Annotated in this window: 48 protein-coding genes and 2 pseudogenes (2 of these 50 only partly in view); 28 read left to right on the top strand and 22 right to left on the bottom strand. The window is 67.7% G+C overall.

Annotated elements, in window-relative coordinates:
• On the top strand, positions 1–282 hold the final stretch of the coding sequence (locus tag BBJ41_RS17420; RefSeq protein WP_069747420.1) for an FUSC family protein. Its footprint begins 285 nt before the window's first position; only the last 282 of its 567 coding nucleotides appear in the window; its start codon lies beyond the left edge, outside the window; the stop codon is at positions 280–282.
• Between the two features lie 56 nt (positions 283–338).
• Here the strand turns inward: BBJ41_RS17420 and BBJ41_RS17415 are convergent, their stop codons facing one another.
• Both BBJ41_RS17415 and msbA read right to left on the bottom strand, forming a co-directional pair.
• A complete protein-coding gene (locus tag BBJ41_RS17415) occupies positions 339–719 on the bottom strand; it encodes an RcnB family protein (RefSeq protein ID WP_069747419.1) in 381 nt (126 codons plus the stop codon).
• A gap of 94 nt (positions 720–813) precedes the next feature.
• On the bottom strand, positions 814–2,565 hold the full coding sequence (msbA, locus tag BBJ41_RS17410) for a lipid A export permease/ATP-binding protein MsbA (protein WP_069747418.1): 1,752 nt from the start codon (positions 2,563–2,565) through the stop codon (positions 814–816).
• Between the two features lie 225 nt (positions 2,566–2,790).
• Between msbA and BBJ41_RS17405 the strand changes: the two genes are divergently transcribed.
• The 3 genes from BBJ41_RS17405 to BBJ41_RS17395 all read left to right on the top strand — a co-directional run bounded on the left by BBJ41_RS17405 (position 2,791) and on the right by BBJ41_RS17395 (position 5,931).
• The gene (locus BBJ41_RS17405) at positions 2,791–3,543 is read left to right on the top strand and encodes a glycosyltransferase family 2 protein (RefSeq protein WP_069747417.1); all 753 of its coding nucleotides are present in this window, start codon (positions 2,791–2,793) and stop codon (positions 3,541–3,543) included.
• A 131-nt stretch (positions 3,544–3,674) separates the two neighbouring features.
• Complete coding sequence (locus tag BBJ41_RS17400; RefSeq protein ID WP_069747416.1) at positions 3,675–4,517, top strand: glycosyltransferase family 2 protein; 843 nt, start codon at positions 3,675–3,677, stop codon at positions 4,515–4,517.
• A gap of 133 nt (positions 4,518–4,650) precedes the next feature.
• Entirely contained in the window at positions 4,651–5,931 is a 1,281-nt protein-coding gene (locus tag BBJ41_RS17395) for an O-antigen ligase family protein (protein WP_069747415.1), read from the top strand.
• A gap of 163 nt (positions 5,932–6,094) precedes the next feature.
• Here BBJ41_RS17395 and BBJ41_RS17390 read toward each other — a convergent pair whose 3' ends face one another.
• The 3 genes and pseudogenes from BBJ41_RS17390 to dnaE all read right to left on the bottom strand — a co-directional run bounded on the left by BBJ41_RS17390 (position 6,095) and on the right by dnaE (position 12,332).
• On the bottom strand, positions 6,095–7,273 hold the full coding sequence (locus BBJ41_RS17390) for a glycosyltransferase family 9 protein (protein ID WP_069747414.1): 1,179 nt from the start codon (positions 7,271–7,273) through the stop codon (positions 6,095–6,097).
• Between the two features lie 173 nt (positions 7,274–7,446).
• A complete protein-coding gene (locus BBJ41_RS17385) occupies positions 7,447–8,541 on the bottom strand; it encodes a glycosyltransferase family 9 protein (RefSeq protein WP_069747413.1) in 1,095 nt (364 codons plus the stop codon).
• A gap of 258 nt (positions 8,542–8,799) precedes the next feature.
• Positions 8,800–12,332 (bottom strand): annotated as a pseudogene (gene dnaE / locus BBJ41_RS17380) (DNA polymerase III subunit alpha).
• A 233-nt stretch (positions 12,333–12,565) separates the two neighbouring features.
• Here dnaE and BBJ41_RS17375 point away from each other — a divergent pair.
• Positions 12,566–13,420 (top strand): sulfurtransferase, encoded by an 855-nt coding sequence (locus tag BBJ41_RS17375; RefSeq protein WP_069747412.1) that lies wholly within the window; start codon positions 12,566–12,568, stop codon positions 13,418–13,420.
• A 19-nt stretch (positions 13,421–13,439) separates the two neighbouring features.
• Complete coding sequence (gene gluQRS / locus BBJ41_RS17370; protein ID WP_069747411.1) at positions 13,440–14,333, top strand: tRNA glutamyl-Q(34) synthetase GluQRS; 894 nt, start codon at positions 13,440–13,442, stop codon at positions 14,331–14,333.
• 203 nt (positions 14,334–14,536) lie between these two features.
• Here the strand turns inward: gluQRS and BBJ41_RS17365 are convergent, their stop codons facing one another.
• The 4 genes from BBJ41_RS17365 to purT form a co-directional block, all read right to left on the bottom strand.
• On the bottom strand, positions 14,537–16,033 hold the full coding sequence (locus BBJ41_RS17365; RefSeq protein WP_459542857.1) for a DEAD/DEAH box helicase: 1,497 nt from the start codon (positions 16,031–16,033) through the stop codon (positions 14,537–14,539).
• A 435-nt stretch (positions 16,034–16,468) separates the two neighbouring features.
• Positions 16,469–16,849 (bottom strand): MliC family protein, encoded by a 381-nt coding sequence (locus BBJ41_RS17360; protein WP_069747409.1) that lies wholly within the window; start codon positions 16,847–16,849, stop codon positions 16,469–16,471.
• Between the two features lie 80 nt (positions 16,850–16,929).
• Complete coding sequence (locus tag BBJ41_RS17355) at positions 16,930–17,115, bottom strand: DUF6726 family protein (protein WP_069747408.1); 186 nt, start codon at positions 17,113–17,115, stop codon at positions 16,930–16,932.
• An 18-nt stretch (positions 17,116–17,133) separates the two neighbouring features.
• Positions 17,134–18,348 (bottom strand): formate-dependent phosphoribosylglycinamide formyltransferase, encoded by a 1,215-nt coding sequence (gene purT, locus BBJ41_RS17350; RefSeq protein WP_069747407.1) that lies wholly within the window; start codon positions 18,346–18,348, stop codon positions 17,134–17,136.
• 213 nt (positions 18,349–18,561) lie between these two features.
• Between purT and BBJ41_RS17345 the strand changes: the two genes are divergently transcribed.
• Positions 18,562–19,107, top strand: coding sequence for an META domain-containing protein (locus tag BBJ41_RS17345; protein WP_069747406.1), 546 nt, complete (start codon positions 18,562–18,564; stop codon positions 19,105–19,107).
• A gap of 177 nt (positions 19,108–19,284) precedes the next feature.
• Complete coding sequence (locus BBJ41_RS41585; protein WP_069747405.1) at positions 19,285–23,946, top strand: DNA translocase FtsK; 4,662 nt, start codon at positions 19,285–19,287, stop codon at positions 23,944–23,946.
• 103 nt (positions 23,947–24,049) lie between these two features.
• Here BBJ41_RS41585 and BBJ41_RS17335 read toward each other — a convergent pair whose 3' ends face one another.
• A complete protein-coding gene (locus BBJ41_RS17335) occupies positions 24,050–25,294 on the bottom strand; it encodes a lactonase family protein (protein WP_083281889.1) in 1,245 nt (414 codons plus the stop codon).
• A 165-nt stretch (positions 25,295–25,459) separates the two neighbouring features.
• Here BBJ41_RS17335 and BBJ41_RS17330 point away from each other — a divergent pair.
• Positions 25,460–27,288: pseudogene (locus BBJ41_RS17330) on the top strand (glycoside hydrolase family 15 protein).
• Between the two features lie 211 nt (positions 27,289–27,499).
• A complete protein-coding gene (locus tag BBJ41_RS17325; RefSeq protein ID WP_069747403.1) occupies positions 27,500–28,972 on the top strand; it encodes a polyhydroxyalkanoate depolymerase in 1,473 nt (490 codons plus the stop codon).
• Positions 28,973–29,053: 81 nt separating this feature from the next.
• Here BBJ41_RS17325 and BBJ41_RS17320 read toward each other — a convergent pair whose 3' ends face one another.
• Entirely contained in the window at positions 29,054–29,686 is a 633-nt protein-coding gene (locus tag BBJ41_RS17320; RefSeq protein WP_069747402.1) for a TetR/AcrR family transcriptional regulator, read from the bottom strand.
• A gap of 254 nt (positions 29,687–29,940) precedes the next feature.
• Here BBJ41_RS17320 and rsxB point away from each other — a divergent pair, with 254 nt between their 5' ends.
• On the top strand, positions 29,941–30,864 hold the full coding sequence (gene rsxB / locus BBJ41_RS17315) for an electron transport complex subunit RsxB (protein ID WP_069747401.1): 924 nt from the start codon (positions 29,941–29,943) through the stop codon (positions 30,862–30,864).
• The gene (nth, locus tag BBJ41_RS17310; protein ID WP_069747400.1) at positions 30,861–31,505 is read left to right on the top strand and encodes an endonuclease III; all 645 of its coding nucleotides are present in this window, start codon (positions 30,861–30,863) and stop codon (positions 31,503–31,505) included. The genes rsxB and nth overlap by 4 nt, the downstream gene beginning before the upstream one ends.
• A gap of 91 nt (positions 31,506–31,596) precedes the next feature.
• Here nth and BBJ41_RS17305 read toward each other — a convergent pair whose 3' ends face one another.
• Positions 31,597–32,526 (bottom strand): DMT family transporter, encoded by a 930-nt coding sequence (locus BBJ41_RS17305; RefSeq protein WP_069747399.1) that lies wholly within the window; start codon positions 32,524–32,526, stop codon positions 31,597–31,599.
• Positions 32,527–32,840: 314 nt separating this feature from the next.
• Here BBJ41_RS17305 and BBJ41_RS17300 point away from each other — a divergent pair, with 314 nt between their 5' ends.
• A complete protein-coding gene (locus BBJ41_RS17300) occupies positions 32,841–33,275 on the top strand; it encodes a DUF1841 family protein (protein WP_069747398.1) in 435 nt (144 codons plus the stop codon).
• 102 nt (positions 33,276–33,377) lie between these two features.
• On the opposite strand, the gene BBJ41_RS17295 is transcribed toward BBJ41_RS17300, so the two are convergent.
• Together BBJ41_RS17295 and BBJ41_RS17290 are read right to left on the bottom strand one after the other, a co-directional pair.
• Complete coding sequence (locus BBJ41_RS17295; protein ID WP_048249238.1) at positions 33,378–33,737, bottom strand: c-type cytochrome; 360 nt, start codon at positions 33,735–33,737, stop codon at positions 33,378–33,380.
• 39 nt (positions 33,738–33,776) lie between these two features.
• Positions 33,777–34,136, bottom strand: a complete 360-nt coding sequence (locus BBJ41_RS17290) for a c-type cytochrome (protein WP_069747397.1) — start codon at positions 34,134–34,136, stop codon at positions 33,777–33,779.
• 244 nt (positions 34,137–34,380) lie between these two features.
• On the opposite strand from BBJ41_RS17290, the gene BBJ41_RS17285 reads away from it, so the two are divergent.
• From BBJ41_RS17285 to BBJ41_RS17265, 5 genes are all read left to right on the top strand, one after another.
• Positions 34,381–35,223: an AAA family ATPase gene (locus BBJ41_RS17285; protein WP_048249424.1), complete on the top strand. Its 843-nt coding sequence runs from the start codon at positions 34,381–34,383 to the stop codon at positions 35,221–35,223.
• Positions 35,224–35,251: 28 nt separating this feature from the next.
• Positions 35,252–36,427, top strand: a complete 1,176-nt coding sequence (locus BBJ41_RS17280; RefSeq protein ID WP_069747396.1) for a vWA domain-containing protein — start codon at positions 35,252–35,254, stop codon at positions 36,425–36,427.
• Positions 36,428–36,483: 56 nt separating this feature from the next.
• Positions 36,484–37,695 carry a benzoate/H(+) symporter BenE family transporter gene (locus BBJ41_RS17275; RefSeq protein ID WP_069747395.1) on the top strand — a complete coding sequence of 404 codons (1,212 nt, stop codon included), beginning with the start codon at positions 36,484–36,486 and terminating at the stop codon, positions 37,693–37,695.
• Positions 37,696–37,875: 180 nt separating this feature from the next.
• Positions 37,876–38,829 carry a transaldolase gene (tal, locus tag BBJ41_RS17270; protein WP_069747394.1) on the top strand — a complete coding sequence of 318 codons (954 nt, stop codon included), beginning with the start codon at positions 37,876–37,878 and terminating at the stop codon, positions 38,827–38,829.
• Between the two features lie 238 nt (positions 38,830–39,067).
• Positions 39,068–39,520: a VOC family protein gene (locus BBJ41_RS17265; protein WP_069747393.1), complete on the top strand. Its 453-nt coding sequence runs from the start codon at positions 39,068–39,070 to the stop codon at positions 39,518–39,520.
• A gap of 56 nt (positions 39,521–39,576) precedes the next feature.
• Here the strand turns inward: BBJ41_RS17265 and BBJ41_RS17260 are convergent, their stop codons facing one another.
• The 4 genes from BBJ41_RS17260 to BBJ41_RS17245 all read right to left on the bottom strand — a co-directional run bounded on the left by BBJ41_RS17260 (position 39,577) and on the right by BBJ41_RS17245 (position 43,428).
• Entirely contained in the window at positions 39,577–40,089 is a 513-nt protein-coding gene (locus BBJ41_RS17260) for a hypothetical protein (RefSeq protein ID WP_069747392.1), read from the bottom strand.
• A gap of 432 nt (positions 40,090–40,521) precedes the next feature.
• Positions 40,522–42,072, bottom strand: coding sequence for a monocarboxylate uptake permease MctP (mctP, locus tag BBJ41_RS17255; RefSeq protein WP_069747391.1), 1,551 nt, complete (start codon positions 42,070–42,072; stop codon positions 40,522–40,524).
• Positions 42,069–42,311: a DUF3311 domain-containing protein gene (locus BBJ41_RS17250; RefSeq protein ID WP_069747390.1), complete on the bottom strand. Its 243-nt coding sequence runs from the start codon at positions 42,309–42,311 to the stop codon at positions 42,069–42,071. Before BBJ41_RS17250 ends, mctP begins: the two co-directional genes overlap by 4 nt.
• Positions 42,312–42,510: 199 nt before the next feature.
• On the bottom strand, positions 42,511–43,428 hold the full coding sequence (locus BBJ41_RS17245) for a class I SAM-dependent methyltransferase (RefSeq protein WP_069747389.1): 918 nt from the start codon (positions 43,426–43,428) through the stop codon (positions 42,511–42,513).
• Positions 43,429–43,605: 177 nt separating this feature from the next.
• On the opposite strand from BBJ41_RS17245, the gene BBJ41_RS17240 reads away from it, so the two are divergent.
• The 3 genes from BBJ41_RS17240 to BBJ41_RS17230 are packed head-to-tail and all read left to right on the top strand — an operon-like array spanning position 43,606 to position 44,458.
• Complete coding sequence (locus BBJ41_RS17240; RefSeq protein WP_069747747.1) at positions 43,606–43,884, top strand: YlcI/YnfO family protein; 279 nt, start codon at positions 43,606–43,608, stop codon at positions 43,882–43,884.
• Positions 43,881–44,189, top strand: a complete 309-nt coding sequence (locus BBJ41_RS17235) for a type II toxin-antitoxin system RelE/ParE family toxin (RefSeq protein ID WP_069747388.1) — start codon at positions 43,881–43,883, stop codon at positions 44,187–44,189. The genes BBJ41_RS17240 and BBJ41_RS17235 overlap by 4 nt, the downstream gene beginning before the upstream one ends.
• A 14-nt stretch (positions 44,190–44,203) precedes the next feature.
• A complete protein-coding gene (locus BBJ41_RS17230) occupies positions 44,204–44,458 on the top strand; it encodes a hypothetical protein (RefSeq protein ID WP_069747387.1) in 255 nt (84 codons plus the stop codon).
• 39 nt (positions 44,459–44,497) lie between these two features.
• Here BBJ41_RS17230 and BBJ41_RS17225 read toward each other — a convergent pair whose 3' ends face one another.
• The 4 genes from BBJ41_RS17225 to BBJ41_RS17210 all read right to left on the bottom strand — a co-directional run bounded on the left by BBJ41_RS17225 (position 44,498) and on the right by BBJ41_RS17210 (position 49,098).
• Positions 44,498–44,974: a DNA-deoxyinosine glycosylase gene (locus tag BBJ41_RS17225; protein WP_069747386.1), complete on the bottom strand. Its 477-nt coding sequence runs from the start codon at positions 44,972–44,974 to the stop codon at positions 44,498–44,500.
• Positions 44,974–45,570, bottom strand: coding sequence for a chorismate--pyruvate lyase family protein (locus BBJ41_RS17220; RefSeq protein ID WP_069747385.1), 597 nt, complete (start codon positions 45,568–45,570; stop codon positions 44,974–44,976). Before BBJ41_RS17220 ends, BBJ41_RS17225 begins: the two co-directional genes overlap by 1 nt.
• An 8-nt stretch (positions 45,571–45,578) precedes the next feature.
• Positions 45,579–47,477 (bottom strand): molecular chaperone HtpG, encoded by a 1,899-nt coding sequence (gene htpG / locus BBJ41_RS17215; RefSeq protein ID WP_069747384.1) that lies wholly within the window; start codon positions 47,475–47,477, stop codon positions 45,579–45,581.
• A gap of 163 nt (positions 47,478–47,640) precedes the next feature.
• Positions 47,641–49,098, bottom strand: a complete 1,458-nt coding sequence (locus BBJ41_RS17210; RefSeq protein WP_069747383.1) for an aminotransferase-like domain-containing protein — start codon at positions 49,096–49,098, stop codon at positions 47,641–47,643.
• A gap of 230 nt (positions 49,099–49,328) precedes the next feature.
• On the opposite strand from BBJ41_RS17210, the gene BBJ41_RS17205 reads away from it, so the two are divergent.
• The 7 genes from BBJ41_RS17205 to BBJ41_RS17175 all read left to right on the top strand — a co-directional run.
• Positions 49,329–50,021 carry a VOC family protein gene (locus tag BBJ41_RS17205; RefSeq protein WP_069747382.1) on the top strand — a complete coding sequence of 231 codons (693 nt, stop codon included), beginning with the start codon at positions 49,329–49,331 and terminating at the stop codon, positions 50,019–50,021.
• A 47-nt stretch (positions 50,022–50,068) separates the two neighbouring features.
• A complete protein-coding gene (locus BBJ41_RS17200; RefSeq protein ID WP_069747381.1) occupies positions 50,069–50,977 on the top strand; it encodes a DMT family transporter in 909 nt (302 codons plus the stop codon).
• A 152-nt stretch (positions 50,978–51,129) separates the two neighbouring features.
• A complete protein-coding gene (locus tag BBJ41_RS17195) occupies positions 51,130–52,311 on the top strand; it encodes an aminotransferase-like domain-containing protein (protein ID WP_069747380.1) in 1,182 nt (393 codons plus the stop codon).
• 42 nt (positions 52,312–52,353) lie between these two features.
• The gene (locus BBJ41_RS17190) at positions 52,354–52,812 is read left to right on the top strand and encodes a RidA family protein (RefSeq protein WP_069747379.1); all 459 of its coding nucleotides are present in this window, start codon (positions 52,354–52,356) and stop codon (positions 52,810–52,812) included.
• A 13-nt stretch (positions 52,813–52,825) separates the two neighbouring features.
• Positions 52,826–53,707 carry a PhzF family phenazine biosynthesis protein gene (locus tag BBJ41_RS17185; protein WP_069747378.1) on the top strand — a complete coding sequence of 294 codons (882 nt, stop codon included), beginning with the start codon at positions 52,826–52,828 and terminating at the stop codon, positions 53,705–53,707.
• A 218-nt stretch (positions 53,708–53,925) separates the two neighbouring features.
• Positions 53,926–56,265, top strand: a complete 2,340-nt coding sequence (locus tag BBJ41_RS17180; protein ID WP_069747377.1) for a bifunctional diguanylate cyclase/phosphodiesterase — start codon at positions 53,926–53,928, stop codon at positions 56,263–56,265.
• Positions 56,266–56,461: 196 nt separating this feature from the next.
• On the top strand, positions 56,462–57,267 hold the 5' portion of the coding sequence (locus BBJ41_RS17175) for a chromate transporter (RefSeq protein WP_069747376.1). 403 nt of this gene lie beyond the right edge of the window; only the first 806 of its 1,209 coding nucleotides appear in the window; it begins with the start codon at positions 56,462–56,464; its stop codon lies beyond the right edge, outside the window.

Genomic DNA, 57,267 nt, shown 5'->3' with positions numbered 1-57,267 from the left:
GGCTTCGCGGGCGCTGCGCTCGGCGGCGATCGCCTCGTCGCCTATGCGCTCGCGGTCGCGCTCACGATCGTCTTCTGCTGGTGCCTGAACGTCGGCAGCGCGGCACGGCTCGGCGGCGTGACCGCGACGATCGTGCTGCTGTTTCCGGGCAACGGTCCGCTGTGGGACATTCCGCTGATGCGGCTGGGTGAAGTGGCGCTCGGCACCGTGTGCGCGCTGGGCGTGTGCTGGGTGATGTCGAAAATCGAGCGGCGCTGGTTCCGGCGCGCCGAAGCAAAATGACGTGGCTGCCCGGCGCGCATCGCGGCATCGCGATACGCGCCGGGTGATCGGCAAGGTCAGTCGCCGATGCGCAGCACGATACCGGAACCGATCTGCACCAGCAGGTGATCTCCGCCGACGCCGACCCATTGATAGCCACGCGGCGGCGGGCTCAGGCGATAGCCGCGCCAGTCGTCGATCACGTACTGACGATCGCGGAACTCGGGGGGAAGCCGGTCGCCCTTGTGCCACTCGCGGCGCGGCTGGTCGGCCCAGCGCGGCGGCACGTCGTCCTCATGACGCATCTGGCCGGGCGGCATGTGTTTCGGGCCGTGGCCACGCTGCATGCCGTGGCCGCCCTGGTCGTTGTGGTTGTCGTGGTCCTGCGCCATCGCTGCCGGCGCGGCGAAACCCGCCGCGATCACTGCGGCCAGCATCATCCCGTGGATCTTCTTCATCGTGCTTTCCCTCCGTGTTGTCACGTCGAACGAAACCACTCGAACTACCCGATGAAGACTAGCACACGGCATCACGCGGCCGCATGACCGCCCGTCAGGCCGCCTGCTGCTGGTACTGGATCCGGTGCAGGTGCGCGTAGAGGCCGCCGTGGCGCAGCAGTTCGTCGTGACTGCCCTCTTCGACGATCTTGCCGGCTTCCAGCACGAGGATGCGGTCCGCGCGCTCGATCGTCGACAGCCGGTGCGCGATCACGAGCGTCGTGCGGCCTTCCATCAGCCGTTCGAGAGCAGCCTGCACGTGGCGCTCCGATTCCGAATCGAGCGCCGACGTCGCTTCGTCGAGGATCAGGATCGGCGCGTCCTTGTAGATCGCACGCGCGATCGCGAGCCGCTGGCGCTGGCCGCCGGACAGCCGCATCCCGTTGCCGCCGACGAGCGTGTCGAGCCCGTCGGGCATCGCGGCGACCGCATCGGCGAGGTTCGCGGCCTCGAGCGCGGCCTGCACGCGCGCGCGGTCGGGCGTCTGCCCGTACGCGACGTTCGCGGCGATCGTGTCGTTGAACAGCACGACGTCCTGGCTGACCATCGCCATCTGGCTGCGCAGTGCATGCAGGTCGTAGTCGGACACCGGCACGCCGTCGACCAGGATCGCGCCGCCCGTCGGATCGAAGAAGCGCGGCAGCAGGTTCACGAGCGTCGTCTTGCCGCTGCCGGACGGGCCTGCGAGCGCGATCATTTCGCCCGGCGCGACCTTGAACGAGATGCGGTCGAGCGTCGGCCGCTCGGCCGCGCCATAGTCGAACGTCACGCCGCGGAATTCGATCTCGCCGCGCGCGTGCGCCAGCGGCCGACCGCCGCCCTGCGGCTCGGCCGGCTCGTCGATCAGCCCGAAGATCAGCTCGGCGGCCGTCATCCCGCGCTGCAGCGGCTGGTTGACGTCGATCAGGTGCTTGAGCGGCGAGATCACCAGCAGCATCGAGGTGACGAACGCGACGAAGCCGCCGACCGTCGTCTGGTCGTTCGACGACTGCACGACCGCGATCGTGATCACGACCGCGAGCGCGATCGACGCGAGGAACTGCGTGAGCGGCTGCGCGAGGCCGCCCGAGATCGTCATGCGCATCGCGTAGCCGCGCAGGCGCTTGCTCATCGCGGTGAAGCGATCCATCTCGTACGTTTCGCCGTTGTGCACCTTGACGACCTTGTAGCCGGCGACCGTCTCCTCGACGATGTACGACAGCTCGTTGGTCAGCGTCTGGTGCTCGCGGTTCAGGCGGCGCAAGCGGCGGTTGATCTTGCTGACGAGCCAGCCGATGCCGGGCAGGATCACCGCGACGATCAGCGTGAGCCGCCAGTTCAGATAGAACAGGTAGCCGAGCAGGAACACCACCGTCAGCGAATCGCGCACGAGCGTGACCATCACGCCCGTCAGCACCGACAGGATCTGGTTGACCTCGAATACGATCGCGTTGATCACCGTGCTAGCGGTTTCGCGCTGGAAGAACGACGCGCTGGTGTGGAGCATCCGCTGGAACATCTCGAGCCGCAGTTGCAGCAGGATGCGGTTCGATACGTAGTTGAGCAGGTAATTCGACGCGTACTGCGATACGCCGCGCACGAGCGCGAGACCGATCACCGCGATCGGCACGTACCATTTCGCGCTGTCGCTGCCATGCGCGCCGAAGCCGTGATCGAGGAGCGGTTTGAGCAGCGCCGGAATGCCGGCTTCGGTGGCCGCGACGACGCCCATCGTCACGACGGCGAGCACCACGATGCCGATCAGCGGCCGGATGTACGGCCACAGGCGCTTGAGGACCGTGACCGGCGAAGTGCCGGTGCCGTCCATCGGTTTGCGGAGAGTGTTCTGGGTTTCCAAGGCAATCCTTCTTGAGCCGCGAAGCGGCGCCCGGCGCGTGACCGCCCGGGATGTCGCCCCCATCGGGCGGGTGCCGAAAAGGGCTCAACATTATAGCTGCACCGCCTCTTGCGGCACGGCCAGGGTCGATGCGGCCGGCAGCCGGGCCGCGGGTATACTGCCGCTCACCGTTTTCTCCGCCTTTCCGACGATTTCATGGCTGAACCCTCCCTCGGCGTCGCCCTCATCGCCCTCAACGCGTCCGCGCGGCTTGCGCAGTGTCTCGATGCGCTGTCGTTCGCCGACGATGTCGTCGTCATCGACGGCGGCAGCACCGACGATACCGTCGCGATCGCGCAGGCGCACGGCGCGCGCGTGATCGTCGAGCGCGACTGGCCGGGTTTCGGCCCGCAGAAGAACCGCGCGCTCGACGCGCTCGCCACCGACTGGATTCTGTCGATCGATACCGACGAGGTCGTCAGCCCGGCGCTCGCGCAGTCGATCCGCGATACGATCCGCGCGCCGGCCGCGCAGGTTTATGCGCTCGACCGGCTGTCGAGCTTCTGCGGCCAGTGGATCCATCACAGCGGCTGGTATCCGGACTGGGTGCCGCGGCTGTTCCGGCGCGGCGCCGCGCGTTTTTCGGACGATCTCGTGCACGAGCGCCTCGTGTTCGACACCGCCGCGCAGCGCCTGTCCGGCAAGCTGATGCACTACTCGTACGAGGACTTCGAAACCGTCGTGCGCAAGCTCGACGCGTATTCGACGGCCGGCGCGCGCCAGCGCCGCGCGGCCGGCCAGCGCGGCGGCTTCGGCAAGGCGCTCGCGCGCGGCGCATGGGCGTTCGTGCGCACCTACGTGCTGCGGCGCGGGTTTCTCGACGGCCGCGCGGGCTTCATGATCGCCGTATTCAACGCGGAAACCGTGTATTACCGCTTCCTGAAGCTCGGCCACGAACCGGCGCGCTGAACGAGCGCCCCGCGGCCGCCGGCGCGCGCCCGGCCCGGCGTTACAATGCCGGGCTGTTCGCGCCGCGCGCGCCCGCCCGAGAGGCCGCGCCCGCGCGCCGCCCGCCACGACGACCACCGAATCCGACCGCCATGTTCTCCATCATCATCCCGACCTGGAACAACCTGCCGTACCTCAAGCTCGTCGTCGACAGCCTGCGCCGCCACTCCGCGTACGATCACCAGATCATCGTGCACGTGAACGACGGCTCGGACGGCACGCTCGACTGGGTGCGCAGCGAAAACATCGAGTACACCGCGTCGCCGACCAACATCGGCATCTGCCATGCAGTGAACCTGGCCGCCGCGCGCGCGACACGCGACTACGTCGTCTACATGAACGACGACATGTACTGCTGCCCCGGCTGGGACGCGGCGCTCGTGCGCCGCATCGAACAGATGCCGACCGACCTCTTCATGCTGTCCGGCACGATGGTCGAGCCGGTCGACACGCGCAATCCGTGCGTCGTCGTCAGCAATTTCGGCCGCGACGCCGAACAGTTCGACGCCGCGGGCCTCGTCGAGGCCACCCCGCGGCTCGCGCGCGCGGACTGGCTCGGTTCGACCTGGCCGCCAACGCTCGTGCACCGCGACTGGTGGAACCGCATCGGCGGCTACAGCAGCGAGCTGTCGCCCGGCATGAGCAGCGACAACGACTTCTCGATGAAATTCTGGGATGCCGGCTGCCGGATCTTCATCGGCGTCGGCGACAGCCTCGTCTACCACTTCCAGCAGAAGAGCACCGGCAAGATCGTCAAGAACGACGGCCGCCGCCAGTTCCTGAACAAATGGGGCATGACCCAAGCCACGTTCGACCGCTACTACCTGCATCGCGGCGAGCCCGCCGGCACGCGTGTCACGCTCGATACGCCGGCCGTCGAGGGCCGCCTGAAGCGCGCGCTGCTGCGCTCGCGGATCAAACGCGCATTCAGCTGATCGAACCCCGAAAACAGCACGGAAACGCCCCCTGCTTCGCGTATACTTCGCCGTTCGTTCCGGGTCTCCCGCCGGGACGCGCGGCGCGCAGCACGGTGCGCGCGAGCCGCATTCGTCCATTCGACAGGTTCCGATGCTTTCGTTTTCCGCTCCCGCCACGCGGCGCCTGACCGCCGCCCGCGCATTCGCCGTCGCCGCACTCTGCATGGTGCCCGTCTCGACCGCGCTGACCAACGTCTTCTGCGGGCTGTTCGCCGCGGCGCTCGTCATCTCTCCCGAATTCTGGCGCGACCTGCGCTCGTTCGTCGCCGACCCGGCTTCGCTCGCGGCGCTGCTGATCCTTGCCGCGCTGGCCGCCAGCGTCACGTATACGGTCGCGCCCCACAACAAGGCGTGGAACTGGGTCGCCAAGTACGACAAGCTGTTGCTGCTGCCGTTCGCCGTGCTCGCGTTCCGCCATTCGAACTGGGCGCCGATCGTGCGGCGCTGCTGGTTCGGCACGCTGTGCGTGATCCTGCTGCTGTCGACGACCAACTATCTCGGGCTGACCGCGATCGGGCCCGCGCACGCGACCGAACTGCCGCTGTCGCGCGCGTGGGTATTCAAGAACCACATCGCCGCCGGCATGTTCGGCGCGCTGCTGTTCTACCAGGCGGCCGATCTCGCGCTCGCGGCGCGTACGGCGCTGTCCCGCTTCGCGTATGCGGCCGTCGCCGCGTGGTCGCTCGTCAACGTGTTCGTGATGCTGCAGGGTCGCACGGGACAGGTCATCGCACTGCTGCTGATCCTCGTCGTCGCCGTGCGTTTCGTGCTGTTGCTGCGCCGACAATCGGCGCTGCGCGCGGGGCTCGCCGCCGGCGTGCTCGTCCTGTCCGGCGCCGCGCTCGTGGTTGCCGCATGCACGGTTCACAACGGCCGGCTCGTGAAGGTCGTGTCGGAAGTGCAGCAATACCGGCAAAGCGATGCCGCCACGTCGACCGGGCTGCGCCTCGAGTGGTACAAGAAAGGGCTCGAACTGTATCGCCAGCGCCCCGTGATCGGCTACGGCGCGGGCGGCCTGGAGACCGAATTCGAGAAACTTACGGCCGGCAAGACGGCGGCCGAAGGCCAGCTCACGTCGAACCCGCACAATGAATACCTGCTGATGGCAGTCCAGCTCGGCACGCTCGGCGTGCTGCTGTTCATCAACCTGATCGTGCAGATCGCGCGCGGCAGCCGCGCGCTCGATCCGCGCTCGCGGCACTTGCTGCTCGCCTGGCTCGCGATCTTCACGATCGGCAGTCTCGCGAATTCGCTGCTGCTCGATTTCGCCGAAGGCCACCTGATCGTGCTGCTGGCCGGCATCCTGCTCGGTTGCGGCGAGCGCGGCGAGACGCTGCCGCGCGAAACGTCGGCGATCCGGCGCAGCGCGTAACGCACGCAAGCAGGTACGGCGGAGAATCGTCGACCGCCGGCCCGCTTCGGCGGTAACCGAGGCCGCCATCAACGCAAGCGGGCTGCGCGCCTTGCGCGCGGCTCACCGCGAAACGAACCGCCCGCGAACGAAGAACGAAGGAAAAACGCGCGTCTGCCGCGCGTCAGTCCGATCCGGCGCGATGCAGTCGCGACGTGTCGACGACGGCCTCGCCCGGGCCCGGCGGATTCAGCCCGAGCATCTCGGCCGCCGCGACCTTCACGCGCTGCGCGCCGAGGTTGACGAGGCAATCGCTGCGGCTGTCGACCTTGCGCTCGCAGCCCTCGTGCCGGCACGGCACGCAATCCCCCTCCCCCTGCAGCAGCCATACGTTCCCGTGCCGCCCCGAGCCGCGCAGCGGCCACGGATTCTCGGTCGCGGGCCAGTGCTGCGGCCACGGCCCCCAGCGCACGGGGTCGGACGGGCCGAACAGCGCGATCGTGTCGGTGCCCGTGGCGGCCGCCACGTGCGTCGCGCCGGTGTCGGGCCCGATGAAGAGCCGCGCGCGCCGCACGAGTTCCGCGCTCTCGCCGAACGTGAGGCGGCCGACCAGGTTCAGCACGTCGCCGCCCGCTTCGGCCGCGACCTGCTCCGCATACTCGCGCTCGCTATCGGCCGGGCCGCCCGACAGCGCAACCGCGAAACCGCGCTCGCGCAGCCAGCCGATCATCTCGACCCAGCCATCGAGCCGCCATTGCTTATAGCGGAACATCGGATACGGATGCAGGACGACCAGCGGCTTGCCGTCGCGGATCGCCGGCGATTCCGCGAGCCATGCGTCGAAACGCGCTCGCCGCGCGGGATCGTCGCCGATGCCGGGCGCGACGACCTCGGACACCGGTTCGATGCCGATCACGGGAGCCAGCGCGAGCGTGCTGACGACCGTATGCGCGGATTCGTGGTGATTGATCGCGATCCCGTTCAGCATCATCCGCGTGAGCCACGTGACGCGCTCGGGATCGACGAGACCGACCCGCTTGCGGCCCGCGAACCAGCTGTAGAAACGCGGCCGGTCGGAGCTCAGCGCCGCGCACGCGAGATCGTAGCGGCGCCACATCGACAGCGCGTCGCGCAGCCGCTCGCGGAACCCCGCGCGCTGCGCGACGACGATCACGCGCCGCACGTCCGGATTGTGCTCGAGCACGCCCTCGGTGCCGCGAAACACCAGCATGTCGATCTGCGCATCCGGCCAGCGGGCCTTCAGCGAGCGCACGAGCGGCGTCGTCAGCAGCACGTCGCCGATACGGCGCGGCGCGGCGACGAGGATGGTCTTGGGTGGGCGGGCAGAGGAAAACAGGGCCACGGCGATCTGTCTAGCTGGCTGAACAAGGCTGGCAATGTACAGGATTTTGCGGCAACCGGCGCGGCATGGCGAACCGGCCGCGCATGCCGTCCTGATGCAGCCCGGCTGACAGGACGTGGTGTGGCAGGTGCCCGCGCACCGGTGCTTGGCCGGGTGCGGGGCTTCCTGCGCGACTAGGCGATCGTCATGATCGCAGGCACTGCAGGCGCTGCGGGCGTCGCAGGCCACGCGCGGCTCGCGTCGGCCGCCGGCAAGTCGCGATGGCCGGCCTGCGGCAGCAGCTGACGCACCGCGCGCTCGACTGCGTCGACTTCGATCGCATCGACGGTCACGCCGGCGCGCAGGATCATGTGCGGCACGCCGAGCGGATGCCAGCGCAGGTATTTCTCGGGGCGGTCCTCGAACAGCGCGGCGACCGGCACGCGAAGCGCCGACGCGAGATGCACGGGCGCGCTGTCGGCCGAGACGATCGTATCGAGCAGGCTCGCGGCGGCCACCAGATCGGCGACCGACGACGGCGCGACATGGCGTGCGCCCACATCGCGCCACGGATCGTCCTCTGCGGGATGACGGAGGGCCGGATCGCGGAACACGATCACGTCGGCGAACGGCGCGAGCCGCTCGCCGAGATCGCGCCAGCGATCCGCGGGCCAGCGGCGCTCGGCCGCCTTGTTCGACACGAACAGCCCGACGCGCGGCTTCGTGCGTGCCCCGAGCAGGTGATGCCACGCATCCTGCAGCGTGCGGTCGGGATGCACCGACAGCGCGAGGCGATCAATGTCGGCACGGCCGAGTTCAGGCACGAGGCGGAACCCCGACAGCGCCTCGTGGCACATCGGCCGCTGCGCGACGTGCTCGGGCTTGCGATCGTCGAATTCGGTCTCGGCATCGTGCCAGCGGCAATCCTTGGCGCCGATCTGGCGCGCGAACTGCATGCTGCTGCGATGCATGCCGCCGTTCGGCACGACGACCAGATCGAACCGCAGGCGACGCAGGCGGCGAACGAGCCGCAGCCGGTCGAAGAATGCCTGCATCCGCCCGGGGCGATCGTTGCGTTCGCACTGGCGGCTGTAGACGTAAGTATGGACCGCGTGCACGACCGGGTTGCCGACCAGCGCGGCCGCGTTGTAGCGGTTCGCGACCACGTGCAGTTCCGCACCGGGCCAGCGCTCCTTCAATGCATCGAGAAATGCCGTCGTGCAAAGCATGTCGCCCAGAAAATCGATCCGGATCACGAGGATTCGCTGCGTCGGGTTCCCATTGGCCATGGTCGTGTGGTGACTGTCGGTTTTTTCTAGCCGCAACGGCCGTTCCCCGGCATCCTGCCCGGGAACGGGCCTTTCGTGCATTACCGCCTGTCGCATGGATCTGCCCCCGTCATGCGCGCAAATGCGGCTAGCGCCGGATTGTATAGCGTCCCGGTGGCCGGCCCAAGGCCCGGCGGCCCGAAATGTGAAAACGGCCCGTCGCAGCGCACGATGGCGCTGCAACGGGCCGCGTATCGCGACAGTCGTCTGGTCGGGCGATCAGTATGTAATTTCGACAATGCTGCCGTCGAATGCCGCGCGCAGTTCCGCGAGCAACATGTCGCTCGGCTTCACGCGCCACGCGTCGCCGAGACGCATTTCGCCTTGCGCCCGCGCGTTGCTGTAGTGGATCTGGACCGCGAGCCCGTTCGGCAGCGGCGCCTGCGGACGACGGCCGCCGTCGCGCCCGCCACCGCGCGGCGCGGGCGCCTCGACCGCATTCGCGGCCGCCGGATCGTCCTTCGACACGTGCGGCTCGAGCACGCGGCGCAGCGTCGATGCGTCGGCGTTACCGTTCATCGTCACTCGCACGGCCTGCGCATAGCGGCTACGCGCGCGCTCGAGATCCATCACCGTATCGGCCGTGAAGCGGAGACCGCCCGTGAATGCATCGTTGCGCGCCTGCCCTGCACGATCAGCAGTTCGTCTTCCTTGAACAGCGCCTTGTTCGCCTCGAATTGCTCGTTGAAGATCGTGATCTCGCACTGGCCCGAACCGTCGTCGAGCAATGCGATCAGCATCTTGCCGCGCTGGGTCATCTGCGTACGCAGCGACGCGATGATGCCCACGACCAGCTTGTCGCGCCCTTCCTTCAGGTCGCCGACTTTCTGCCGCACGAAACGGCGCACCTCGTCGCGATACGCGTCGAACAGGTGGCCGGACAGGTAGAAGCCGAGCGCGCCCTTCTCTTCCTGCAGGCGGCGCTTGTCGTCCCAAGCGGGTTCATCGACGAGCGCATGCGCGTGCGGCGACTCGGCGCCCATGTCGAACAGGCCGGCCTGCATCGCGTTCGCCTCGGCCTGGTCGGCCGCTTCCATCGCGAGCGGCACCGACGCGAGCATCTGCGCGCGGTTCGCGTTCAGCGAATCGAACGCGCCGGCGCGGATCAGCGCCTCGACCGTGCGGCGGTTGACGATGCGCCGGTCGATCCGCTCGCAGAAGTCGAACAGGTCGGTGAACGCCTTTTCTTCACGCGCGCGCAGGATTTCCTCGATCGCGTTCTGGCCGCTGCCCTTCACCGCGCCGAGGCCGTAGCGGATCGTGCGCGAGCGCTTGCCGTCGGCTTCGGCGACAGGCTCGAACCGGTAATGCGACTGGTTGATGTCCGGCGGCAGCACGGCGAGGTTGTTCACGACGCAGTCGTCGAACAGGATCTTCACCTTGTCGGTGTCGTCCATCGCGAGCGTCATGTTGGCCGCCATGAATTCGGCCGGATGGTGCGCCTTCAGCCACGCGGTGAAATACGCGAGCAGTGCATAGGCGGCCGCGTGCGACTTGTTGAAGCCGTAGCCCGCGAACTTCTCCATCAAGTCGAAGATCTCGTCGGACTTCTCACGCGTGAGGCCGTTCTTCGCCGCACCCTCAGCGAAGATCTCACGATGCTTGGCCATCTCCTCGGGCTTCTTCTTGCCCATCGCGCGACGCAGCAAGTCCGCGCCGCCGAGCGAGTAGCCGCCGATGATCTGCGCCATCTGCATCACCTGCTCCTGATAGACCATGATGCCGTAGGTCTCTTTCAGGACGGGTTCGACGCGCGGATCCGGATAGTCGACTTTTTCGCGGCCGTGCTTACGCGCGCAGAAGCTCGGGATCAGGTCCATCGGGCCCGGACGGTACAACGACACGAGCGCGATGATGTCCTCGAAACGGTCGGGCTGCGCATCCTTCAGCATGCCCTGCATCCCGCGGCTTTCCAGCTGGAACACCGCGACCGTGTTGGCCTTCTTCAGGATCTGGAACGAAGCCGGATCGTCGAGCGGCACCTGCGCGAGCGACCACTCGGCCTTCGACGGATCGAGGCGGCGAATGTAGCGCTCGGCCCAGTCGAGGATCGTCAGCGTCGTCAGACCCAGAAAGTCGAACTTCACGAGGCCGACGGCTTCGACGTCGTCCTTGTCGTACTGGCTGACGACGCCGCCGTCGTCGCCCTGCGTGTACAGCGGGCAGAAATCGGTCAGCTTGCCGGGCGCGATCAGCACGCCGCCCGCGTGCATCCCGACGTTACGCGTGAGGCCCTCGACGCGCTGCGCGAGATCGAGCAGTTGGTGGACTTCGTCCTCGTGGTCGTAGCGCTCCTGCAGCTGCGGCTCTTCCTTCATCGCGTCGGCGATCGTCACGTGCTTGCCCGGCTTGAACGGGATCAGCTTCGCGATGCCATCGGTGAACATGTAGCCGAGGTCGAGCACGCGGCCGATGTCGCGCACGGCCGCCTTCGCGGCCATCGTGCCGAAGGTGGCGATCTGCGACACGGCGTCCGCGCCGTACTTCTCCTTCACGTACTGGATCACGCGGTCGCGGCCGTGCTGGCAGAAGTCGATGTCGAAGTCGGGCATCGACACGCGTTCCGGGTTCAGGAAGCGCTCGAACAGCAGGTTGTAGCGCAGCGGGTCGAGGTCGGTAATGCCGAGTGCGTACGCGACCAGCGAGCCGGCGCCCGAGCCGCGGCCCGGGCCGACCGGCACGCCGTTGTTCTTCGCCCAGTTGATGAAGTCCGCAACGATCAGGAAGTAGCCGGGAAAGCCCATCTTCGTGATGGTCCCGCACTCGAATTCGAGGCGCTTGTAGTACGTGTCGCGCTGCGCTTCGCGCTCGGCTTCGGCCGGATACAGCTGCACGAGCCGGGTCTCGAGCCCTTCCTTCGACAGCTGGACCAGGTAGTCGTCGAGCGACATGCCGTCCGGCGTCGGGAACAGCGGCAGTTTCGGCTTGCCGAGCTCGAGCTTCAGGTTGCAGCGCTTCGCGATCTCGACCGTGTTCGCGACCGCGGACGGCAGGTCGGCGAACAGCGCGGCCATGTCGTCCTGCGTGCGGAAATACTGGTCGGTCGTGAAGCGCTTCTGGCGCCGCGGGTTCGCGAGGATGTCGCCTTCCGAAATGCACACGCGCGCCTCGTGCGCGGTGAAATCGTCGTCGGTCATGAACTGCGTCGGGTGCGTCGCGACGACCGGCAGCTTCAGCGACGCGGCGAGCGTCGCGGCCTGCTGGATGTACGCCTCGGCGCCCGGCTGGCCGTAACGCTGCAGCTCGATGTAGAAGCCGCCCGGAAATACCTTCGCCCAGCGCTCGGCGTGACGGCGCGCGGCTTCCTCGTTGCCCGCCGCGAGCGCAAGCCCGATATCGCCCTGCTGCGCGCCCGACAGCGCGAGCAGGCCTTGCGCGAGTTCGCCGTCGAGCCAGCTCGCATCGAGTTCCGCGCGGCCGCGATACTGGTTCGTGAGCCACGCCTTGGACAGCAGCTCGCAGAGATTCAGGTAGCCGACCTTGTCCTTCACAAGCAGCAGCAGCCGCGAAGGCTTGTCGCGATCGTCCGGATTGGTAATCCAGACGTCGCAGCCGGCGATGGGCTTGATGCCCTTGCCGCGGGCTTCCTGATAGAAACGGACGAGCCCGAATGCGTTGCCGAGATCGGTGAGCGCGAGCGCGCCCTGACCGTCTGCGGCCGCTGCCTTGACGATGTCGTCGAGACGCACGATGCCGTCGGCAATCGAGAATTCGGAGTGAACGCGAAGATGGACGAAGCGGGGATCTGACATGGGCGCTATTGTAGCCGCCCCGCCGCGCAGCCTGCCCAAAAAATCCCCGTGCTGGCCGTTCGGCCGATGTGCGCGACGACGCGTCGCGTCGCTGGCCGAACGGCCGACTGCCGATGCGCGCGCGGTTTGCGGGATAATACGGGTTTTCGAATCACCGCCAAGGCTTCGCACCCTTTTTTGCGGGCCGCCGTGCGCCCGTCGCACGGGCGCGGCCGTTTTCCCGTCGGACCATCATGACCATCGTCAACCTCGCCGCCTACCACTTCGTGTCGCTCGACACGAACGAGCAATGGCGCCCGCTCGTCACCGCCCGCTGCAACGAACTCGGCCTGCGCGGCACGATCCTGCTCGCGCCGGAAGGCATCAACCTGTTCATCGCCGGCACGCGCGAAGCGGCCGACGCGTTCGTCGACTACATCCGCCACGATCCGCTGTTCGAGGGCAAGTTCGCGACGCTGCAGTTCAAGGAAAGCCTGTCCGATTCGCAGCCGTTCCGCCGCATGCTCGTGCGCCTGAAGCGCGAGATCATCACGATGAAGAAGCCCGCGATCAAGCCCGAGCTCGGCCGCGCGCCGTTCGTCGACGCGCAGACGCTGAAGACGTGGCTCGACCGCGGCCACGACGATACGGGCCGCCCGGTCGTGATGCTCGACACGCGCAACGCGTTCGAGGTCGACGTCGGCACGTTCGACAACGCGCTCGATTACCGGATCGACAAGTTCAGCGAATTCCCGGAAGTGATCGACGCGAACCGCGCCGATCTCGACGGCAAGACGGTCGTGTCGTTCTGCACGGGCGGCATCCGCTGCGAGAAGGCCGCGATCCACATGAAGGAAATCGGCATCGAGAACGTGTACCAGCTCGAGGGCGGGATCCTGAAATACTTCGAGGAAGTCGGCGGCGCGCACTATCACGGTGACTGCTTCGTGTTCGACTACCGCACCGCGCTGAACCCGCAACTGCAGCCGACCGAGAACGTCACGTGCTTCGCATGCCGCGCGGTCGTCACGCCGGAAGCACAGCAGTCGCCGAGCTACGTGCCCGGCAAGTCTTGCCCGGCCTGCGCGCAGGCGGCCAGCGCCGCGTAACCGCGCGTCCCGCGCCCCGATGAACGGCTATCGCGGCCGCTTCGCGCCGTCACCCACCGGCCCGCTGCACTTCGGCTCGCTGGTCGGCGCACTCGCGAGCTGGCTCGACGCGCGTGCGCACGGCGGCACATGGCTCGTGCGCATCGAGGACATCGACGGGCCTCGCACCGTACCCGGCGCGGCCGACGACATCCTTGCGACGCTCGCGCATTTCGGGATGACGCCCGACGAACCGCCCGTGTGGCAAAGCACGCGCGATGCCGCCTACGCGGCCGCGCTCGAGCGGCTCGTCGCAGCCGGGCTCGTCTATCCGTGCGGCTGCACGCGCAAGGAAATCGCCGATTCGCTGCGTGCCGCGCACGAACGCCACACGACGCTCGCGTATCCGGGCACCTGCCGCAGCGGCCTGCACGGCAAGCCCGCGCGCGCATGGCGGCTGCGCGTGCCGGACGGCGACGCAGCCATCGTCTCGTTCGACGACCGCTGGCAGCACACGCAATCGCAGAACCTCGCGACCGAAGTCGGCGATTTCGTGTTGAAGCGCGCCGACGGGCAATGGGCCTATCAGCTCGCAGTCGTCGTCGACGATGCCGATGCGCGCATCACGCACGTCGTGCGCGGCGCCGACCTGCTCGATTCGACCGCGCGCCAGATCTATCTGCAACGCTGCCTCGGCGTGCAGATCCCGCGATATCTGCACGTACCCGTCGTCGTCGATACAAACGGCGAGAAGCTCAGCAAGCAGACGGGCGCGACCGCGCTCGAGCGCGACAATCCGTTGCCGGCACTACAGGCCGCGGCCGCGCACCTGGGTCTCATGCCCGATGGCGCGCCGGCGGGCATGACGCTGGATGCGTTCTACGCGGCCGCGACGGCTGCATGGGCGCGACGCTTCGGGCCGCTGGCCGGCTGACGCGCGCGGCGCGCCGGTTTCGCGCTGGTTTCGCGCTGGTTTCGCGCCGAGCGAGTACCGGTCGAGTACCGAACGAGTACCGGCTGCATCCCCCCATCCGCCCCCACCCCAGGCACGACCCCAACAAAAAACGGGCACATGCTCATCGCATGCACCCGCTTTCCGGCAGCGCTCGCGCGCCGCCCCTGCCGTGTACGCCCGGCTTACACCGACGGCTTGCGCGGCATCCCGAACCCGCCGAGCAACGCGGCGACCTGGCGCTTCGGCCCCTTCTTCTCGGGCTGGTGCGCCGGCTCGGCATCCGGCTGCTTCGCCTGCGCCGACGGCTCATACGGCTTCAGGAAGAAATCGTCGACCGGCGCTTCGCGACGATGCGGACGGCTGCCGCGCTCGGCTCCAGCCGACCGGTGCGCCGACGCACCGCGATGCTCGTCGCGATCACGCCGGCTGCCGCGTTCGCCACCCCGCTCGTTGCTGCGCTCACCACGATCGCCGCGCTCACCGCCACGCTCGTCGTGACGTTGGCGCGCCGGCTTGTCGAGCGCGAGCGTCTGCACTTCGAGCGGACGCTTGATCAGCTTCTCGATATCGGCGAGCTGCTTGCGCTCGTTCGGGCTGCACAGCGACAGCGCATCGCCTGTCGCACCTGCGCGGCCCGTCCGGCCGATCCGGTGCACGTAGTCTTCCGCGCTGAACGGCAGGTCGAAGTTGATCACGGCCGGCAGCTCGGCGATGTCGAGGCCGCGTGCGGCCACGTCGGTCGCGACCAGCGCCTCGATTTCGCCGCGCTTGAACGCGTCGAGCGCCTGCATCCGCTCGATCTGCGTCTTGTCGCCGTGGATCGCCGACGCGACCACGCCGTCGCGCTCGAGGTTGCGCGCGAGCCGGCTCGCGCCGATCTTGCTGTTGCAGAACACGATCACCTGCTTCAGGCCGCGATCGCGCAGCAATTGCACGACGGCCGCCTGCTTGTCGCCTTCGGCGACGTCGTAGACGATCTGCGTGACGTTCGCGTTCGTCGAGTTGCTGCGCGCGACTTCGATCGTCTGCGGGTTGCGCAGGTAGGTCGACGCGAGCTTCTTGATTTCCGCCGAGAAGGTGGCCGAGAACAGCAGCGTCTGGCGCTCCTTCGGCAGCAGGTTCAGGATGCGCTGCAGATCGGGCAGGAAGCCCATGTCGAGCATCCGATCGGCTTCGTCGAGCACGAGGATCTGCACCTGGCCGAGATTCGCCGTCTTTTGCTGCACGTGGTCGAGCAGGCGGCCCGGCGTCGCGATCAGGATCTCGACGCCGCGGCGCAGTTCGGCCATCTGCGGGTTCATGTCGACGCCGCCGAACACGACCGCGCTGCGCAGCGGCGTGTGCTTCGCATACGCGTGCACGTTCGCGGCGACCTGGTCGGCGAGTTCGCGGGTCGGCGTGAGGATCAGCGCACGCACGGGGTGGCGCGCCGGTGACGCGCTCGTATTGGCCTGCGGCAGCAGGCGCTGGATGATCGGCAGCGAGAAACTCGCGGTCTTGCCGGTGCCTGTTTGCGCGGCGCCCATGACGTCGCGGCCGGCGAGCACGACCGGAATGGCCTGCGCCTGGATCGGCGTCGGCGTCGTATAACCCTGCTCCGCAATGGCTTTCAGGATATCGGCGGCAAGGCCGAATTGATCGAAGGTTGCGTCGACGGGCTTGGCGACAGAATCGGACATGGTGGCGTTTCGCTCAAAAGGCGCGGCGGGGACATCGTGCGTCAGGCCAGCCGGGCCTGCGCTCATCACAATTCGGAAGTAGACGGAGCCGCGGCGCGCCGCGCGGCGCCGCTCTGGCGCTTGGGACCGGTTCAATTCGAACACCGGGCGCGAGGCCGTGCGGACTCCGTTCGGCGCGAATGCCGGCGGAAAGGGGCGTATTGTAGCACTGCGCGGCCATCTGTCCGTGACAACGCCGCGAACGGCCGCGGCGGCGCCTCGCGCGGCGGGCCGATACGGCCCCGCGCGGTCGGCGGACGGGCCGATCGGGCTATCCCGATCGGCCGATGGGCAATATCAAGGGTCGGATTGCATACCGTCTGGTCCGCTTGCCAGGCCATCAGGTCCGGCAGCCGGCGAATACCGGCGGGCACGATCGGCGATCGCGCCCCGCATTCAGCCCTTCTTCTTTTTCTTCTCGACCTGCACGCAGTCGGCGAGCAGCGGCGGCGAGCTCTGGTCGGCGATCTCGTCGCGCAGCGACGCTTCCTTGCCCTTCGTCCACCACGTATAGCGGCCGGCCTGGTAGCGCGCACCCGACGCCGACACGGTATCGACGAACAGCAGCTGCCGGCCGTTCACCGGCACGAGCGCGAAGCTCTGGCCGTTGCCCGCGAGCCAGTACGACACGCGCACGGGCTGCTTCTGGTTCGCGCACTGGTAGACGGTCTGCTGGCGCGCATCGGCGTCGATTTCTTCGACGGTCAGTTGCGCGGCATGCGCGACGGAAACGGCAGTGCCGGCCAGCGCGAGCGCGGCGAGGGTTTGGCGAATCATGCAGGTCCTCTCACGAGACGGGTGGAAGCGCGCCTTCAAGAGGCGCGTGGTTATCGTTGATTGATCGTCGGTTGTCGTTGTCAGGGATCGATGACGTCCGCGCATGCGTCGGTCGGCGCCGCCGCGACGTGGCCGACGAGCGGCACGATCTTGAGTCCGGCCGATGCCACGCGGCACGGCGCGGCCGCGAGGCCGCAACCCGCGAGACCCGCGACAAGCGCCAGCGCGGCGCCCAGCTTTCCGATACGCAGCCACATCGGCGCCATCGTCTTCTCCCAGGTTCCTCAGCGGGCCGACACGGGCCGGACGGCCGCGGCGGCGCGCTTCGCGCGTTCGCGGGCTTCGTCGACGGTCGCGCCGCTCGCCAGTGCGACGCCCATGCGCCGCTTCGCAAAACTTTCCGGCTTGCCGAACAGGCGCAGGTCGGCGCCCGGCACGGCGAGCGCTTCGCGCACGCCTTCGAACGCGATCCCGCGCTCGTCGAGCCCGCCGTAGATCACGGCCGACGCGGCCGGCGTGCCGAGCGCCGGATCGACCGGCAGCCCGAGAATCGCGCGCGCGTGCAGCTCGAATTCCGACTGGCGCTGCGACGCGAGCGTGACGAGGCCCGTATCGTGCGGCCGCGGGCTCACTTCCGAGAACCACACGTCATCGCCGCGCACGAACAGCTCGACGCCGAACAGCCCGCGCCCGCCGAGCGCCTCGGTGACCTTGTGCGCGATCTCGCGCGACTTCTCGAGCGCCACCGCGCTCATCGGCTGCGGCTGCCACGATTCGACGTAGTCGCCCGCGACCTGCACGTGGCCGACCGGCTCGCAGAAATAGGTGCGTGTGCCGAGCGTCGCCGGGTCGATCGCGCGCACGGTCAATTGCGTGATCTCGTAGTCGAAATCGATGAAGCCCTCGACGATCACGCGGCCGTGATTCACGCGGCCGCCCGCCATCGCGTAGTCCCACGCGGGTTTCACGTCGGCCTCGGTCTTCACGACCGACTGCCCCTTGCCCGACGACGACATCACGGGCTTCACGACGCACGGCATGCCGATCTTCGCGACGGCCGCGCTGAACGCGTCGAACGACTCCGCGAACGCATACGGCGACGTCGGCAGGCCGAGCTCCTCGGCCGCGAGCCGGCGAATCCCTTCGCGGTTCATCGTGAGCTGCGTCGCGCGCGCGGTCGGGATCACTTCGGCGAGGCCGGCCGCCTCGATCGCCGCGAGCGCGTCGGTCGCGATCGCCTCGATCTCGGGCACGATCAGGTGCGGGCGCTCGGCCTCGACGATCGCGCGCAGCGCGGCGGCGTCCGTCATGTCGATCACGTGCGCGCGATGCGCGACCTGGTGGCCCGGTGCGTCCGCATAACGGTCGACCGCGATGACTTCGACGCCGAGCCGCTGCAGCGCGATGATGACTTCCTTGCCGAGTTCGCCGGCGCCGAGCAGCATGACGCGCGTGGCCGAGGGTGAAAGCGGCGTACCGAGCCGCTGACCGATCTGCATGTGATTTCCCGCTTCTGGTGGAGGACGAAAACGGCTTCGATGTTAACACGCGCCACGACGCCGGTTTTGCGCGTTTCGCCGCGCCGATGCCCGGCCGCGCACGGCGCGCGGGCGGGCCGCGAACGTTTTCATGCGCGAAGTGTCGGCTCGCCTGCCGCGGGGCGGGTGCGTTACTCTTACGCCTTGATCAGAATCCGATGAGGAACGAGGCTCATGTCCCACCTGTTCGCAGCCGCACGCGCCCGCACCGGCCTGCTTCGCCCGTTGCGCGCGCCGCTCTGCGCGTTGACGCTTGCCACGCTTCTCGCCGCCTGCGCGATGCCGACCCACTCCGATTCCGCCGCCCCCGCGCCCGACCCGTACAACCCGGCCGCCGTCCAGTTGCTCGACGACACAAGCTGGGAACTCACCAGTTGGCTGAACGCCGACGGCACGCAGCGCGCAATCCCGCACGGCGACAACGGTGAGCCGATCAAGCTCGCGCTGTCGACCGAATCGGGTATCCGGCGCGCGAGCGGGTTCTCGGGCTGCAATCGCTACATGGGCACCTACGCGATCAAGAACGGCCTGCTGAGCTTCGGCCCGCTCGCCGGCACGCGGATGGCCTGCCCGAATACGCTCGGCGGCCAGCTCGAACACGCGTACCTCGACGCGCTCGCCCACGTCGAGAAGACCGGCGTGCAGATGCGCGAGCCGCAGCAATTGCAGATCGTGACCAACGCCGGCGCAACGCTGACCTTCACGCACCGGAGCCCCTGATGCACCGCGCGCGCGAAGGCCGACCGACCGCCTTCGCGTGGCGCGCCACGCGCGTGTGCCGGGCACACGCGCAGCACGGCGTGAAGCGGATTCACGCCGCGTTAGAGTCTTGTTCGCCGGCCGGTTAAACTCGGCGGGTCGCGCCCCGCGCGCCCCTCCCCACTCCTGTTTCAAAGCATGCACACGGTTGTCTTCGGCTGGTTCGGCATCTCCGCCGTCTGGTTCCTCCTTCTCTTCTGGCGTCTCGTGCAGGCGATGCTGCCCGGCGGCGGCGGGCTCGCCGGCCGCGGCTCGATCCGCCTGTGGCTCGGCTTCGCCGCGGTGTTCGTTGCAAGCTGCACGCTGACGAGCCCGCTGTCGGGCCTCGACACGAACGCGCTCGGCCATGCGTTCTCGGCAGGCTTCGCACACGTGCTCGGCCCGATCGGCACGCCGGTCGCGATGGTCGTGCTGCTCCTGGCCGGGCTGCCCTGGCTGACCGGCATCGGCTGGCGCCAGTTCGCCGCCTGGGTCGACACGTCGTTCGGCGTGAAGCTGTCGCGCGACGGCGGCGACGACGACGCGCACGGCATCGCCGACCTGCCGCGCAGCGCGCTGCATCGCGACGACGATATCGTTCAGCCAACCACCGCGCACACCGTCAACTCGATGGCGCCGCGCCAGAATGGCCGGTATTCGCGCCCGACGTTGTGGAAACCCGATCCGCAGGCGCGGCCGAAGCCGCGCAGCAAGACGCCGCCGCGTCCGCATACGGAACCCGTCGCGCCGTCGGGCTGGCTGAAGCCGACCGCGCCCCCGCGCATGCCGGTGCCGCCGCCCGCGCCGCTCCCGACCAGCGCGATGCCGCCGCCGACGACCGGCAGCACGGCCAGCCTCGCGCGCGCGGCAGCGAACGCGCAAGTAACGCGCCCCGATCCAGCCCCGCTTCCTGCCGGATTCGAACCCGTCCGGCCGCGGCCGACTGCCGCGCGACCGGCTACCGCTGCGTTGAAGCAGGCCGCGCCGCGCGCCACGGTCACGCCGCGGCCGGTCGGCACGCAGCCGCCTCGTCCGCCCGTGCGACCGGTGGCAGGAACCGGCGCAACCGGCACGACGCCGGACCCGGCGCGACGCCGCCCGCCGCCGCCAACGCCGGCGCGCGCGCCGCTCTATGCGTGGACGGAAAAACCCGCCGCGCCGATCACGCCGGCACCGAGCGTGCATGACACGCTGCGCTCGATCGAAGCCAGCACCGCGCAATGGGCCACGCTGGGCAGCGGGCAACCGAGCGATCCGACGCACGCAGCGGCAGCCGCCGCAACCGTGGCCGGTGTAGCCGCGGCGGCAGGCAGCGTCGCCGCACCGGTTTCGGCGGCCGTGTCGAACGGGTTCGTTTCCGTGGCGCACAGCGTCTCGACGCATGACGCCAGCGCCCCGGTCGAACACGCTGCGGCGTCCGCATACGACGACAACGCACCGATCGTGCTGGATGCGTTCATGCCGGCAACGTCCGGCGCGATGTCCGCTCCGGTTGCCGAGACGAGCACGACGGCATTCGACGCCGCGGCACCGCACGTGCAGCCCGATACCGGCATCGACGATCGTGCGCTTTCGTATCACGCCGACGATGTCATCCGGCATGTCGATGAAGCGCCCGCCGCGTCGGCATCCGGGATCACTTCCGCGCCGTCGTTCAGCGCGCCCATCGACCTCGCTCCGTGGGACGACCTCGCCAGCCAGCCGGTTCGCTCGTTCGACGTATCGGCCGGGAATCCGGTCGCCGCGTCGCTGGCGAACGCGCCTGAATCTGCGCCGGTCGATACCCCGCCCGCGCAACCGGAAGTCGAAGCGGCTCGCGATATCGCCGCAAGCGAACCGGCTGCGTCGGTCGATACCGGCAGCCAATACGACGCGCAACCGGCGCCTGCAATCGATCGCGCTGTATCGGCTCACGCACCGCAGCGCGGCGCCGATACGCATCGCGACGTCAAACCCGTCGTTCCGTTTGCTGCCCTCCCCTCTTCGCCGGCCGCCGAAACGTCGGCACGCGCAACTTCCAGTGCTGCGCCGTTTGCGGCAACGTCGGCATCGGAAGTCGCCAAGCCGGACGCGGCAGAACGCGTAGCACCGTCGGGCACCACGCCTGCCGCGCATTGGGCACGGCCGCCGTCGATTCCGCCGACGTCGCAACCTGCGACGACCGATCCGCTCGTCACTCCGGAATTACCGAAATCGCCGGTGGCTCAACCGTTTGCCGCCGCGCCTGCCGTTTCGGCCGCCGGTACGTCGTCGCTCGTCGGCACCGCCCTCGGTTCGGCCGGGCAAGCACCGGCATCCGCATCGAACATCGCGCCCGTCACAACGACGGCGTCACCGGCCTATGTGACCGGCACCGCATCCGCTTCGCTTTCGCAACCGGCCGCATCGGCATCAACTGTTACGTCAGCCCCGCGGGCCGCACCGGCCGGCGTCGCGGGCTCGACGTACGGTTCGTTCGCCCGCGAATCCACGCCGGCCGCAGTGGCGTCAGCCGTTGCGTCAGCCGCGCAACCATCGACCACTGGCGTGCCCGGTTCGATCACGCAAACGTCCGCACCGGTGAGCACGCCTGCGACAGCTCCCGCAACGACCTTCACGCCTGTCACGACGCCATCAACGGCCGGCACGTCAGGCTCGACATCCGGTTCAGCCACGCAAACGCCCGCACCGGCAACCACGCCCGCGGCAGTTCCCGCGACGCCGGCGAGTATCGTGTCCGGCTCGATCGCTGCCCAGCCTGCCGCACCCGCACCAACGCTTGCGGCCAACGCAGCGACTTCGTCGACGGGCGCGGCATCCGGCACGTTCGGCGCATCGGGCATCGTTGTGCCCCCACCGGCCGCGACCCTGCCTGTGCCGCCCGTCGCGTCCGTCGTGACCGCAACGCCCTCCGGCGCAGCCGCTCCGATGACTGCCGCCGCAGCAACACCTGCTCATTCGGTCGCAGGCTCGCCTGTCACCGCGAGCGGATCACCGGCGTCCATCGGCGCAACGACCATGCAGCAGGCACCGTCGACCGTGCCGACGCCTGCCGCAACCATGACGTTCACGCCCCCGCCCGCCCCTGCCGCATCGACGGCGAGCTGGACCGTGCTGAACGCGTCCGAAACTCAGGCTGGCGCAGCATCGCAGCCGGTAGCGACCATGTCCGGCGCGGGTTTGTCCATGTCGGCGCCGACCGCCGCTGCCGCCCCGACGCCCCCCGTTGTCCCGCCGCTCGGCCCGACCGCCGCCGTGGCGACCGAACCGGCCGCGCCCGCCGCAGCCGACACGCCCGCCCCCGACACCCCCGCACGCGCGCCGCGCCCGAACGCGTTCGAATTCCACGCGCCCGCGTCGTTCAACGTCGAACTGCCGACGCTCGACCTGCTCGAGCCCGCGTCCGACGACGTCGAAATGATCACCGAGGAACACCTCGCGCAAACGGCCCAGGTGATCGAGCAGCGGCTGCAGGAATTCAAGGTGCCGGTGACGGTCGTCGGCGCATCGGCCGGCCCCGTGATCACGCGCTTCGAGATCGAACCGGCGCTCGGCGTGCGCGGCAGCCAGATCGTCGGCCTGATGAAGGACCTGTCGCGCGGCCTCGGCCTCACGTCGGTCCGCGTCGTCGAGACGATTCCCGGCAAGACCTGCATGGGCCTCGAACTGCCGAACGCGAAGCGCCAGATGATCCGCCTATCGGAAATCCTGGCCTCGCGCGAGTACCAGCATTCGCCGTCGCAACTGACGATCGCAATGGGCAAGGACATCACCGGCCACCCGGTCGTCACCGATCTCGCGAAGGCGCCGCACATGCTCGTCGCGGGCACGACGGGCTCGGGCAAGTCGGTCGCGATCAACGCGATGATCCTGTCGCTGCTGTACAAGGCGACGCCCGAGGACGTGCGGCTCATCATGATCGACCCGAAGATGCTGGAGCTGTCGGTCTACGAAGGCATTCCGCACCTGCTCGCGCCGGTCGTCACCGACATGAAGCTCGCGGCGAACGCGCTGAACTGGTGCGTCGGCGAAATGGAGAAGCGCTACCGGCTGATGTCGGCCGTTGGCGTGCGCAACCTCGCGGGCTTCAACCAGAAGATCCGCGATGCGGAAGCGAAGGAAAAGAAGATCGGCAACCCGTTCTCGCTGACGCCGGAAGATCCCGAGCCGCTGTCGAAACTGCCGCTGATCGTCGTCGTGATCGACGAGCTGGCCGACCTGATGATGGTCGCCGGCAAGAAGATCGAAGAGCTGATCGCGCGCCTCGCGCAGAAGGCGCGCGCGGCCGGCATCCACCTGATCCTCGCGACCCAGCGTCCGTCGGTCGACGTGATCACCGGCCTGATCAAGGCGAACATCCCGACGCGCGTTGCGTTCCAGGTGTCGTCGAAGATCGACTCGCGCACGATTCTCGACCAGATGGGCGCCGAATCGCTGCTCGGCATGGGCGACATGCTGTTCCTGCCGCCGGGCACCGGTTATCCGCAGCGCGTGCACGGCGCGTTCGTCGCCGACGAGGAAGTGCACCGGATCGTCGAGTACCTGAAGCAGTTCGGCGAGCCGCAGTACGAGGAAGGGATTCTCGACGGCCCGGCCGCCGACGGCGCGACGCAGGACCTGTTCGGCGAAGCGCCGGATGCGGAAGCCGATCCGCTGTACGACGAAGCCGTCGCGTTCGTCGTGCGCACGCGGCGCGCGTCGATCTCGTCGGTGCAGCGGCAGTTGCGCATCGGCTACAACCGCGCCGCGCGCCTCGTCGAGCAGATGGAAGCGGCCGGGCTCGTGTCGGCGATGGGCATCAACGGCAGCCGCGAGGTGCTCGTGCCGGCCGCGGCCGACTGAGCCGACTGCTGAGCCGACCGGGCGCGGCGGCCGGCGCGGGCACACCGCGCAACCGCCCGCCCCGAAATACGAAGGGCGCTGCCTCGGCAGCGCCCTTTTTCATTTACTGCACCGGCACCAGCTTGAAGTCGACCGGCTTGCCGACCGCGACCTTCTGCGGATTCGCGCCGAGCTGCCCCGTTTCGACATCGCGGCTGAACACGTAGAACGTATCGCTGTCCTGGTTGCCGACGATCAGCCACTTGCCGGTCGGATCGATCAGGAACTCGCGCGGGGTCTTGCCGAGGCTCGACTGGCGGCCGACGTTCTTCAGCCGGCCGTCGGCCTTGTTCACCGCGTAGATCACGAGATCGTTCGCGTCGCCGCGGTTGCTCACGTACAGGAAACGGCCGTCCGGCGACAGGTGGATCGCGCCGCCGCCGACCTTGCCCTTGAAGCCCGGCGCCGTCATCGGCAGCGTCTCGACCGGCGTCAGCTTGCCGTCGTGATAGCCGAACACCTCGACCGACGCGTTGAGCTCGCTCGTCACGTACGCGAACCGGCCGTCGGCGCTGAACACCATGTGACGCGGGCCCGAACCGGCCTTCACCGGCGTGTAGCGCGTGTCGGTCGGGCTGATCAGCCCGCGGCTGCCGTCGACCGTATAGCGGTAGCCGTAGAGCTTGTCCGCGCCGAGATCCTGCACGAACAGGTAACGGCCGTCCGGCGAAAACACCGTCGAATGCACGTGCGCACCGTCCTGGCGGCCCTTCACGGGGCCCGTGCCTTCATGGTGCACGCTCAGCACGGCCTGGCCGACCGCGCCGTCGTCGCGCAACGGAAGCACCGCGAAGCTGCCGCCCGGATCGGCCGCGACCGAATAATTGGCGGTCACGAGGTACTTGCCATCCGGCGACAGCGCCAGATAGCAAGGATCGTTCCCTTCCGACGACACGCGGTCGATGAAGGTCAGCGCGCCCGTCTTCGCGTCGAAGCGGAATGCGCTGACGCCGCCGCGCTGCGTCGCCGGCCCGTCGTCGCCGGGCAGCTCGTTGACCGCGTAGACGGTGCGACCGTCGCGGCTCGGCAACAGGTACGACGGATTCACGGTCTTCGCCGACGAGACGGGCGCGACGCTGCCGTTTTTCGTATCGAAGCGGTAAACATAGATCCCGTCGCTGCCGCCGCCCGTATAGGTGCCGACGAGCAGGTTGTAGATGCCGTCGGCCGGTGCGGGCGATTGCTGCGCAAATGCGTGGGTCGCGGAAAGAGAGAGCACGATCGCGAAACCTTTCATCCAGTGAGCGAGCCTAAGCGGGAACCCTCGTGTCGAAGCGCGTGCGTCACGCTCGCGTAAACGGTTGGGCATTGAATCCTCCTTGCATCGAGTCGCTTCAAGTGTTGAGATAGGACGAAACGCCGGCCGTTCATGCGCTCCGCCGCCCGGCCGAGTATACGGGGCGCGGTGCCGGCACGTGAAGCCCGGCCGCCGCCGTCCGCATTGTGAACTCGAATATCCAAGGATCGCCTGCCCATGCCTGCCCTGATCGAAGACTACGCCCTCGTCGGCGACGGCCATACCGCCGCGCTGATCTCGAAAGACGGCTCCGTCGACTGGCTGTGCTGGCCCCGCTTCGATTCGGGCGCCTGTTTCGCGGCGCTCCTCGGCACGCCCGAGCACGGCCGCTGGCTGCTCGCGCCGGCCGCCGACGCCGCGATCACGCACACGACCCGCCGCTATCGCGGCGACACGCTGATTCTCGAAACCGATTACGAAAGCGCCGACGGCGCCGTCACCGTGATCGACTTCATGCCGCCCGGCAACGGCTGGTCCGAACTCGTGCGGATCGTCGTCGGCCGGCACGGCACGATGAAGATGCGCATGGAACTCGTGTTGCGCTTCGACTACGGTTTCTCGATTCCGTGGGTCACGCAACTGACACGCGAGGACGGCATGAAGGCGATTGCCGGCCCCGATACCGTCGTGCTGCGCACGCCCGTGCCGCTCACCGGCAAGAATCTTCATACGCTCGCGGAATTCACGGTGAGCGCCGACGAACGCGTGCCGTTCTCGCTCGGCTATGCGGCGTCGCACCTGCGGCTGCCGCCCGCGCGCGACCCGCTGTCGATGCTCGCGCGCACCGAGAATTACTGGCTCGAATGGTCGGGCCGCTGCCAGGTGCAGGGCCGCTACGCGGCCGCCGTGCGCCGCTCGCTGATCACGCTGAAGGCGCTCGCGTACGAGCCGACCGCGGCATCGTCGCCGCGCCGACCACGTCGCTGCCCGAGAAGATCGGCGGCAATCGCAACTGGGACTACCGTTATTGCTGGCTGCGCGACGCTACGATCACGCTGCTCGCGCTGATGCGCGGCGGCCACTACGACGAGGCGCGCGCGTGGCGCACGTGGCTCGGCCGCGTGATGGCCGGCTCGCCCGAGCAGATCCAGATCATGTACGGGATCGCCGGCGAGCGCCGGCTGCCGGAAATGGAGCTCGACTGGCTGCCCGGCTATCAGGACTCGAAGCCGGTACGCATCGGCAACGGCGCCGCGAACCAGCTCCAGCTCGACGTGTTCGGCGAAATAATGGCCGCACTGCACCTTGCGCGTGTGGGCGGCCTGCAGGCCGACGACACGGTCTGGTCGGTACAGTGCGCGCTGCTCGACCATCTCGAGAAGATCTGGCAGGAACCCGACGAAGGGATCTGGGAAACGCGCGGCGGCCGCCGCCATTTCACGTTCTCGAAGGTGATGGCGTGGGTCGCGTTCGACCGCGCGATCAAGTCGGCGGAAATGTTCCGTCTGCCCGGCTCGCTCGACCGCTGGCGCGCGCTGCGCGAGCAAATTCATGCAGACGTATGCGAGAACGCGTGGCACGAGGGCAAGCAGGCGTTCGCGCAGAGCTACGGCAGCGACGAGCTCGACGCGAGCGTGCTGCTGATGCCGCTGCTCGGCTTCCTGCCGCCGGAAGACCCGCGCATCGTCGGCACGGTCGACGCGATCGAGCGCGAATTGCTGCACGACGGGCTCGTGCTGCGCTACCGCACGACCGACTACGACGACGGCCTGCCGCCCGGCGAAGGCACGTTCCTCGCGTGCAGCTTCTGGCTGGTCGACAACTACGCGCTGCTCGGCCGGATCGACGACGCGCATCGGCTGTTCAGCCGGCTGCTCTCGCTGTCGAACGACCTCGGGCTGCTCGCGGAGGAATACGACCCGGTCGCGGGGCGGCTCGTCGGCAACTTCCCGCAGGCGTTCTCGCACGTGGCGCTCGTCCACACCGCGATGAACCTGATGCACCACGAAGACGCGATGGCCCGCGCAGCCGGCCAGCCCGCGCCGGCCATGGCCACGGGGCGCTGAACGGGGCGCGGGCGGCTTCTTCAGAGAACGTCAAATCACAAAAGTTTGATGAAAAATCGGGGAAATGTTGCATTGCACCACCCATCGTTGTCCGATATGATCGACGCGATTGTCCGGCCGCAGTGCAACATGGCCGGCCGCTGACCCCTACGGCACGCCGCGACGCCCCACGCCGCCCTTGCGCACCGTCCCCCACGCGGGAGTAGCCTGCATGCTTTACCAACTGCACGAATTCCAGCGGGCGATGCTGAGCCCGCTCACGGCCTGGGCCCAGGCCGCATCCAAGTCGTTCGCCAATCCTTCCAGCCCGTTCTCGCTGATGCCCGGCGCGACGCGGATGGCCGCCGCCTACGAACTGATGTACCGGCTCGGCAAGGATTACGAGAAACCCGAATTCAACATTCATCAGATCGTCAAGGACGGCCACAACATCCCGATCGTCGAACAGACGATCGTCGAGAAGCCGTTCTGCCGGCTGCTGCGTTTCAAACGCTATTCGGATGACGCCGACGCCGTCACGCAGTTGAAGGACGAGCCGGTCGTGCTGGTCTGCGCGCCGCTGTCGGGCCACCACTCGACGCTGCTGCGCGACACCGTGCGCACGCTGCTGCAGGATCACAAGGTCTACATCACCGACTGGATCGACGCGCGCATGGTGCCGGTCGAAACCGGCCCGTTCCACCTGCACGACTACATCGCGTACATCCAGGAGTTCATCCGCCACATCGGCGCGCGCAACCTGCACGTGATCTCGGTATGCCAGCCGACGGTGCCGGTGCTCGCGGCGATCTCGCTGATGGCGAGCCGCGGCGAAGATACGCCGCTCACGATGACGATGATGGGCGGCCCGATCGACGCGCGCCGCAGCCCGACGTCGGTGAACTCGCTCGCGACGCAGCACTCGACCGCGTGGTTCGAGAACAACGTGATCCATACGGTGCCGGCGAACTATCCGGGCGAAGGCCGCCAGGTGTACCCGGGCTTCCTGCAGCACACGGGCTTCGTCGCGATGAACCCGGAGCGGCACGCGCAATCGCACTGGGATTTCTACCAGAGCCTGCTGCGCGGCGACGAGGACGACGCCGAAGCACACCGCCGCTTCTACGACGAGTACAACGCGGTGCTCGACATGGCTGCCGAGTATTACCTCGAGACGATCCGCGTCGTATTCCAGGAATTCCGGCTGGCCGAAGGCACGTGGGATGTCGAAGGTGAGCGCGTGCGCCCGCAGGACATCAAGCACACCGCGCTGATGACGATCGAAGGCGAACTCGACGACATCTCGGGCAGCGGCCAGACGCACGTCGCGCACGAGCTGTGTACGGGCATCCCGCAGGACCATCGCCGCAACCTGACCGCCGAAAAGTGCGGTCACTACGGGATCTTCTCCGGCCGCCGCTGGCGCACGATCATCTACCCGCAGCTGCGCGACTTCATCCGCGAGCATGCGCCAGAGCCGAAGCACGGCGCGACGAAGGATCAGCCGGAAGCACCGGCGGCCACGACGCTCGCAGCCGTGCCGGCCGCCAGCACGCAAGCCGAAACGACGCGGACCACCGCGGCGAAACGCACGCGCGCGAAGGCGCCGGCCACGGCCGCCGCCCCTGCCAAGGCCGCTCCGGCCGCGAAGCGCGCAGGCAGCAGCCCGCGCGCCAAAACCGTTCGCGCGCGCAAGGCCGCCTGACGCGCCGCGTTCAGACGAAAAAACGCCGCCGTTGCCTGCGCACGGCGGCGTTTTTACATCCGGCGCCCGCTGGGCGGCGCATCAGCGCCGCAGCAGATACGCGAGCAGCACCTCGGTGTTCATGCGAACCATTTCCGCGCGCTCGTCGGTGTCGGTGAAGTCGCGGCCGAGCGTCGCGGCGAGCGTGAAGCGGTTCGACACGATGTAGTAGCCGAGCCCCGACAGCGTCACGTAGAAACGCAGCGGATCGATGTCGCTGCGGAACAAGCCGGCCTTCTGGCCGCGCATCAGCACGTTGCCGAGCTTCGCGACGATCGGCGACATCATCTCGCGGATCCGCGTCGACTTGTGCAGGTAGCGCGCTTCGTGCAGGTTCTCGTTGTTGATGAGCCTGAGCAGCTCCGGGTGGTCGCGGTAGTAGTCCCAAACGAAATGCGCGAGCCGCGTAACGGCTTCGACCGGCGCAACGCCATCGAGATCGAGCACGCGCTCCGCCTCGGTCAGCGCGGAGAACGCATGTTCGAGCACGGCCGTAAACAGCTGCTCCTTGCTGCCGAAGTAGTAATAGAGCATGCGCTCGTTCGTTTCGGCCCGGCGCGCGATCTGGTCGACGCGTGCGCCGAACAGCCCTCCACTCGCGAACTCTTCGGCTGCCGCCATCAGGATGCGACGGCGTGTACCTTCAGGATCTCTTTTGATTTTTGGCTGATTCATGGTGGCGTTTTGCTATGTGAGCCGCTTGATCCGGACCGGCACCCCCACCGCCTCGGCGCCGGCCGCCCTGGAACGGGCGCGCCGCGTGCGGCCGCCCTCCTGCTGAGCCCCTGCAAAAAAGCGGTTCGATTATGCGCACAGACGGCGTCCAGCGCAATGCGGGAAATCGGCGATAATCGAGCTTTGGCAAACCTTTCCGGCCGCGCATCCCCGCGCGGTCGAGAGCCATTCGGCGCCGCTGCGCCCGTTGTCACGTGACCGATTCCAATACACTCGCGGATCGCATCGAAGATCTGCTTCCCCAGACGCAATGCACGAAGTGCGGCTATAACGGCTGCCGCCCGTACGCCGAGGCGATCGCCGCCGGCGACGCGAACTACAACCAGTGCCCGCCCGGCGGCGCCGAAGGCATCGCGCGCCTCGCGGGCCTGCTCGGCAAGCCCGTGATCCCGCTGAACCCGGTCAACGGCAGCGAGCATCCGCGCGCCGTCGCATTCATCGACGAAAGCCTGTGCATCGGCTGCACGCTGTGCATGCAGGCGTGCCCGGTCGACGCGATCGTCGGCGCGCCGAAACAGATGCACACGATCATCGAGTCGTTGTGCACGGGTTGCGACCTGTGCGTGCCGCCGTGCCCCGTCGACTGCATCGCGATGCTGCCCGTGACCGGCGATCGCACGGGCTGGGACGCGTGGTCGCAGGAACAGGCCGATGCCGCGCGCGAACGCCATGACCTCCGGCTCGCCCGCCAGCGCCGCGAACGCGAGGCCGCCGAAGCGCGCGCCGCCGCACGCCGCGCGGCCAGCGCCGCGAAGCCGGCCGCGGTACAACCTGGCGCACAACCCGACGCGCAGCCCGACACGGAATCCGGCGCGCCGGCCACCGCACCGGCCGCAGACGACGCCGACGCGAAGAAACGCGCGATCATCGCCGCCGCGCTCGAACGCGCGCGCAAGAAGAAGGAAGAACTTTCCGGGCAAGGCGCCGGGCCGAAAAACACCGAAGGGGTGAGCGCGGCCGTCCAGGCGCAGATCGACGCGGCCGAGGCCCGCCGCAAACGGCTCGCCGAGCAGCAGGCGCAGCGCGACGCCGACACGGCGGCGGGCGGCGACGACAAAGACGCGGGCAACGACGACCAAGGCGGCCCGTCCGCGCCGCCCGACCAGAACGCTCCATGAACGCCAGCAAACGACGCGCGATCTACGAAACGCTGCAGAGCCTCAATCCGCACCCGACCACCGAGCTCGAATACACGACGCCGTTCGAGCTGCTGATCGCCGTGATGCTGTCCGCGCAGGCGACCGACGTGTCGGTCAACAAGGCGATGCGGAAGATGTTTCCGGTGGCGAACACCCCGCGACAAATCGTCGCGCTCGGCGAGGAAGGCGTCACCGAGTACATCAAGACGATCGGTCTCTACCGCACGAAGGCGAAAAACGTGGTCGCGACGTGCCGGATCCTGCTCGAACGCTACGACGGCGAGGTGCCGGCCGATCGCGAAGCGCTCGAAAGCCTGCCGGGTGTCGGCCGCAAGACCGCGAACGTCGTGCTGAACACCGCATTCGGCCAGCCGACGATCGCGGTCGATACGCATATCTTCCGTGTCGCGAATCGCACGGGGCTGGCGCCGGGCAAGGACGTGCGGGCCGTCGAGGCCGCACTCGAGAAGTTCACGCCGAAGGAGTTCCTGCAGGACGCGCATCACTGGCTGATCCTGCACGGGCGCTACGTGTGCAAGGCCCGCAAGCCCGAATGCTGGCACTGCGCGATCGAGCCGCTGTGCGAATTCAGGCCGAAGACGCCGCCGCCCAACGAGTAAGTTCAAGCCCGCCAGAGCCACACAGCGCCGGCCGAACCGGCCCGGCGCAGCCTGTCCGGCACGCGCCCGTCGCAACGCCCTTCCTTCCCGACTACGCGTTGGACGTCGCCGTCGCGTCGTCGGCCGCCGCGCCGCCCGCGCGCACGAGCGCCAGCACGGCTGCGAGGATCGCGACGCCGCCCGCCCACTGCAACGGCGACAGCGCTTCCCCGAACAGCAGCGCCGCGAGCGCGACCGTCACGACCGGTTCCAGCGTCGACAGCATCGACGTGCGTGCGGCGCCGAGCCGCTCGAGCCCGGCGAAGAACGCGAGCATCGCCGCGACCGTCGAGACGAGCGCGATCGCGAGCATCGACGCCCAGCCGCCGGTCGTGACCGGCCAGCGCGGCGGCGCGCCGAACGCGGCAGTCCGCACGACGGCGATCGCCACGAGCGTCGCGGTGGCCGACAGGCAGATGATCGCGGTGGTCGCGAGCGGATCGACACCGCGCGTCGCCTTCGTGCCCCCGACGATGTACAGCGAATAGATCACCGCCGCGGCCAGCGCGAGCGCGATCCCGAGCGGCTCGCCGTGCCCGCCGCCGACCATCAGCGCCGAACCCGCGACGCACAGCACGAGCGCGACGGCCTTCGCGCGCGTGAGGCGCTCGCCGAGCCACCACGCGGCCAGCAGCGTGACGAAGGCCGGATACAGGTACAGCAGCAGCGCGACGAGGCTCGCCTGCGCGTGTTGCAACGCGCTGAAATAACAGAACGACTGCCCGACGTAGCCGAGCGCGCCCATCGCCACCAGCGGCGCGAGCGCCCGCCCGCGCGGCCACGCGACGCGACGGTGCCGCGCGATCGCCGCGAGCACCGCGCCGCCGATCGCGAAGCGCACGATCAGCAGCCCGAGCACGTCGACACCGGCCGCATACGCATAACGGCCGAAGATCGCCATCGCGCCGAACGCGGCGGCGGACAGCGCGACGTAGAGCGTGCCCTGCAGGGCGGCGGACGGTGAACGGACGGTGGCGGTCATGACGAGACGGGCACAAGCGGCGTGACGACGGAAATCGTCGGAGTTTAACGGCGCGGTGGCCGCGAGCCTAGCCCGCGCTTACCCGTTGAGGCCGCCCCGGCACGGGGCGTGCCGTACCCTGGCCGTTCCCCCGCTGCAACCCACTGCAATCCACCGCACCCACCGCACCCACCGCCGCCGCATACCCGCGCCGCCGGCCCGGCCGCCACGGCGCGGCGCGCCAACCTCCCCGGGCCGCCGCCAGCACCGTCCATCAACCCGGCGTACAATGCCCGACGCGGCATGACGCCGCCCGAATCACGACGTTCCCCACCATGTTCAATCCAAGCCGCGACGAAGTGCGTCGCTTTTTCACCGAGACCTGGCGCAAGCAGCGCGCGGGCGAGATCCTGACGCCGCTCGAAGCGATGGCGGCCGACTGGATCGCCGAGCATCCCGAATACCACGCCGAACTCGACGATGCGGACGGCGCAGCCGCGCGCAACTACACGCCCGAGGAAGGCCGCACGAACCCGTTCCTGCACCTGTCGATGCACCTCGCGATCAGCGAGCAGCTGTCGATCGACCAGCCGCCCGGCATCCGCGCCGCGCACGACAAGCTGGCGGCGAAGCTCGACTCGACCCACGACGCGCAGCACGCGATCATGGAATGCCTCGGCGAGACGATCTGGGAAGCACAGCGCACGAACACGCCGCCCGATACCGACGCGTACCTGCAGCGCATCCTGCGCCGCGCGTCGCGCGACTGAGCGCCGCGGCGCCGAAACCCGCGCCGCGCCGGGCTAAGGACAAAAAAATACCCGCCTCGGCGGGGTATTTTTGCTGCGAGAAGCCCGTCAGGCCCGTCGCGCTTACTTCTTGAACACGAGGTCGGTTTCCTTCAGCGATTCGATGTAGGACGCGATGTCCTTCATGTCGCTGACTGACAGGCTCTGCACCTGCGCCTGCATGATCGCGTTGTTGCGACCGAGCAGCGGGTTCGTCAGGCCCATCTGGTACTGGCGCATCGCCCACACGAGGTAGTCGGCATGCTGACCGGCCAGACGCGGATATTCGGCGTTGATCGGCTTGTTCATCTGCGCGCCGTGGCAGGCGGCGCAGTTGTGCGATTCGACCAGTTCCTTGCCCTTCGTGGCGTCCGCCGCGTGCGCGGTACCGATCGCGAGGCCGGCCGCCAGTGCAACCGCCGCCGTCTTGAATGCGTTGTTCATGAATGCTCCTGTCCCGCCGCAGAGATCGGCGGCGCGCGCTTACTTGTAGGGATTGTCCTTCGAGTCGGCCTTCTGGGCGGCGTAGTAGGCCGCCAGATCCGCGATGTCCTGATCCGTCAGCGAACCGGCGATCGCATTCATCGACGGGAAGTGACGATCCTTCTTGCGGTAGGCCTTCAGCGCGTTCTCGAGGTATTGCTGGTTCTGGCCGCCGAGGACGGGCACCCGGTAGACCTCCGGGTACGCTGTGCGGTAGTCCTGGATGCCGTGGCAACCGATGCACATGGCGACCTTGCTCGCCCCGTCCTTCGGGTTGCCGACCACACCGGCCGCCTGCGCGCTGCCCGCGAGCGCCACGAGCGCCGCGACAACGACGTGTTTGCCGACGAATTTGTTCATAGCTCTTGTAACCTAGCTTGAGGGGAAACTGGCGCCGAAGCGGCAACGGCCCGCGCCGTATTGCTTATCGGTCGCCACGCAGGCCAAAAAAAACGGCCAGATTGTACCGCGTCGGCGGGGAACGCGTCCATAAGGCGCCCCGGTTCGCCCCGCCACAGCCCTGCAACGATACGCGGGCGCGGCCCAACCGGACAGCCCTTCTGACTTATACTGGGTTTTTTTCCCGATAAAGAAGAGCGCCGCCATGCGTTTCGAAGGGTCCTCGCACTACGTCGCCACCGACGATCTGAAGCTCGCGGTCAATGCCGCGCTAACGCTGCAACGCCCGCTGCTGATCAAGGGCGAGCCCGGCACCGGCAAGACCATGCTCGCCGAGGAAGTGGCCGCCGCGCTCGACATGCCGCTCCTGCAGTGGCACATCAAGTCGACCACGAAAGCGCAGCAGGGCCTGTACGAATACGACGCCGTATCGCGGCTGCGCGACTCGCAGCTCGGCGACGAGCGCGTGAAGGACATCTCGAACTACATCGTCAAGGGCGTGCTGTGGCAGGCGTTCGACGCCGAGCACCCGAGTGTGCTGCTGATCGACGAGATCGACAAGGCCGACATCGAATTCCCGAACGACCTGCTGCGCGAGCTCGACCGGATGGAATTCCACGTGTACGAGACGCGCGAAACCGTCCGCGCGAAGCACCGCCCGCTCGTCATCATCACGTCGAACAACGAAAAGGAGCTGCCCGACGCGTTCCTGCGCCGCTGCTTCTTCCACTACATCCAGTTTCCCGACCCGTCGACGATGCAGAAGATCGTCGCGGTCCACTTCCCCGACATCCGCGAGGAGCTGCTGCGCGCGGCGCTCGAGAGTTTCTTCGAATTGCGCGGCGTATCGGGCCTGAAGAAGAAGCCGTCGACGTCCGAACTGCTCGACTGGCTGAAGCTGCTGCTCGCCGAGAACATCCCGGCCGACGCGCTGCGCAGCGCGGACGCGAAGCAGATCGTGCCGCCGCTCGCGGGCGCGCTGCTGAAGAACGAGCAGGACCTGAGCCTGCTCGAGCGGCTCGTCTACATGAACCGGCACAACCGGTAATCCTCCCCTCACCCGCGAAGGCCCGGCCATGCTGCTCAATTTCTTCTACGCGCTGCGCGCAGCCAAGCTGCCCGTCTCGGTGAAGGAATACCTGACGCTGCTCGAATCGCTGAAGGCCGGGCTGATCTCGCCGTCGATCGACGCGTTCTACTTCCTCGCGCGGATGACGCTCGTCAAGGACGAGCAGTACTTCGACAAGTTCGACCAGGCGTTCGGCGCGTATTTCCACGGCGTGTCCGTATTGCCGTCCGAAGCGTTCGACATCCCGCTCGACTGGCTCGAGAAGCGCCTCGAGCGCGAACTGTCGCCGGAGGAGAAGGCGCAGATCGAAGCGATGGGCGGCCTCGACAAGCTGATGGAGCGTTTGAAGGAACTGCTCGACGAGCAGAAGGAGCGCCACGAGGGCGGCAACAAGTGGATCGGCACCGGCGGCACGTCGCCGTTCGGGCACGGCGGCTTCAACCCGGAAGGCGTGCGCATCGGCGGCCCGTCGAACGGCAACCGCACCGCGGTGAAGGTGTGGGAAGCGCGCGCCTATCGCGACTACGACGATTCCGTCGAGATCGGCACGCGCAACATCAAGGTCGCGCTGCGCAGGCTGCGCCGCTTCGCGCGCGAAGGCGCGGCCGAGGAGCTCGACCTGCCCGGCACGATCCGCAGCACGGCCGCGAATGCGGGCTGGCTCGATATCCGGATGGTGCCCGAGCGCCACAACAACGTGAAGGTGCTGATGCTGCTCGATGTCGGCGGCTCGATGGACGACCACATCAAGCGCACCGAAGAGCTGTTCTCGGCCGCGAAGGCCGAATTCAAGCACCTGGAATTCTTCTACTTCCACAACTGCGTGTACGACCACCTGTGGAAGAACAACCGCCGCCGCCACTCGGAGCGCACCGCGACGTGGGACGTGCTGCACAAGTTCACGCCCGACTACAAGCTGATCTTCGTCGGCGACGCGACGATGAGCCCGTACGAAGTGCTGCAGCCCGGCGGCTCGGTCGAATACAACAACCCGGAAGCCGGCGCCGTATGGCTGCGCCGTCTCGCCGATCAATTCCCCCACCATGCGTGGCTGAACCCGGAGCCCGAGCGGCTATGGGAATACCGGCAGTCGGTCGCGGTCATCCGCGACCTGCTCGGCCATCGCATGTATCCGCTCACGCTCGCGGGCCTCGAAACCGCGATGCGCGCACTCAGCAAGTAACGCACCTCACCAGCAGACACGAAGGCCGCGTCCGAGCGGCCCCTCCCGGAGATAGCATGAATCCTTCGCCCACCGCGAGCGCGGGTCGCGCCGGCGACCGCCGCTTTTTTGCCGATACGTCCGTGTCGGCGCTCGTCGCCGGCTTCGTCGCGATGATGACGGGCTACACGAGTTCGCTCGTGCTGATGTTCCAGGCCGGCCGCGCCGCCCACCTCACCGATGCGCAGATCTCGTCGTGGATCTGGGCGCTGTCGATCGGCATGGCGCTGACGACGATCGGCCTGTCGCTGCGCTTTCGCGCGCCCGTCGTCGTCGCGTGGTCGACACCCGGCGCCGCGCTGCTGATCGCGTCGCTGCCCGGCGTGCCCTATGCCGAGGCGATCGGTGCGTTCGTCGTGTGCGCGCTGCTGCTGACGGCCATCGGCGTGAGCGGCCTGTTCGACACGCTGATGCGCAAGATTCCGGCCGGCATCGCAGCCGCGTTGCTCGCGGGCATCCTGTTCGAGATCGGCATCGAGATCTTCCGCGCCGCGCAGTTCCAGACCGCGCTCGTGCTCGCGATGTTCTTCACGTACCTGATCGTCAAGCGGCTCGCGCCGCGCTATGCAATCGTGACGACGCTGATCGTCGGCACGGCGGTGGCTGGCGGGCTCGGCCTGCTCGACTTCAGCCGGTTCCACATCGCGCTGGCGAAACCCGTGTTCACGATGCCCGCGTTCTCGATCGCGTCGATCGTCAGCATCGGTATTCCGCTGTTCGTCGTCGCGATGGCGTCGCAAAACGTGCCGGGCATCGCGGTGCTGCGCGCGGACGGCTACGCGACGCCGTCGTCGCCGCTGATCGCGACGACCGGCCTCGCGTCGCTGCTGCTCGCGCCGTTCGGCTCGCACGGCGTGAACCTCGCGGCGATCACGGCCGCGATCTGCACGGGCCCCGAAGCGCACGAGGATCACGCGAAGCGCTACACGGCCGCCGTGTGGTGCGGCACGTTCTACCTGGTCGCCGGCATCTTCGGCGCAACGATCGCCGCGCTGTTCGCGGCGCTGCCGAAGGCGCTGGTGGTATCGGTCGCCGCGCTCGCGCTGTTCGGCTCGATCATGAGCGGGCTGGCGAACGCGATGCAGGACGTGAAGCAGCGCGAAGCCGCGCTCGTCACGTTCATGGTCACCGCGTCGGGCCTCACGCTGCTGTCGATCGGCTCGGCGTTCTGGGGGCTCGTCGCGGGGGTCGTCACGCAGGTGATCCTGAACGCGCGCCGCCCCGCATGACGCGGCGCGGCAGGTGCGTGCGCGGCGGATCGTACGCCAAAGCAGCACGCCAAAACGTGCCCGACACGAATCGGGCCTAAAATGATGGATCGGAAGCGGCGCCCGGCGCCGCTTCGCTTCGCCGCCGCGCTCGCGCGGCCCGTGAGAACCCGGCGCTCCGCGCCCTTCTTCCGAATCGCCATGACTACCGCACTCGACCAGCTGAAGCAGTACACGACCGTCGTCGCCGACACGGGCGATTTCCAGCAGCTTGCGCAATACCAGCCGCGGGACGCGACCACGAACCCGTCGCTGATCCTGAAGGCCGTCCAGAAGGATGCGTACAAGCCGATCCTCGAGAAAACCGTCCGCGATCACCGCAACGAAAGCACCGACTTCATCATCGACCGCCTGCTGATCGCATTCGGCACCGAGATCCTGAAGCTGATCCCGGGCCGCGTGTCGACCGAGGTCGACGCGCGCCTGTCGTTCGATACGCAGCGCTCGATCGACAAGGGCCGCGAGCTCATCAAGCTGTACGAAGCAGCCGGCATCGGCCGCGAGCGCATCCTGATCAAGCTCGCGTCGACGTGGGAAGGCATCCGCGCGGCCGAGGTGCTGCAGAAGGAAGGGATCAAGTGCAACATGACCCTGCTTTTCTCGCTCGTGCAGGCCGCCGCATGCGCGGAAGCCGGCGCGCAACTGATCTCGCCGTTCGTCGGCCGCATCTACGACTGGTACAAGAAACAGGCCGGTGCGGAATGGAATGAAGCGAAGGACGGCGGCGCGAACGATCCGGGCGTGCAGTCGGTGCGCCGCATCTACACGTACTACAAGACCTTCGGCTACAACACCGAGGTGATGGGCGCGAGCTTCCGCACGACGAGCCAGATCACCGAACTCGCCGGCTGCGACCTGCTGACCATCAGTCCCGATTTGCTGCAGAAGCTGCAGGACAGCAACGAGACGGTTTCGCGCAAGCTGTCGCCGGAAGCGCTGCAGGACAAGCCGTCCGAGCGCGTGGCGATCGACGAATCGTCGTTCCGCTTCCAGCTGAACGACGAAGCGATGGCGACCGAAAAGCTCGCCGAAGGCATCCGACTGTTCTCCGCCGATGCGGTGAAACTCGAGAAGCTGATCGACGCGCTGCGTTGAAGCGCGTTGCACGTCAGTTGCTGTCAGCGGCATGACAGGCAACGCTGACAACAGTCGTCAGCAGACATTCCACCAACGGCCGCGAACCCCGGGTTCGCGGCCGTTTTTTTCATTCCATCGTCAAGCGCGCGCACTACAATCCACGTCACGGGTACGCAGGCCGCATCCCCGCGTGCCCCGTCCCAGTCAATCTTGCATGAACCCGAGGCAGTGCCTGCCCGGCCCACAGGAGACAACAATGCAAGTTCAACCGTACCTGACGTTCTACGGTCACGCCGACGAAGCCCTTCAGTTTTACGAAAAGGCGCTCGGCGCGAAGACGCTGTTCAAGATGCACTTCCGGGATGCGCCGCCGAACCCCGAACACGCGATCACGCCCGAGATGGCCGACAAGGTGATGCATGCGAGCTTCATGATCGGCGACTCGATGATCATGTGCTCGGACGGCGACTGCAGCCAGCCGGGCGGCACGCATGCCGGCTATTCGCTGTCGCTGAACCCGGCGACGGTCGAGGAAGGCCAGAAGCTGTTCAATGCGCTCGCCGACGGCGGCGAAGTGACGATGCCGTTCGGCAAGACGTTCTGGGCGCTCGGCTTCGGGATGGCGAAGGACCGTTTCGGCGTGCACTGGATGGTCAACGTCGAAGACCTGTCGCAACGCGAGGATCTCGCGAAACGCGCGGGGCAGTAACGCACGCGCATGCCGCCCGGGCCGCCGCGCTGCCGCGGCGTTTCCGGGCGGGCCCGTTACTTGCGCAGCACCTCCGCCAGCGCCTGCTCCAGCGTGCCGTTCGAACGGCACGCAACGCGCGCGCCCTTCTGCTTGCCGGCCGCGACCACACCGGCCATGCCCGCGACGTCGATCGACACGGTCACGCCCTGCGTGGCCTCGTCGATGCGCGTCACGACCTTCAGCGTGTGCGTCACGTTCGACGTCTGCTTCAGTTCGGAACAGTCCAGGAAGTTGCCCGCGTTCGGATAATCGGCATACACGGCGGCAACGAGCCCCGCGTCGCGATCGCTGACGCGCACGGCAAGTTTGCGGTCCGCATGGAACTGCGCCACCGCCGCCCACACTTCGTCGTACTTGCGATTGCCGATCACGATGCGCGACGCATCGTCGACGCCGTGCGCGTCATCGGCCGCCTCGTGTTGCGCCGGCGGCGCATCGCGCGCCGCGTATCGTTGCCCGGGGCCGTATACGGAAATGCAGCCGGCAAGCGCCGCGCACAGCACGGCGGCCGACACTGTCGTTTTCATCGCGGCCCGCCGTCAACGGTAGTACATGTTCGCGCAGCCGGCGAGCAGGATCGGCGCGACGAGCGCCCACATCAACAGGACTCTCATGCCGTGCCTCACCGGTAGTACGCGTTCACGCAACCGGCAAGCGCGACGCAGCACATGCCCAGCACCAGCAACCAAATCTTCGTCATTGCATCCCTCATATAATCGGATCGTGTCGATATCGAATCTCCCGGCACAGGCCGGGCGGGACGCATTATTGGCAACCGGGCAACGTGCCGCCCAATCGGTCTTTCACCGATTTTCGCGACGGCGCGGCGATCCTAGAATCGCTTGAAGATCGGCGAAAACGGGCACACCGCCACACGGGGCGTTCGCGGCGCGCCATGCAAAACGCCCGCGACTTGCGTCGCGGGCGTCGTGTCGAAACTGCAACAGAAGCGGCGGCGATCAGTTCTCGACGACGTCGAAATAATCCTCCGGCCGCGTGCGATCCTCCGCATGCGCCATGCCCATCACGCGCACCAGCACGCTCACCGCCACCGACACCACCAGGTTCACGATCAGCGACCACACGGCTGCGTAGCCCGGAATTGCGAGGCCGAACAGGTGGATCGTGAAGATCGACCCGGCCAGCTTCAGCGAGATCGCCATCCACGTGCCGCACACGATGCCTGCCGCCCAGCCGGCCAGCAGGCCGCGATGGTCGAGCATGCGCGTGTACAGGCCGAGCACGATCGCCGGCAGCGTCTGGATGATCCAGATCCCGCCGAGCAACTGCAGCTGGATCGCATAGGTCAGCGGCAGCCCGAGGATGAACGCGACCGCGCCGACCTTCACGATCAGCGACACGAGCTTCGCGACGTGCGTCTCCTGCTCGTGCGTCATGTTGCGGTTCACGAACTCGCGGTGGATGTTGCGCGTGTACAGGTTCGCGGCCGCGATCGACATGATCGCCGCCGGCACCAGCGCGCCGATGCCGATCGCCGCGAACGCGACGCCGACGAACCACGACGGGAAATACTCGAGGAACAGCGCGGGCACCGCGAAGTTCGGGCCGAACGCCTTGAAGTACGGCGCGTACTGCGGCATGTCCTTCACGCCGGACGCGAGCGCCATGTAGCCGAGCAGCGCGAGCAGGCCGAGCACGAACGAGTACGCGGGCAGCATCGCCATGTTGCGGCGGATCGAGTTGCCGGACGACGACGACAGGATCGCCGTGACCGAGTGCGGATACAGGAACAGCGCGAGCGCCGAACCGATCGCGAGCGTCGCGTACGCGCTGTAGCCATTCAGGCTCGTCGCGTCGGGCGCCTTCAGCAGCAGCTTCGCGGCCGGCACGCTCGAGAAGATGTGCCCGAAGCCGCCGAGCTTCGCGGGAATCACGATGACCGCCGCAGCGATCGTGATGTAGATCAGGATGTCCTTCACGATCGCGATCATCGCGGGCGCGCGCAGCCCCGACGTGTACGTGTAGGCGGCGAGGATCGCGAACGCGATGATCAGCGGCAGGTCGCCGACGAAGCCGGTCGTATCGAAGCCGAGCGCGCCGATCACCACTTCGATGCCGACGAGCTGCAGCGCGATGTACGGCATCGTCGCGACAATGCCCGTCACCGCGATCGCGAGCGCGAGCATCCGGCTGCCGTAGCGCGCGTTGACGAAGTCGGCGGACGTCACGTAGCCGTGCCGCTTCGCGATGCTCCACAGCTTCGGGAACACGACGAACGCGAACGGATAGATCAGGATCGTGTACGGCAGCGCGAAGAAACCCATCGCGCCGGCGCCGAACACGAGCGCGGGTACCGCGACGAACGTGTACGCCGTATAAAGATCGCCGCCGAGCAGGAACCACGTGACGATCGTGCCGAAGCGGCGTCCGCCGAGGCCCCATTCGTCGAGATGCGCGAGATCGCCGCGACGCCAGTTCGCGGCCAGGAAACCGATGATCGTGACGCCGATGAAAAGCAGGACGAAGACGAAGGTTGCGCCGAGATTCATCGCGCACCTCCCTGCGGGCCGCTCGCCTTCCATGCGTTCTTGGTCTTGTAGTACACGAACGCGGTGATCACCGCGCTAATGAAGACCCAAAGCAGCTGGTACCAGTAGAAAAACGGAAAACCCAACCATTGCGGTTCGATCTTGCTGTACGACGGCACCCAGACCATCGCGATCAGCGGCAGTACCAGCAGCCAGAGCCAGCGCTTGGCAGCCCTGTTGGCGTCGGCATCGTGAGCCATGACGTCTCCTCTTCTTTCCCGGTTATCGATCTTGTTGAGCGGGTACGGCGCCGAGAGGAGCGGCAAAACGGGTAAGCTGCGGCTCCCCTGGCTTCGCGCCAGTATAGGAGCCGCGAGCACGCGGTCAAGCGGGGGCGAACCCGAGGTGATCCGCCCCTTGTCACGCGGTTGCACCGGCATGCGGCCGGTGCATGAAGCGTCAGATCGCGAACGAGGTATCGCGTGCGCCGGTCGTTTCTTTCAAAGCTTTCACCCACTTGCGCGCGGGCAGCTTGAGCGTGTCTTCGATCAGCGCGGCACGCGCGTCGAGTTGCGCGAACGGCACGTCGAGCGCGGGGCCCGAGAACGCGATCGCGATCCGGTTGCCGTCGTGCACTTCGGGCAGCGCGATCACGCGGTGATCGAACGCCGCGTTCAGGTGCTTCATGTTGCGTACGAAGCTCGGATGATCGCCGAACAGGTTGATCGTCGCGATGCCCGCATCGGCGAGGCAGCCACGCACCGCACGGTAGAACGCGACGCTGTCGAGCACGGGGCCGCGCGCGGTCGCGTCGTACAGGTCGATCTGGATCGCGCCCGTCGTGCCGCGGTTGGCTGCGTCGTTGACGAAATCCCACGCGTCGGCTTCGTGCACGACGAGGCGCGCATCGTCGGGCGGCAGCGCGAACATCGTGCGGGCCGCGACGATCACCGCCGGGTTCAGTTCGACGGCCTCGACCTTCGCTTGCGGCAGGAAGCGGTGCGAAAACTTGGTCAGCGCGCCGGTGCCGAGCCCGAGCTGGACGATCCGCTCGGGCGTTTCGAGGAACAGCAGCCACGCCATCATCTGCTGCGCGTATTCGAGTTCGATATGCAGCGGCTTCGAGATCCGCATCGCACCCTGCACCCACTCGGTACCGAAGTGCAGGAAACGCACGCCACGCTCTTCCGAGAACGTGACCGGCGCGAAACGCGGCTTGCGCGGTGCTTCGAGCACCGGCACGTCGTCGTGTTCGTCGATCTCCGGGCGGCGCTTCACGCGCGACGGCTGGAGTTTTTCGGAGCCGTTGTAGGCCGATGGCTTGTTTTGCTTGAACGCGCGCGCCTCGGCGGACGCGCGCTTGATCAGTCGGGTCATGATTGAATCTCGCTGGGTGAGGCTGGATGAGCGGACGAGAGGATAGCATTGGTGCGGGGTGGCGGCCGTGTGGACGGCAGACACGGTGCCGCTGCGCCGATTGGCCAATCAGCCGACTTGCACCCGACGACGTCGTAGACGATAATGCATCGCAATTGCGATGCAATGAGGCTCATGATGAAAACCGCTACTTTTCCGTCCGTGCGCGTCGAGCCGGAACTGCGCGACGCCGCCGAAAACGTCCTTCAGGAAGGTGAAACCCTGTCGAGCTTCGTCGAGCAATCGATCCGCGAAGGTATCGAACGCCGCCGTCTCCAAAGCGAATTTATCGCACGCGGCATCGCATCGCGCGACGAAGCCCGACGTACTGGCGAGTATGTGTCGTCATCCGAAGTGCTGGAGCGATTGGGTCGACGGCTCGACACGCTGCGTGACAGGAAGCGGCCAGCTCGATGACCTATACGGTTCGCTTCACGCTCGCGGCATCGGATGATCTGGACCGGCTCTATGAATTCGTCGTCGATCGCGACGATGCAGAGGTCGAACGCGCCGAACGTGCACTGGCGGCCATCGCATCCGGAATCGCCACGCTCGAATCGTCACCCTTCACCTGCCGTAAAGTCCATCCTTCGATGCCATTTCTACGTGAATTGATCATTCCCTTCGGCGCATCGGGCTATGTCGCACTGTTCGAGATCGATGACAGCCGGACCGTGACGATTCTCGCAGTGCGCCACCAGAGAGAAAGCGACTACCACTGACGACGAGAGATCTCATGGCCTCGAACGACAGGAAGGTCTGGTTCCCGGCGAAACGCTACGGATGGGGATGGGGGTTGCCGGTCGCGTGGCAGGGCTGGGTCGTGCTGCTGCTGTTTCTGATCGGGATCGTCGCGAGCGCGTGGCTGCTGCCGCCGAACGAGTCGCCGTTCGCGTACGGCGCATGCATCGTCGTGCTATCCGCGATATTGATCGCCGTGTGCTGGATCAAGGGCGAGAAGCCCAGGTGGAGATGGGGCAAGGACGATTGAGCGTCGGGAGCGTCGCGCTCCCCGGCAATCAGGCTTGCATCAACCGCGAATCCCCCGCCACTGCGCAAGCTTCTGCTCGAACGACAGCATCGCATTCGCCGGGCTCGACGAAGGCAGCACGAGCGTCTCGTACCCTGCCTTGCCGATCACCTCGGCAAACCGCCCCGCCGTCTTGCCGTTGAAGCACACGCGCCTCAGCAACGGCGCATGCGCCCTCAGCGAATCGAAATCGTTCGGCTCCGCGTTGCGGATCGCCGAATCGAGGCTGCCTTCGCGATGGCACGCGGCAAGCACGTCCCAGATGCCGATTCCATGAACCAGCACGCGTTCGAGCCGCGCCTCATAAGCCAGCTCGTGCAGTTGAGGCTCGCCGAGCACCGTACCAAGCAACCGCCAGAACTGATTGCGCGGATGCGCGTAATACTGCGCGGCGTCGAGCGACGCCTCGCCTGGAAAGCTGCCGAGGATCATCGTGTGCGTATTCGGCCCGACCACGGGCCCGAAGCCCTGCAACATCACGCGCCTCCGCCCGCGCCACCCGAACGCAGCCCGTCGCCGTGCACGGCGAGATGACGCCACAGCGCCGGCAGCATGCACTCGGTCACCATCAACGGTTTGCCGTGACGCTGGAACACCGAGCGCCGCGCGGCGAACGCGTGCGGCGCTCGCGCGCCCTGCAGCGCATGCGTCGCGAGCGCATACAACGGATGGCCGGCGATCACCCGCCGGCTGACCAGCGCCGAGCGCTCGACCTGCGGATCGCTGTACAGCAGCTCGGCGAGCGGCCGCGTGCGCAGCCGCCGCATCGCCTGCCACACGCCCTTGCTTGCGGCGAGCGGCGCGATGCTGTGCGCGGCGACGTACGGCACGTCGTCGACCGACAGGATCACCTCGCGCACCCACATCGGCGCACGCGGCGAACTGGCGAGCGCGTCGGGCTCGTCGAACCACGGACAATCGACGGCCTCGCGCGTCACGCGCACGTTCACGCGGCCGAGCCGCGCGAGATGCGCGGTCAGCGATCCGCCGCGCGTCAGCCAGTCGCGCTGATCGAGCGTGCAGCCAGGCCGCGGCGTCTCGCGCCAGCCGGCCTGGGCGCCGTCGAATCGCATGCGTGCGTTCACGCGGCCCGCGACAGCAGCAGCGCGTTGGTCCGCTTCACGAAGCTCGCCGGATCGTCGAGCATGCCGCCTTCGGCCAGCAGCGCCTGATCGAACAGCAGATGGCACCAGTCGCCGAAATCGGCGCTGTCGGCCTTCAGCTGCTTCACGAGCGCATGCTCCGGATTGATCTCGAGGATCGGCTGCATCGCCGGCGCGTTCTGGCCGGCCGCCTTCAGCATCCGCTGCAGGTAGCCGCTCATGTCGTTGTCGTCCGCGACGAGGCACGACGGCGAATCGGTCAGGCGGAACGTGACGCGCACTTCCTTCACCTTGTCGCCGAGCGCTTCCTTCATCTTCTCGACCACCGGCTTGATCGCTTCGCCCGCTTCTTCCTGCGCCTTCTTCTCCTCGTCGTTCAGCTCGCCGAGATCGAGATCGCCGCGCGCAACGCTCGCCAGCGGCTTGCCGTCGAATTCGTTGAGGAACGACAGCATCCATTCGTCGACGCGGTCGGTCAGCAGCAGCACCTCGACGCCCTTCTTGCGGAACACCTCGAGATGCGGGCTGTTCTTCGCGGCCAGCCACGTATCGGCCGTCACGTAGTAGATCCTGCTTTGCTCGGGCTTCATGCGCGACACGTAGTCGGCGAGCGACACGTCCTGCGCGTCGGTGTCGCCGTGCGTCGACGTGAAGCGCAGCAGCTTCGCGATGCGCTCGCGGTTCGCGTGATCTTCGCCGAGGCCTTCCTTCAGCACCTGGCCGAACGCGCCCCAGAACGTCTTGTACTTCTCCTTGCCGGCATCTTCTTCCGCGTTCGCGAGCTCTTCGAGCATCGACAGCGCGCGCTTCGTCACGCCTTCGCGGATCGCCTTCACGTCGCGGCTTTCCTGCAGGATTTCGCGCGACACGTTCAGCGGCAGGTCGGCCGAATCGACGACGCCCTTCACGAAGCGCAGGTATTGCGGCAGCAGCTGCTCGGCGTCGTCCATGATGAACACGCGCTTCACGTACAGCTTCAGGCCGCCGCGATAGTCGCGGTTCCACAGGTCGAACGGCGCGTGCGCCGGCACGAACAGCAGTTGCGTGTACTCGCTGCGGCCCTCGACGCGGTTATGCGTCCACGTGAGCGGCTCCTGGTGGTCGTGCGCGATGTGCTGATAGAACTGCGTGTACTGCTCGTCGGTGACGTCGCTCTTCGAACGCGTCCACAGCGCGCTCGCCTGGTTGACGGTCTCGTCCTCGTCCTTCAGGACCATCTCGCCCTTTTCCTGATCCCATTCTTCCTGCTGCATCAGGATCGGCAGCGCGATGTGGTCGGAGTACTTCTGGATGATCGACTTCAGGCGGTGCGACGACAGCAGCTCGTCCTCGCCTTCGCGCAGGTGCAGCGTGATCGTCGTGCCGCGCTGCGCGCGCTCGATCGCGTCGATCGTGAAATCGCCTTCGCCCGCGCTTTCCCAGCGCACGGCTTCGTTCGCCGGCAGGCCGGCGCGGCGCGTCTCGACCGTGATCCTGTCCGCGACGATGAAGCCCGAATAGAAGCCCACGCCGAACTGGCCGATCAGCGCCGCATCTTTCTGCTGGTCGCCGGACAGCTTCGTGAAGAATTCCTTGGTGCCCGAACGCGCGATCGTGCCGAGGTTCGCGATCGCCTCGTCGCGGCTCATGCCGATGCCGTTGTCGTCGATCGTGATCGTGCGCGCGGCCTTGTCGTAGCCGATGCGGATGCGCAGGTTCGGATCGCTCTCGTACAGCGCGTTGTTCGCGAGCCCTTCGAAACGCAGCTTGTCGGCCGCGTCGGACGCGTTCGACACCAGTTCGCGCAGGAAGATTTCCTTGTTGCTGTAGAGCGAATGAATCATCAGGTGGAGGAGTTGCTTGACCTCTGCCTGAAAGCTCATCGTTTCGTGTGCCATGGATGCTGTTTCCTCTTACTTGAACTTGAATGGTGTGGCGCAGGCGCCCGGCGCGCGATACCGGCAAGCCCGTGTGACGGACGACCGCCTGGCGGCGCAAGCGGTTTGCGCGCCTATCTGGGGACGGGCGGCGGGTTTTCAAGGGCCGGCGGGCCGCGCCGCGTCACGACGCCCGCCGCATCGCCGAATCGATATAGCGCGCGAGAAACCCCGGCAACGCCGGATCGCCGCAGTTCGCGACGTTAAAGCGCGTCCACGTCGACGACGACTGCTGCGGCGAAAACAGGCTGCCCGGCGTCAGCAGGAACCCCTCCTCGTGCGCGGCGGCCGCGAGCGCGTCCGAATCGACGCCCGTGTCGGCCCACAGAAACATCCCGGCCGCCGGCATCGTGAAGAGCCCGAGCCCCGTGCGCTCGAGCATCCGCGCGGTCTTGTCGCGCACGCCGTCGAGGCGCGCGCGCAGCCGTTCGACATGGCGCCGGTAATGCCCTTCGGTCAGGATCTTGTACAGCACGCGCTCGTTGAGCTCGGGCGTCGTCATCCCGACCAGCATCTTTTGATCGGTGATCGCCTTCGCGATCTCCGGCGCGCACGCGACGTAGCCGACCCGCAGGTTCGCCGCAAGCGTCTTCGAAAAGCTGCCGAGGTAGATCACGCGCTTCAGCTGATCGAGGCTCGCGAGCCGCGTGGCCGGATAGCTCGGCGGGCACAGGTCGCCATACACGTCGTCCTCGACGACGAGGAAGTCGTACGCCTCCGCGAGCTTCAGGATCCGGAACGCCTGCGCGGCCGACAGCGACGTGCCGGTCGGGTTCTGCAGCACCGAGTTGATCACGAGCATCTTCGGCCGCCACATCTGCACCAGCGTTTCGAGCGCATCGAGATCCGGGCCGTCCGGCGTGTACGGCATGCCGACGAGCTGCGCGCCTTGCGACGCGAAGCGGCCGAACATCTGGAACCACGCCGGATCGCCGACGATCACCGCGTCGCCGGGACGCACGTAGATTCGCGAGATCAGGTCGATCGCCTGCGTGATCCCCGATACCAGCACAAGCTGGTCGGGCGTCGCGCCGATCTCGACTTCCGCGAGCCGCGTCTGCAGTTGCTGGCGCAGCGGCAGGAAGCCCTGCGCGGTGCCGAAGCCGAGCATCTGTGCGCCGGACTGGCGCCCGAGCGCGCGCAGCGCGCCGGTGATCAGCTCGCCGTCGAGCCAGCGGCCCGGCAGGTAGCCGAGACCGGGCCCCTTTTCCGGGCTGACGGTGTGCAGCATGTTGCGCAGCAGCCAGACGACGTCGATCGTGTTGTGCACCGGCGCGGCTTCGGACCCGCGCGCCACGTTGTCGGCCGGCTGCGGGCCGGCCGTGCGCTCGCGCACGTAGAATCCCGAGCCGCGCCGCGAATCGAGGTAACCCTGCGCGACGAGGCGCTCGTACGCCTCGACGACGGTGAAGCGCGACACGCTCTTGTCGAGCGCGAGCTTGCGGATCGACGGCATCCGCATGCCGGGACGGAACACGCGTTCGTCGATGCGCCGCCGCGCCCACTGGACAAGCTGGTCGACGAGCGTGAGCGTGGCCGTGTCATGCGGCACGGGAATCTGGGCAAGGGGGACGGTGGACATGGGCGGCAGCTCCAACTGTACCGAAGGCTATCGCGCCGATTGTACCGTTACTGTGCCGGTATCGACGATTACAGTTGACCGGAATGGCGACCGTGCGGCCGCCGTTCCGGCCCCGCCGCACCTGGAGCCGCGCCGGCCGGCCTGCATCGCGACCCGTGCGCCGGCCGGTCCGGCAGCCGCCCGGTACATCGCCCGCCTACCATGACACTTTCGCTTTCCGACCGCCGCTCATGCCAGCCCGCTCCCTGACACTCGACCATCTCGTGATCGCCGCGCGCACGCTCGACGACGGCGTGCGCCACGTCGCCGACGCGCTCGGCATCGAACCGGCCGGCGGCGGCCGGCACCCGCTGATGCGGACCCACAATATGCTGTTCGGCGCATGGGGCGGGCTCTACCTCGAAGTGATCGCGATCGACCCCGACGCACCCGGCACCGGCGACGCCGACACGCCGCCGCGTGCGCGGCTGTTCGGGCTCGACGATCCGGCGATCCACGCCCGGCTCGCGCAGGGCCCGTTCCTCGCGCACTGGGTCGCGCGCGTCGACCGCCCGCGCCAGCTCGCGCTGTGGCAAAGCCAGTACCCGGCCCGTATTCCGCCCGTCATCGCGATGCGGCGCGGCGACCTCTCCTGGGGCCTCACGGTGCCCGACGACGGCACGTTCCCCGCCTGGCAGGGCGCGGGCGACGGCCTCTTGCCATCGCTGATCCAGTGGGACAGCGCGCAGCATCCGGCCGAATCGCTGCCGCACGACGGCGTCGCGCTGAAATCGCTCAGGGGCGTCCACCCGCGGGCGGACGCGATCCGCGAACAGCTCGACTGGCTCGGCGCCGCCCACCTGCTCGACCTCGAAACCGGCGACGGCCCGCCTGCGCTCGTCGCCGAATTCGACACGCCGCAAGGCGCGCGCACGCTGCGCTGAACACACCCTCGATTACACGAACCCTGCAATACGGAGACACCCACGACATGAATTCGCGCGAAACCCGGGGCATGCTGCTCGGCCTCATCGGCGTCATGATCTTCAGCCTGACGCTGCCGATGACGCGTATCGTCGTGTCCGAACTCAACCCGCTGCTCAACGGGCTCGGCCGCGCGCTCGCCGCCGCCGTGCCGGCCGGCCTGCTGCTGTGGTGGCGCCGCGAGGCGCTGCCGACCCGCGCGCAGCTGAAAAGCCTCGCGATCACGTCGGCCGGCGTGATCATCGCGTATCCGGTGTTCTCCGCGTGGGCGATGAAATCCGTGCCGGCCGCGCACGGCGCGGTCGTCAACGGGCTGCAGCCGCTGTTCGTCGCGCTGTACGCGGCGTGGCTGTCGCACGAGCGGCCGTCGAAGGCGTTCTGGGCCAGCGCGGTGGCCGGCAGCGCGCTCGTGATCGCGTTCGCGCTGCGCGACGGCGGCGGCACGGTGCAGGCCGGCGACGCGCTGATGCTCGTCGCGGTCGGCATCGGCGCACTCGGTTATGCGGAAGGCGCGCGCCTCGCGCGCCAGATCGGCGGCTGGCAGGTGATCTGCTGGGCGCTCGTCGTGTCCGCGCCGTTCCTCGTGCTGCCGGTCGGCTGGCTTGCGTGGATGCAGCATGCCGCGCATCCGGGCCCGCTCGCGCTGCGCACGTGGCTCGCGTTCGGCTACGTGACCCTCTTTTCGCAGTTCATCGGCTTCTTCGCGTGGTATGCCGGGCTCGCGATGGGCGGCATCGCGCGCGTCGGCCAGGTGCAGCTGCTGCAGATTTTCTTCACGATTGCATTTTCCGCGCTGCTGTTCGGCGAAACGGTGACGCCGTCGACGTGGCTGTTCGCAGCCGCCGTGATCGCCACCGTGGTGCTGGGGCGGCGCTCGGCGGTCGCCACCACCGCGCAACCGGCTCGCGCCGGCTGAACAGGTGCGCCATAATGGACGTTTTGCCTGATCGGTTTTGCCCACCCGGCCGCGAAGGCTCGATCGCGCTCGCGCACGCCCACCCGGCCGCGTCGAAGCGATCCGCCCGAACGACCTTTCTTGACTGACCACGATATCCGAACGAGGAGACTATGAATCCGAGCGACCTGCATCCGCCGCACTGGCAGCTTTCCGAACGCGCCCGCAAGCTGACGAGCTCTGCGATCCGCGAGATCCTGAAGGTCACGGAACGCCCCGAGGTCATCTCGTTCGCCGGCGGCCTGCCCGCCCCCGCGACGTTCCCGGCCGAACGCATGCGCGCCGCAGCCGACCGCGTGCTGCGCGATGCGCCCGCCGCCGCGCTCCAGTACAGCGCGACCGAAGGCTACCTGCCGCTGCGCGAGTGGATCGCCGAGCGCTACAGCGTACGCGTGTCGCAGGTGCTGATCACGACCGGCTCGCAACAGGCGCTCGACCTGCTCGGCAAGGCGCTCGTCGATCCGGGCAGCCCGATCCTCGTCGAAACCCCGACCTACCTCGGCGCGCTGCAGTCGTTCTCGCTGTACGAGCCGCGCTACGTGCAGGTGCCGACCGACGAGCAGGGCCTGCTGCCCGAAGGCCTCACGCCCGAACTGACGCAAGGCGCGCGCCTGCTGTACGCGCAGCCGAACTTCCAGAACCCGACCGGCCGCCGCCTGCCCGTCGAGCGCCGCCGCGCGCTCGCCGCGTTCGCGCAGTCGAGCCCGTTCCCGGTGCTGGAAGACGATCCGTACGGCGCACTGAACTACCGCGGCGAGCCGCTGCCGACGATGCTGTCGATGGCGCCCGACCACGTCGTGCACCTCGGCACGTTCTCGAAGGTGCTCGCGCCGGGCCTGCGGATCGGCTACATCATTGCGCCCGAGGAGCTCCACTTCAAGCTCGTGCAGGCCAAGCAGGCCACCGACCTGCACACGCCGACGCTCACCCAGCGCATCGCGCACGAAGTGATCAAGGACGGCTTCCTCGACGAGCACATCCCGACGATCCGCGAGCTGTACAGCGCGCAATGCGACGCGATGCTCGCCTCGCTCGCGCGCCACATGCCGGAAGGCGTCACGTGGAACCGCCCGGAAGGCGGGATGTTTATCTGGGTGAACCTGCCCGCGCAGATCGACAGCATGAAGCTGCTCGCCGCGGCCGTCGACAACCACGTCGCCTTCGTGCCGGGCGCGCCGTTCTTCGCGGACAACGCGCAGCAGAACACGCTGCGCCTGTCGTTCGTGACGGTGCCGCCCGAGAAGATCGAGGAAGGCGTGGCGCGCCTCGGCAAGCTGCTGCGCGAGCGTCTCTGATCCCCTTTTTCCTGTCACGACTTTCTACAAGGAACCGAACGCATGGCTAACGTCTACGACAAACTGAAGTCGCTCGGCATCGAGCTCCCGATCGCCGGCGCACCGGCCGCCGCCTACGTGATGAGCGCGCAGAGCGGCAACACGGTCTACCTGTCGGGCCACATCGCGAAGAAGGACGGCAAGGTCTGGGCCGGCAAGCTCGGCGCGGATCTGCAGACGGAAGACGGCAAGGCGGCCGCGCGCTCGATCGCGATCGACCTGCTGGCGACGCTGCACGCGCACACCGGCGACCTGAACAAGGTCACGCGCATCGTCAAGCTGATGAGCCTCGTCAACTCGACGCTCGACTTCACCGAACAGCACCTCGTGACGAACGGCGCGTCGGAACTGATCGCGGAAGTGTTCGGCGACGCGGGCAAGCACGCACGCTCGGCCTTCGGCGTCGCACAGATCCCGCTCGGCGCGTGCGTCGAGATCGAACTGATCGCCGAAGTCGCGTAACGGGCACGGCACGATGTCCGCTCGCCTCGTCCGCTTCAAGCAGGTCGACGTGTTCACGTCGGTGCCGTTCAAGGGCAACGCGCTCGCCGTGATCTTCGACGCCGATTCGCTCGGCGACGACGACATGCTCGCGATCGCCCGCTGGACGAACCTGTCGGAAACGACGTTCGTCTGCACGCCGACCGACCCGGAAGCCGACTACCGCGTGCGGATCTTCACGACGTGCGGCGAACTGCCGTTCGCCGGCCACCCGACGATCGGCACCGCGCACGCGTTCCTCGAAAGCGGCGCGCGGCCACGCACGCCGGGCCGGCTGATCCAGCAGTGCGGGGTCGGCCAGGTTGCGCTGCGCGAGCAGGCCGACGGCTGGGCGTTCGCCGCGCCGCCGGCACGCGTCACGCCGCTCGACCGCTCGGATTACGCGGCGCTGGCCGCCGCGCTGCGCAGCGATGCGATCGATATGGATGCCGAGCCGTGCGCGGTTGACAACGGCGCGCCGTGGCTCGTCGTGCGGCTGACGTCGGCCGACGCCTGTATCGGCCTGTCGCCCGATCCGGCCGCGCTGGAGGCGATCACGCGCCGCTACGGCACGGACGGCCTCGCCGTCTATGCGCCGCACGCGGAAGGCGGCCCCGCGACGTTCGAAATCCGCTGCCTGATGACGGGCGGCAACTTCGGCGTCGGTGAAGATCCCGTCACCGGCAGCGCGAATGCCGCGCTGGCCGGGCTGCTGACGCGGCAGGAACGCCGCCCCGGCCCGTCGTACACGGCCCGCCAGGGCACGGCGATCGGCCGCGACGGCCGCATCTTCGTCAGCTACGACGAAGACGGCACGACCTGGATCGGCGGCCACGCCGTCACGGTCATCGACGGCACTTTCCTGTCACCCGTCTGACATTTCGCGATGTGCGATGGCGCCGGCCCGTCCGGCGCCCCTACGATTCGCCCCAACTATCGCAAAAACCTTCCAGCCAGTAATATCGGGCCTAATCCGTTGTTTCGGAGGTCTGTCCATGGTTGCGCATCCCGCGAACGAACAGACGCCGGGGCGACCCCAACCATAGCCGGCCATCCCGACGGATGGCGCACGCGAGCAGGACGCCACCCTCTTCGATGAGCTCCGCCCGGTCCAACCCTACGCCGCCGACCCGGCCGCTGCGCGCGCCGCGCAAGTCGCGCCGGCGCGCGCTGTTCGCGATCCCGTTGCTCGGGATGCTGGCGCTCGCGCTGCTGTGGGCCGTGATCGTCGCGCGCCTGTCGGTGGAAAAGGACAGCGCGTACAAGGAGGCGGCGGCGTCCGCGGCAATCCTGTCCTCCGCGCTCGAGCAGCATACGGTCAAGGCGATCCACCAGGTCGACCAGATCACCCGTTTCGTGAAGTTCGAGTTCGAGAAGTCTCCCGCGCACTTCAACCTCGCGAGCGCCGTCGAAAAAGGCGTCGTGCCGAGCGACACGCTGATCCAGGTCTCGCTCGTCAACGCGAAGGGTATCCTGTTCGCGAACACGGCCGAGCTTCATCCGCAGCCGATCAACCTGTCCGATCGCGAACACTTCAAGGTCCACCTGTCGCACAACGACGATCGGCTGTTCATCAGCAAGCCCGTGCTCGGCCGCGTGTCGAGCCACTGGACGCTGCAGATGACGCGGCGCCTGAATAACCCGGACGGCAGCTTCGCGGGCATCGTCGTGGTGTCGGAAGACCCGAGCTATTTCACGAACGACTTCTACAACAACGCGGCGATCGGCAAGGAAGGCGTGATCGCGGTCGTGTCCGACACCGGCGCCGTGCTCGCGCGGCGCACGGGCTCGGTCAGCAACGCGCCGGGCGCGTTTTCGGCGTCGGGCGTCTACCCGATCGCCGAGCGCGTGACGGGCACGATCATCGACCCGATCGACGGCGTGACGCGCATCGTGTCGTACCGCCACCTCGACGGCTACCCGCTCGCGGTGATGGTCGGGCTGTCGCAGACCGAGGAATTCGCGGACTACTACCATACGCGCAACGTCTACCTGCTGATGACGAGCTTCATCACGCTCGCGATGCTCGCGTTCTTCGGCGTCGCGACGGGCCTGATCGGCAAGCTGCTCGGCCGCGAGCGGGAAATGACGCAACTCGCGGAATACGACCTGCTCACCGGCCTCGCGAACCGCTATGCGACGCTGCGCGGGCTGCGCAACGATGTGTCGATGCCGACGAGCCTGTCGCGGCTCGGCCTGCTGTTCATCGATCTGGACAACTTCAAGACCGTCAACGACACGCTCGGCCACAACGCCGGCGACATCGTGCTGCAGATGACCGCGTCGCGCCTGTCCGATGCGGTCGGCGACGAAGGCTCGCTCGCGCGCATCGGCGGCGACGAGTTCGTCGTCGTGATGAAGGGCGACGACGTCGAGCGGCGCGCGGTGCGGCTCGCGGAGGCGATCATCCGGATGTTCGGCGAGCCGTTCGACGTGCGCGGCAGTTCGTTCGTGCTGCACGCGAGCATCGGTATCGCGCTGCACACCGTCGCGAACGAAAGCGAGATCGACCTGCTGAAGAAAGCCGACCTCGCGATGTACAGCGCGAAGGACGCCGGCAAGAACTGCTACCAGTTCTACGCGCCGCACCTGTCGCATCGCGCCGACCACCTGATGCGCTGGGAACAGCAATTGCGCGTCGCGCTCGCCGAGGGGCAGCTGTTCCTCGCCTACCAGCCGAAGATCGACCTCACGCACCGCTATATCACCGGCTTCGAGGCGCTCGCGCGCTGGGATCACCCCGAGCACGGGATCATCTCCGCGAACGAATTCATTTCGATCGCCGAATCAACGGGCCTGATCGTGCCGATCGGCGACTTCGTGATCCGCACCGCGTGCGAGCAGATCGCACGCTGGCGCGACGAGGGCCACGACACGCTGACGCTCGCGGTCAACATCTCGCCCGTGCAGTTCTGGCGCGGCGACCTGATCGAGACGATCTCGCGCACGCTGCAGGAAACCGGCATCGACGCGAACCGGCTCGAACTCGAGATCACCGAAACCGCGATGATGGAATATCCGGAGCTCGTCTCCGAGAAGATCGTCGCGCTGAAGAAGCTCGGCATCCGGATCGCCCTCGACGATTTCGGCACCGGCTATTCGTCGCTGTCGTACCTGCACCGCTTCTCGGTCGATACGCTGAAGGTCGACCGCTCGTTCGTGCAGGCGATCCCGAACGATCGCAGCGTGTGCGTGATGGTGTCGTCGATCGTGCATCTCGCGCGCTCGCTCGGCCTGACCGTCGTCGTCGAAGGCACGGAAACCGAGGAGCAGATCACGTGGCTGGCCGCGCTCGGCGAGATCGAGGCGCAGGGCTTCCTGTTCTCGCGCCCCGTGCCGGCCAACGCGATTCCGGCACTGATCGCCCGCTTTGGCGTGCGCGGCGACCACCCGAACGTCATCGCGCACCGCGCGACGGGCAGCACGGGCGCCTGAGCCCGCCGCGGCCGCGGCGCAACGGGCGCGCCGCCGCCATTGTTTCGCGTTCCGATCCGATTGTTTAGTTCATTAACTAGCGTTTTCGCGCATGGCAGTGTCACGATGCGCGGCGGACAATCGGGAGGGCGAAACTGTCGGCCGGCCGCCGGCATGCCCACACGCGAGAGATCGGGCCCTGCCCCAACACACAATCATGACGACCGTCGAAATCGAAGCGAGTGCTCGTGTCGAACCGGCACAGGCATCCCTGTGGACCTTGTTCAAGGTCGTCGCCGGCATTTCGGCGATTTCGTGGGGCGGGCTTTCGATGATGGCGCAGCTCGAGCGCCACTATGTCGAACGGTTGCAGCGCATCGAGCCCCAGGTATTCGGCGATTTCGTCGCGCTCGCGTGGCTTGTGCCGGGCCCCGTCGGCTGCAATGTTGCGGTGCAGGTCGGCCAGACGCTGCATGGCCGCATCGGCGCATGGGTCGCCGGCATCGCGAGCGTGCTGCCATTCTTCGTATTGATGACGCTGTTCGCGATGTTCTATCGCACGCCGCTCGTGCGTTCGCTTGCCGCGCCGATGCTGATCAACCACTTCGGGATGGTGCTCGCCGCGCTGATCGGCGTCACGTGGGTCAAGCAGTTGCGCACGCTCGCGCGCACGCGGCTCGAACAGCTGATCGCCGCACTGTCGACGATTCTGCTTGCTTTCGCGCATAGTCCGGCCGCTTTCGTCGGGATTCTTTTCGCGGCGTTCGCAGCGGGCTGGCTGACGGGGCCGTCGCAACGCGACGCGGTCGATTTCACGCTGGCGCGACGCGACCGCAACCTGCTCGTGCTGCTCGGCGTGCTCGTCACGCTGTTCGCGGTGCCGCTGCCGGGCGACTACCAGGCGCAGCTGCTGTGGCCGCGCCTCGCGGGCGCCGGCATGACGCTGTTCGGCGGCGGCTTCGCCGCGCTGCCCGTGCTCAAGACGCTGTTCGTGTCGCCGGCAACGGGCATCTCCGATCACGA

Origin of the sequence: Burkholderia stabilis, assembly GCF_001742165.1 — a bacterium.
Lineage (GTDB): Bacteria > Pseudomonadota > Gammaproteobacteria > Burkholderiales > Burkholderiaceae > Burkholderia > Burkholderia stabilis.
This window is presented reverse-complemented; position numbering and strand designations above follow the sequence as displayed.

Bases quoted from the DNA above. Each gene is read 5' to 3' on its own strand.
- BBJ41_RS17245 (WP_069747389.1), bottom strand. From the start codon at position 43,428: ATGACCCGACTGATCAAGCGCGCGTCCGCCGAGGCGCGCGCGTTCAAG.
- BBJ41_RS17200 (WP_069747381.1), top strand. From the start codon at position 50,069: ATGAATTCGCGCGAAACCCGGGGCATGCTGCTCGGCCTCATCGGCGTC.
- BBJ41_RS17210 (WP_069747383.1), bottom strand. From the start codon at position 49,098: ATGTCCACCGTCCCCCTTGCCCAGATTCCCGTGCCGCATGACACGGCC.
- purT (WP_069747407.1), bottom strand. From the start codon at position 18,348: ATGCAGATCGGTCAGCGGCTCGGTACGCCGCTTTCACCCTCGGCCACG.
- BBJ41_RS17395 (WP_069747415.1), top strand. From the start codon at position 4,651: ATGCTTTCGTTTTCCGCTCCCGCCACGCGGCGCCTGACCGCCGCCCGC.
- BBJ41_RS17320 (WP_069747402.1), bottom strand. From the start codon at position 29,686: ATGAATCAGCCAAAAATCAAAAGAGATCCTGAAGGTACACGCCGTCGC.
- htpG (WP_069747384.1), bottom strand. From the start codon at position 47,477: ATGGCACACGAAACGATGAGCTTTCAGGCAGAGGTCAAGCAACTCCTC.
- BBJ41_RS17195 (WP_069747380.1), top strand. From the start codon at position 51,130: ATGAATCCGAGCGACCTGCATCCGCCGCACTGGCAGCTTTCCGAACGC.
- BBJ41_RS41585 (WP_069747405.1), top strand. From the start codon at position 19,285: ATGCACACGGTTGTCTTCGGCTGGTTCGGCATCTCCGCCGTCTGGTTC.
- BBJ41_RS17365 (WP_459542857.1), bottom strand. From the start codon at position 16,033: ATGTCCGATTCTGTCGCCAAGCCCGTCGACGCAACCTTCGATCAATTC.
- BBJ41_RS17335 (WP_083281889.1), bottom strand. From the start codon at position 25,294: ATGCCCAACCGTTTACGCGAGCGTGACGCACGCGCTTCGACACGAGGG.
- BBJ41_RS17325 (WP_069747403.1), top strand. From the start codon at position 27,500: ATGCTTTACCAACTGCACGAATTCCAGCGGGCGATGCTGAGCCCGCTC.
- BBJ41_RS17305 (WP_069747399.1), bottom strand. From the start codon at position 32,526: ATGACCGCCACCGTCCGTTCACCGTCCGCCGCCCTGCAGGGCACGCTC.
- BBJ41_RS17345 (WP_069747406.1), top strand. From the start codon at position 18,562: ATGTCCCACCTGTTCGCAGCCGCACGCGCCCGCACCGGCCTGCTTCGC.
- mctP (WP_069747391.1), bottom strand. From the start codon at position 42,072: ATGAATCTCGGCGCAACCTTCGTCTTCGTCCTGCTTTTCATCGGCGTC.
- BBJ41_RS17360 (WP_069747409.1), bottom strand. From the start codon at position 16,849: ATGATTCGCCAAACCCTCGCCGCGCTCGCGCTGGCCGGCACTGCCGTT.
- BBJ41_RS17185 (WP_069747378.1), top strand. From the start codon at position 52,826: ATGTCCGCTCGCCTCGTCCGCTTCAAGCAGGTCGACGTGTTCACGTCG.
- BBJ41_RS17280 (WP_069747396.1), top strand. From the start codon at position 35,252: ATGCTGCTCAATTTCTTCTACGCGCTGCGCGCAGCCAAGCTGCCCGTC.
- msbA (WP_069747418.1), bottom strand. From the start codon at position 2,565: ATGGACGGCACCGGCACTTCGCCGGTCACGGTCCTCAAGCGCCTGTGG.
- BBJ41_RS17265 (WP_069747393.1), top strand. From the start codon at position 39,068: ATGCAAGTTCAACCGTACCTGACGTTCTACGGTCACGCCGACGAAGCC.
- gluQRS (WP_069747411.1), top strand. From the start codon at position 13,440: ATGAACGGCTATCGCGGCCGCTTCGCGCCGTCACCCACCGGCCCGCTG.
- BBJ41_RS17415 (WP_069747419.1), bottom strand. From the start codon at position 719: ATGAAGAAGATCCACGGGATGATGCTGGCCGCAGTGATCGCGGCGGGT.
- BBJ41_RS17405 (WP_069747417.1), top strand. From the start codon at position 2,791: ATGGCTGAACCCTCCCTCGGCGTCGCCCTCATCGCCCTCAACGCGTCC.
- BBJ41_RS17355 (WP_069747408.1), bottom strand. From the start codon at position 17,115: ATGGCGCCGATGTGGCTGCGTATCGGAAAGCTGGGCGCCGCGCTGGCG.
- BBJ41_RS17385 (WP_069747413.1), bottom strand. From the start codon at position 8,541: ATGGCCAATGGGAACCCGACGCAGCGAATCCTCGTGATCCGGATCGAT.
- BBJ41_RS17295 (WP_048249238.1), bottom strand. From the start codon at position 33,737: ATGAACAACGCATTCAAGACGGCGGCGGTTGCACTGGCGGCCGGCCTC.
- BBJ41_RS17400 (WP_069747416.1), top strand. From the start codon at position 3,675: ATGTTCTCCATCATCATCCCGACCTGGAACAACCTGCCGTACCTCAAG.
- nth (WP_069747400.1), top strand. From the start codon at position 30,861: ATGAACGCCAGCAAACGACGCGCGATCTACGAAACGCTGCAGAGCCTC.
- BBJ41_RS17285 (WP_048249424.1), top strand. From the start codon at position 34,381: ATGCGTTTCGAAGGGTCCTCGCACTACGTCGCCACCGACGATCTGAAG.
- BBJ41_RS17235 (WP_069747388.1), top strand. From the start codon at position 43,881: ATGACCTATACGGTTCGCTTCACGCTCGCGGCATCGGATGATCTGGAC.
- BBJ41_RS17290 (WP_069747397.1), bottom strand. From the start codon at position 34,136: ATGAACAAATTCGTCGGCAAACACGTCGTTGTCGCGGCGCTCGTGGCG.
- BBJ41_RS17375 (WP_069747412.1), top strand. From the start codon at position 12,566: ATGACCATCGTCAACCTCGCCGCCTACCACTTCGTGTCGCTCGACACG.
- BBJ41_RS17260 (WP_069747392.1), bottom strand. From the start codon at position 40,089: ATGAAAACGACAGTGTCGGCCGCCGTGCTGTGCGCGGCGCTTGCCGGC.
- BBJ41_RS17240 (WP_069747747.1), top strand. From the start codon at position 43,606: ATGAAAACCGCTACTTTTCCGTCCGTGCGCGTCGAGCCGGAACTGCGC.
- BBJ41_RS17230 (WP_069747387.1), top strand. From the start codon at position 44,204: ATGGCCTCGAACGACAGGAAGGTCTGGTTCCCGGCGAAACGCTACGGA.
- BBJ41_RS17190 (WP_069747379.1), top strand. From the start codon at position 52,354: ATGGCTAACGTCTACGACAAACTGAAGTCGCTCGGCATCGAGCTCCCG.
- BBJ41_RS17205 (WP_069747382.1), top strand. From the start codon at position 49,329: ATGCCAGCCCGCTCCCTGACACTCGACCATCTCGTGATCGCCGCGCGC.
- BBJ41_RS17300 (WP_069747398.1), top strand. From the start codon at position 32,841: ATGTTCAATCCAAGCCGCGACGAAGTGCGTCGCTTTTTCACCGAGACC.
- BBJ41_RS17180 (WP_069747377.1), top strand. From the start codon at position 53,926: ATGAGCTCCGCCCGGTCCAACCCTACGCCGCCGACCCGGCCGCTGCGC.
- BBJ41_RS17220 (WP_069747385.1), bottom strand. From the start codon at position 45,570: ATGCGATTCGACGGCGCCCAGGCCGGCTGGCGCGAGACGCCGCGGCCT.
- BBJ41_RS17225 (WP_069747386.1), bottom strand. From the start codon at position 44,974: ATGTTGCAGGGCTTCGGGCCCGTGGTCGGGCCGAATACGCACACGATG.
- BBJ41_RS17275 (WP_069747395.1), top strand. From the start codon at position 36,484: ATGAATCCTTCGCCCACCGCGAGCGCGGGTCGCGCCGGCGACCGCCGC.
- tal (WP_069747394.1), top strand. From the start codon at position 37,876: ATGACTACCGCACTCGACCAGCTGAAGCAGTACACGACCGTCGTCGCC.
- BBJ41_RS17250 (WP_069747390.1), bottom strand. From the start codon at position 42,311: ATGGCTCACGATGCCGACGCCAACAGGGCTGCCAAGCGCTGGCTCTGG.